Source organism: Bacteroides sp. 224, from assembly GCF_010500995.1.
Lineage (GTDB): Bacteria > Bacteroidota > Bacteroidia > Bacteroidales > Bacteroidaceae > Bacteroides.
Genome location: NZ_QVMK01000034.1, coordinates 1 through 57671, shown reverse-complemented (window position 1 = coordinate 57671; position 57671 = coordinate 1). Strand labels below are relative to the sequence as shown.

At 40.2% G+C, this 57671-nt stretch carries 51 protein-coding genes, 1 tRNA gene and 1 pseudogene (1 of these 53 running past the window's edge); 36 read left to right on the top strand and 17 right to left on the bottom strand.

Annotated elements, in window-relative coordinates:
* A protein-coding gene (locus D0T60_RS14395) for a LytTR family DNA-binding domain-containing protein (RefSeq protein WP_163218806.1) crosses the window boundary here: on the top strand, positions 1-17 show its final stretch. Its footprint begins 706 nt before the window's first position; 17 of the gene's 723 nt are visible here — the last part of the coding sequence; its start codon lies beyond the left edge, outside the window; it ends in the stop codon at positions 15-17.
* Positions 18-27: 10 nt separating this feature from the next.
* Here the strand turns inward: D0T60_RS14395 and D0T60_RS14390 are convergent, their stop codons facing one another.
* The 5 genes from D0T60_RS14390 to D0T60_RS14370 form a co-directional block, all read right to left on the bottom strand.
* The gene (locus D0T60_RS14390; RefSeq protein WP_163218805.1) at positions 28-468 is read right to left on the bottom strand and encodes a GNAT family N-acetyltransferase; all 441 of its coding nucleotides are present in this window, start codon (positions 466-468) and stop codon (positions 28-30) included.
* Between the two features lie 173 nt (positions 469-641).
* Positions 642-1616, bottom strand: a complete 975-nt coding sequence (locus D0T60_RS14385; protein ID WP_163218804.1) for an LptF/LptG family permease — start codon at positions 1614-1616, stop codon at positions 642-644.
* 391 nt (positions 1617-2007) lie between these two features.
* Complete coding sequence (locus D0T60_RS14380; RefSeq protein WP_370524630.1) at positions 2008-2388, bottom strand: formylglycine-generating enzyme family protein; 381 nt, start codon at positions 2386-2388, stop codon at positions 2008-2010.
* Between the two features lie 57 nt (positions 2389-2445).
* Complete coding sequence (locus tag D0T60_RS14375; RefSeq protein WP_163218803.1) at positions 2446-3351, bottom strand: Rpn family recombination-promoting nuclease/putative transposase; 906 nt, start codon at positions 3349-3351, stop codon at positions 2446-2448.
* A gap of 12 nt (positions 3352-3363) precedes the next feature.
* Positions 3364-4293 carry an Rpn family recombination-promoting nuclease/putative transposase gene (locus D0T60_RS14370; RefSeq protein ID WP_163218802.1) on the bottom strand — a complete coding sequence of 310 codons (930 nt, stop codon included), beginning with the start codon at positions 4291-4293 and terminating at the stop codon, positions 3364-3366.
* A gap of 167 nt (positions 4294-4460) precedes the next feature.
* On the opposite strand from D0T60_RS14370, the gene D0T60_RS14365 reads away from it, so the two are divergent.
* Both D0T60_RS14365 and D0T60_RS14360 read left to right on the top strand, forming a co-directional pair.
* On the top strand, positions 4461-5126 hold the full coding sequence (locus tag D0T60_RS14365; protein WP_163218801.1) for an HD domain-containing protein: 666 nt from the start codon (positions 4461-4463) through the stop codon (positions 5124-5126).
* 13 nt (positions 5127-5139) lie between these two features.
* Positions 5140-6924: an alpha-L-fucosidase gene (locus tag D0T60_RS14360; protein ID WP_163218800.1), complete on the top strand. Its 1785-nt coding sequence runs from the start codon at positions 5140-5142 to the stop codon at positions 6922-6924.
* A 341-nt stretch (positions 6925-7265) separates the two neighbouring features.
* Here the strand turns inward: D0T60_RS14360 and D0T60_RS14355 are convergent, their stop codons facing one another.
* On the bottom strand, positions 7266-7997 hold the full coding sequence (locus D0T60_RS14355) for an RDD family protein (RefSeq protein ID WP_163218799.1): 732 nt from the start codon (positions 7995-7997) through the stop codon (positions 7266-7268).
* A gap of 107 nt (positions 7998-8104) precedes the next feature.
* On the opposite strand from D0T60_RS14355, the gene D0T60_RS14350 reads away from it, so the two are divergent.
* From D0T60_RS14350 to D0T60_RS14300, 11 genes are all read left to right on the top strand, one after another.
* A complete protein-coding gene (locus D0T60_RS14350) occupies positions 8105-9067 on the top strand; it encodes a stage II sporulation protein M (protein WP_163218798.1) in 963 nt (320 codons plus the stop codon).
* Positions 9048-9983, top strand: a complete 936-nt coding sequence (locus D0T60_RS14345; protein WP_163218797.1) for a hypothetical protein — start codon at positions 9048-9050, stop codon at positions 9981-9983. The genes D0T60_RS14350 and D0T60_RS14345 overlap by 20 nt, the downstream gene beginning before the upstream one ends.
* An 8-nt stretch (positions 9984-9991) precedes the next feature.
* Entirely contained in the window at positions 9992-10615 is a 624-nt protein-coding gene (locus D0T60_RS14340; RefSeq protein WP_163218796.1) for a DUF4129 domain-containing protein, read from the top strand.
* Positions 10612-11823, top strand: coding sequence for a DUF4350 domain-containing protein (locus tag D0T60_RS14335; RefSeq protein ID WP_163218795.1), 1212 nt, complete (start codon positions 10612-10614; stop codon positions 11821-11823). Before D0T60_RS14340 ends, D0T60_RS14335 begins: the two co-directional genes overlap by 4 nt.
* Before the next feature lie 14 nt (positions 11824-11837).
* Positions 11838-12809, top strand: a complete 972-nt coding sequence (locus D0T60_RS14330) for a MoxR family ATPase (RefSeq protein ID WP_163218794.1) — start codon at positions 11838-11840, stop codon at positions 12807-12809.
* On the top strand, positions 12809-14116 hold the full coding sequence (locus D0T60_RS14325) for a DUF58 domain-containing protein (RefSeq protein ID WP_163218793.1): 1308 nt from the start codon (positions 12809-12811) through the stop codon (positions 14114-14116). Before D0T60_RS14330 ends, D0T60_RS14325 begins: the two co-directional genes overlap by 1 nt.
* 226 nt (positions 14117-14342) lie before the next feature.
* Positions 14343-15107 carry a ParA family protein gene (locus D0T60_RS14320; protein WP_163218792.1) on the top strand — a complete coding sequence of 255 codons (765 nt, stop codon included), beginning with the start codon at positions 14343-14345 and terminating at the stop codon, positions 15105-15107.
* A gap of 20 nt (positions 15108-15127) precedes the next feature.
* Positions 15128-16015 carry a ParB/RepB/Spo0J family partition protein gene (locus D0T60_RS14315; RefSeq protein ID WP_163218791.1) on the top strand — a complete coding sequence of 296 codons (888 nt, stop codon included), beginning with the start codon at positions 15128-15130 and terminating at the stop codon, positions 16013-16015.
* Positions 16016-16753, top strand: coding sequence for a DUF5683 domain-containing protein (locus tag D0T60_RS14310; RefSeq protein ID WP_163218790.1), 738 nt, complete (start codon positions 16016-16018; stop codon positions 16751-16753). It begins immediately after the preceding gene.
* 29 nt (positions 16754-16782) lie between these two features.
* Positions 16783-18060 carry a lytic transglycosylase domain-containing protein gene (locus D0T60_RS14305; RefSeq protein ID WP_163218789.1) on the top strand — a complete coding sequence of 426 codons (1278 nt, stop codon included), beginning with the start codon at positions 16783-16785 and terminating at the stop codon, positions 18058-18060.
* 29 nt (positions 18061-18089) lie between these two features.
* A complete protein-coding gene (locus D0T60_RS14300) occupies positions 18090-20354 on the top strand; it encodes a bifunctional (p)ppGpp synthetase/guanosine-3',5'-bis(diphosphate) 3'-pyrophosphohydrolase (protein ID WP_163218788.1) in 2265 nt (754 codons plus the stop codon).
* A 35-nt stretch (positions 20355-20389) separates the two neighbouring features.
* Here the strand turns inward: D0T60_RS14300 and D0T60_RS14295 are convergent, their stop codons facing one another.
* From D0T60_RS14295 to D0T60_RS14285, 3 genes are read right to left on the bottom strand one after another with little or no spacing between them, the layout of a single operon-like run.
* A complete protein-coding gene (locus tag D0T60_RS14295; RefSeq protein ID WP_163218787.1) occupies positions 20390-21229 on the bottom strand; it encodes a Bro-N domain-containing protein in 840 nt (279 codons plus the stop codon).
* A gap of 11 nt (positions 21230-21240) precedes the next feature.
* Positions 21241-21624: a MerR family transcriptional regulator gene (locus D0T60_RS14290; RefSeq protein ID WP_163218786.1), complete on the bottom strand. Its 384-nt coding sequence runs from the start codon at positions 21622-21624 to the stop codon at positions 21241-21243.
* 12 nt (positions 21625-21636) lie between these two features.
* Positions 21637-22605: a M23 family metallopeptidase gene (locus D0T60_RS14285; RefSeq protein WP_163218785.1), complete on the bottom strand. Its 969-nt coding sequence runs from the start codon at positions 22603-22605 to the stop codon at positions 21637-21639.
* Positions 22606-22867: 262 nt separating this feature from the next.
* On the opposite strand from D0T60_RS14285, the gene alaS reads away from it, so the two are divergent.
* Positions 22868-25483: an alanine--tRNA ligase gene (alaS, locus tag D0T60_RS14280; RefSeq protein WP_163218784.1), complete on the top strand. Its 2616-nt coding sequence runs from the start codon at positions 22868-22870 to the stop codon at positions 25481-25483.
* Between the two features lie 177 nt (positions 25484-25660).
* Here the strand turns inward: alaS and D0T60_RS14275 are convergent, their stop codons facing one another.
* Entirely contained in the window at positions 25661-27079 is a 1419-nt protein-coding gene (locus D0T60_RS14275) for an AAA family ATPase (protein ID WP_163218783.1), read from the bottom strand.
* Between the two features lie 97 nt (positions 27080-27176).
* On the opposite strand from D0T60_RS14275, the gene D0T60_RS14270 reads away from it, so the two are divergent.
* Genes D0T60_RS14270 through D0T60_RS14260 form a run of 3 tightly spaced genes read left to right on the top strand, consistent with a single transcriptional unit; the run spans position 27177 to position 29220 of the window.
* Positions 27177-27860 (top strand): hypothetical protein, encoded by a 684-nt coding sequence (locus tag D0T60_RS14270; RefSeq protein ID WP_163218782.1) that lies wholly within the window; start codon positions 27177-27179, stop codon positions 27858-27860.
* A gap of 17 nt (positions 27861-27877) precedes the next feature.
* Complete coding sequence (locus D0T60_RS14265; protein WP_163218781.1) at positions 27878-28681, top strand: DUF3822 family protein; 804 nt, start codon at positions 27878-27880, stop codon at positions 28679-28681.
* 5 nt (positions 28682-28686) lie between these two features.
* Positions 28687-29220 (top strand): RsmD family RNA methyltransferase, encoded by a 534-nt coding sequence (locus tag D0T60_RS14260; RefSeq protein WP_163218780.1) that lies wholly within the window; start codon positions 28687-28689, stop codon positions 29218-29220.
* A 31-nt stretch (positions 29221-29251) separates the two neighbouring features.
* Here D0T60_RS14260 and cls read toward each other — a convergent pair whose 3' ends face one another.
* From cls to D0T60_RS14245, 3 genes are all read right to left on the bottom strand, one after another.
* Complete coding sequence (gene cls / locus D0T60_RS14255) at positions 29252-30691, bottom strand: cardiolipin synthase (protein WP_163218779.1); 1440 nt, start codon at positions 30689-30691, stop codon at positions 29252-29254.
* A 69-nt stretch (positions 30692-30760) separates the two neighbouring features.
* Positions 30761-33598 carry a TonB-dependent receptor gene (locus D0T60_RS14250; protein WP_163218778.1) on the bottom strand — a complete coding sequence of 946 codons (2838 nt, stop codon included), beginning with the start codon at positions 33596-33598 and terminating at the stop codon, positions 30761-30763.
* Between the two features lie 76 nt (positions 33599-33674).
* On the bottom strand, positions 33675-34079 hold the full coding sequence (locus D0T60_RS14245) for a hypothetical protein (protein ID WP_163218777.1): 405 nt from the start codon (positions 34077-34079) through the stop codon (positions 33675-33677).
* A 78-nt stretch (positions 34080-34157) separates the two neighbouring features.
* Here D0T60_RS14245 and aroB point away from each other — a divergent pair, with 78 nt between their 5' ends.
* Together aroB and D0T60_RS14235 are read left to right on the top strand one after the other, a co-directional pair.
* A complete protein-coding gene (aroB, locus tag D0T60_RS14240) occupies positions 34158-35219 on the top strand; it encodes a 3-dehydroquinate synthase (protein WP_163218776.1) in 1062 nt (353 codons plus the stop codon).
* A 70-nt stretch (positions 35220-35289) separates the two neighbouring features.
* Positions 35290-35363: transfer RNA gene (locus D0T60_RS14235), tRNA-Pro, on the top strand.
* Between the two features lie 472 nt (positions 35364-35835).
* On the opposite strand, the gene D0T60_RS14230 is transcribed toward D0T60_RS14235, so the two are convergent.
* The 3 genes from D0T60_RS14230 to D0T60_RS14220 are packed head-to-tail and all read right to left on the bottom strand — an operon-like array spanning position 35836 to position 37231.
* Positions 35836-36507 (bottom strand): Lin1244/Lin1753 domain-containing protein, encoded by a 672-nt coding sequence (locus D0T60_RS14230; protein ID WP_163218775.1) that lies wholly within the window; start codon positions 36505-36507, stop codon positions 35836-35838.
* Positions 36504-36902, bottom strand: a complete 399-nt coding sequence (locus D0T60_RS14225; RefSeq protein ID WP_163218774.1) for an N-acetylmuramoyl-L-alanine amidase — start codon at positions 36900-36902, stop codon at positions 36504-36506. Before D0T60_RS14225 ends, D0T60_RS14230 begins: the two co-directional genes overlap by 4 nt.
* The gene (locus tag D0T60_RS14220) at positions 36899-37231 is read right to left on the bottom strand and encodes an SH3 beta-barrel fold-containing protein (RefSeq protein ID WP_163218773.1); all 333 of its coding nucleotides are present in this window, start codon (positions 37229-37231) and stop codon (positions 36899-36901) included. Before D0T60_RS14220 ends, D0T60_RS14225 begins: the two co-directional genes overlap by 4 nt.
* Positions 37232-37394: 163 nt before the next feature.
* Between D0T60_RS14220 and D0T60_RS14215 the strand changes: the two genes are divergently transcribed.
* Positions 37395-37709 carry a hypothetical protein gene (locus D0T60_RS14215; protein ID WP_163218772.1) on the top strand — a complete coding sequence of 105 codons (315 nt, stop codon included), beginning with the start codon at positions 37395-37397 and terminating at the stop codon, positions 37707-37709.
* A gap of 281 nt (positions 37710-37990) precedes the next feature.
* On the opposite strand, the gene D0T60_RS14210 is transcribed toward D0T60_RS14215, so the two are convergent.
* Positions 37991-39175, bottom strand: coding sequence for an ATP-binding protein (locus D0T60_RS14210; protein WP_163218771.1), 1185 nt, complete (start codon positions 39173-39175; stop codon positions 37991-37993).
* 710 nt (positions 39176-39885) lie between these two features.
* Here D0T60_RS14210 and D0T60_RS14205 point away from each other — a divergent pair.
* From D0T60_RS14205 to D0T60_RS14135, 15 genes and pseudogenes are all read left to right on the top strand, one after another.
* On the top strand, positions 39886-40794 hold the full coding sequence (locus D0T60_RS14205) for a site-specific integrase (RefSeq protein ID WP_163218770.1): 909 nt from the start codon (positions 39886-39888) through the stop codon (positions 40792-40794).
* 459 nt (positions 40795-41253) lie between these two features.
* On the top strand, positions 41254-41868 hold the full coding sequence (locus tag D0T60_RS14200) for a DUF3575 domain-containing protein (protein ID WP_163218769.1): 615 nt from the start codon (positions 41254-41256) through the stop codon (positions 41866-41868).
* A 96-nt stretch (positions 41869-41964) separates the two neighbouring features.
* Positions 41965-43518: a DUF3868 domain-containing protein gene (locus D0T60_RS14195; protein WP_163218768.1), complete on the top strand. Its 1554-nt coding sequence runs from the start codon at positions 41965-41967 to the stop codon at positions 43516-43518.
* A gap of 390 nt (positions 43519-43908) precedes the next feature.
* Entirely contained in the window at positions 43909-45531 is a 1623-nt protein-coding gene (locus D0T60_RS14190) for a hypothetical protein (protein ID WP_163218767.1), read from the top strand.
* 62 nt (positions 45532-45593) lie between these two features.
* On the top strand, positions 45594-47030 hold the full coding sequence (locus D0T60_RS14185; RefSeq protein ID WP_163218766.1) for an Mfa1 family fimbria major subunit: 1437 nt from the start codon (positions 45594-45596) through the stop codon (positions 47028-47030).
* Between the two features lie 115 nt (positions 47031-47145).
* Positions 47146-48081: a FimB/Mfa2 family fimbrial subunit gene (locus D0T60_RS14180; protein WP_163218765.1), complete on the top strand. Its 936-nt coding sequence runs from the start codon at positions 47146-47148 to the stop codon at positions 48079-48081.
* Between the two features lie 6 nt (positions 48082-48087).
* Positions 48088-49206 carry a FimB/Mfa2 family fimbrial subunit gene (locus D0T60_RS14175; RefSeq protein WP_163218764.1) on the top strand — a complete coding sequence of 373 codons (1119 nt, stop codon included), beginning with the start codon at positions 48088-48090 and terminating at the stop codon, positions 49204-49206.
* 30 nt (positions 49207-49236) lie between these two features.
* Positions 49237-51984, top strand: a complete 2748-nt coding sequence (locus D0T60_RS14170) for a DUF4906 domain-containing protein (RefSeq protein ID WP_163218763.1) — start codon at positions 49237-49239, stop codon at positions 51982-51984.
* A 176-nt stretch (positions 51985-52160) separates the two neighbouring features.
* Complete coding sequence (locus D0T60_RS14165) at positions 52161-52670, top strand: hypothetical protein (RefSeq protein ID WP_163218762.1); 510 nt, start codon at positions 52161-52163, stop codon at positions 52668-52670.
* Positions 52657-53001 carry a four helix bundle protein gene (locus tag D0T60_RS14160; protein ID WP_163218761.1) on the top strand — a complete coding sequence of 115 codons (345 nt, stop codon included), beginning with the start codon at positions 52657-52659 and terminating at the stop codon, positions 52999-53001. Before D0T60_RS14165 ends, D0T60_RS14160 begins: the two co-directional genes overlap by 14 nt.
* Before the next feature lie 487 nt (positions 53002-53488).
* The gene (locus D0T60_RS14155) at positions 53489-54667 is read left to right on the top strand and encodes a reverse transcriptase domain-containing protein (RefSeq protein ID WP_163218760.1); all 1179 of its coding nucleotides are present in this window, start codon (positions 53489-53491) and stop codon (positions 54665-54667) included.
* 221 nt (positions 54668-54888) lie between these two features.
* Positions 54889-55155 carry a hypothetical protein gene (locus tag D0T60_RS14150; RefSeq protein ID WP_163218759.1) on the top strand — a complete coding sequence of 89 codons (267 nt, stop codon included), beginning with the start codon at positions 54889-54891 and terminating at the stop codon, positions 55153-55155.
* A gap of 384 nt (positions 55156-55539) precedes the next feature.
* A pseudogene (locus D0T60_RS14145) lies at positions 55540-56432 on the top strand (Rpn family recombination-promoting nuclease/putative transposase).
* A 363-nt stretch (positions 56433-56795) separates the two neighbouring features.
* On the top strand, positions 56796-57332 hold the full coding sequence (locus tag D0T60_RS14140; protein WP_163218758.1) for an HU family DNA-binding protein: 537 nt from the start codon (positions 56796-56798) through the stop codon (positions 57330-57332).
* A 24-nt stretch (positions 57333-57356) separates the two neighbouring features.
* Complete coding sequence (locus D0T60_RS14135) at positions 57357-57458, top strand: smalltalk protein (RefSeq protein WP_163218757.1); 102 nt, start codon at positions 57357-57359, stop codon at positions 57456-57458.
* The last annotated feature ends 213 nt before the right edge of the window (positions 57459-57671 follow it).

Here is a 57671-nt window from a genome sequence, read left to right as displayed (position 1 = left end):
AAAAGAAGCGATTGTAAGAGCCTGTTATTAAATGTCTTTCAATCTTAAATGAAGAATAGGAAATGGTTTGCCCATTCCGTCTGTTTCATCTCGTGAAACTACTTCAAATCCCATTTTATAGTAAAAGCCAACAGCTTGTTCGTTTTGTTCATTTACATCTACGCTATCTATGCCCAGTTGTGTGGTGGCGTAATTTACCAAATATTTCCCCAACCCCTTACCTCGCTGATCGGGGTGAATGAAGAGCATCTCCAGGTTATTTTCGGCAATGCCCATAAAGGCGATAATGGCGCCTTCTTCATCTTTCAGACAGTAAAGATTGACGTTTTTAAGATACTCATTAAGAACCAATGGTCTGAAGAAAGCAATATCTTCTTCGGATAGAAAGGTGTGAGTAGCACGTACGGAAGCTTCCCACACAGTTGTGATTTCAGCGAAGTCGTTGGAAGAGGGACGATGTAGTTTCATGATTTATATTGATATAATAACGCTATAACTTTTCTATTTCTTCCCAAAGATAGTTTATTTTTATTCACTGAACTATACTATTCGTATAGATGGTGCACATGGATTTGATACCGGACAACTCTTTCGAGAGTATTTCTGATTATGTTGTATACAAAAAGGTTGTGAAGTGATTCCTATTTAAACTCCTGATGGATTATATCTCTTTTGTATGCCTTCATTCCTATGCGTGCTGTTTCTGCATAGTGTTCTCCAAGGTTTGTTACTGAGCGAACAAATAGCCCTGCCATTATGATAATGGCAAGTATACCCAGAATATTCTTTATCGTTTTCTTTCGGGATAGATAGCCCAAGATGGAAAAGATTAGAAATTCCAATAATAATACCATTGCATTCAACATTCGTTTGTAGTACTCGGATGTATGCAATAGATGTTCAATCTTACTTTTGTATAGCTGCTCGGAAGTGTCGAATAGTTCATATTGTTGAATGTGAATTACACTATCCTTGCTTATCGTTACAGGGGATGGCGCATGTTGGTAGTCTACACCCAACCATTTGAGTTGATAAGCCTCGTAGGCTTTGTTGGCAGCAGTGTCGGGCAGTTGAATAAGTAGTTTGCTGCATTCTTCTCTCAATTCGCCACATTGATTTTTGAGTGAATCCAAGCGAAAATACAGATCGTTTTTAGTGCATAGTTTTAGAATGTGGTTTTTGAAATCGGGGTATTCTAAGGGTTTGTCGTCTACCGCAAGAAAAGGACGGCCATTTTTAACTTCCCAAAGTATCTTCATTGCATCTGTTTGAAAGCGGGGCTGAATGTCGAGATCAAACCAATAAATAGCGGCAGCCAAAGGAAAGAAACACAACAATCCAATACCAAACTTCCTAAAAATACCTATTGCCTTTATGTTTGCCGGCAGATTTCTAAAGGATATGAATGTAGCCAATGCTGTGGAAATGCACAATGCTGCGGGAATTATTCCCAGAGCTATACATGCGCATAGTTTAGCAAGTGTTTTAAATGGTGTGGAGTTAGCTATAAACAAATCTATATAACGGTTGCCAACTCCCAAAGCACTGAGGATGAGTACTAGAAAGAAGGTAATAATAAAGTATTTCCAAAAACGGCGGGTGAAGATATCTTTCATAAATGTGTTGGTTGAATTTAAACAGGCTGCAAAGATATAGTAATAGTTTATATAGAACACATTTTCTCTGCTTTTATGATTGCAATTTACTTCTGGATTTACCACAAGATTGTCTAAGGCATACTACTAGCAAGTCTTAGGGAAACCTGCGGTAAGTCCAGGAGGATTTTCCTTGCTAAGTATCCAATTGTCGAAGTTTGATTAGGGTAAAAGTGGTGCGCATAATTAGCTTTTCTATCTCCTCCAAAGATAATCCTGTTAGTTCTTGAGTTGTTTGTAAAGGAATTGAATTTATTAATATTCGTTTTGTTCTTGTCTTCGCTCTTTCCTCGCTCGCCCTTTACACAACTCATGGTTTAACTTAGAACAGAGAGGGATGCCTAATAGTAACCTAAAGGGCCAAGCGAAAGCCCAGGTCGTAGTAGTGAGAGTTGGGAGTGTTGAGGTCGCGAAACGAAACACGACAATACTTCGCATCGTAGTACCAGCTACCGCCGCGATTCACCCGGAAATCACTTGTATCAGAACCTTTAGGATTAGTTTGTGCATTGCTACTGTAAGCACCATACCAGTCGGCACACCATTCCCATACATTTCCACTCATATCATAAATACCCAATTCGTTCGGGCTTTTGGTGCCTACGGCGTGAGTAGTGTTGTTGCTATTATCTGTATACCAACCAACATTAGAGACACTGTGACTACCGCTGTATTTATATCCTTGGCTTTTGTTTCCTCCGCGAGCTGCATATTCCCATTCTAAACCCGAAATCGGTATAGGGGTTAATGTGTTTTTCTATGAGTCTTCGCCTCCCATGACTTTAGTTTATTATAACTTTTCTATTTCCCCAAAAGATAATCCTGTTAGTTCTTGAATTGTTTGTAATGGAATTGAATTGGATTTCATTTTGCGGGCAACTTCAAGAACGCCTTCTGTTCGTCCCTTTTCAAGCCCTTCTGCCAAGCCTTTCTCAATTCCTTCCGCCAATCCTTCCGCTCGTCCTTTATTCAGCGATGTTTCCATTACACTGTACCAATCGCGGAAATTCTTCAAACTATCTTCGTACTCTACCAACTCCTGGCGGTTGAAGCGAGCTATTTCGGCCGCTTCGAACAGGCGAGTAAATATGCGTTCTTGCAAGGCAGCCGGTCGTTCCATCAATCTGGAGAGGTTGCGGAGTACAAACATCCATTTGTCGAACATATTTTCCAACTCATGTTCTGTTTTGTTGAACTTGGGCATTTCCAGGTAAATGAGTGTTAGTTTATCATAGAACACTTCCTGAGAGCCCATATCTACCAACTTTACTTCGTGGTGAAAATAATCGTTGTTTTTATTGTCGAATGCGAAGTTAAGTATGCCAACAGTGTATACAGCTTTCAACTCATAATTCCAACTTCTGCCTTTCATAGCTTGTTCGCGAATGGGGAATGTGGTGTAAAATATGCTACGATCTTTAAAGAACTGCTGTTCTCCTTTTTGCATCTCTACCAAGAACTTCTCTCCCTGTTCGTTTTCGCAATAAACGTCGAATACGGCGCGTCGGTCGGCTTCCAATGTACCAAGTTGCTCGGCATTGAGATAGGTTACATCCTTAATAACCTGTCCGTCGGGCAACAACGAATTCAGGAAACTGATTAACAAATCCTTGTTAAGTTCGGTTCCAAACAGCTTTTTAAACCCGAAATCGGTATAGGGATTAATGTATTTTTCTATGAGTCCTTCGCTTCCCATGACTTTAGTTTATTATAACTTTTCTATTTCCCCCAAAGATAATCCTGTTAGTTCTTGAATTGTTTGTAAAGGAATTGAATTGGATTTCATTTTGCGGGCAACTTCAAGAACGCCTTCTGTTCGTCCCTTTTCAAGCCCTTCTGCCAAGCCCTTTTCAAGCCCTTCCGCCAAGCCCTTCTCAATTCCTTCCGCCAATCCTTCCGCTCGTCCTTTATTCAGCGATGTTTCCATTACACTGTACCAATCGCGAAAATTCTTCAAACTGTCTTCGTACTCTACCAACTCCTGGCGGTTGAAGCGAGCTATTTCGGCCGCTTCGAACAGGCGGGTAAATATGCGTTCTTGCAAGGCAGCCGGACGTTCCATCAATCTGGAGAGGTTGCGGAGTACAAACATCCATTTGTCGAACATGTTTTCCAACTCATGTTCTGTTTTGTTGAACTTGGGCATTTCCAGGTAAATGAGTGTTAGTTTATCATAGAACACTTCCTGAGAGCCCATATCTACCAACTTTACTTCGTGGTGAAAGTAATCGTTGTTTTTATTATCGAATGCGAAGTTAAGTATACCAACAGTGTACACTGCTTTCAACTCATAATTCCAACTTCTGCCTTTCATAGCTTGTTCGCGAATGGGGAATGTGGTGTAAAATATGCTACGGTCTTTAAAGAATTGTTGTTCGCCTTTTTGCATCTCTACCAAGAACTTCTCCCCCTGTTCGTTTTCGCAATAAACGTCGAATACGGCGCGTCGGTCGGCTTCCAATGTACCAAGTTGCTCGGCATTGAGGTAGGTTACATCTTTAATAACCTGTCCGTCGGGCAACAACGAATTCAGAAAACTGATTAACAAATCCTTGTTAAGTTCGGTTCCAAACAGCTTTTTAAACCCGAAATCGGTATAGGGGTTAATGTATTTTTCTATGAGTCCTTCGCTTCCCATGACTTTAGTTGTTAGTTGCGACAACAAACTTACATGAAATTCGGCAGATTTTCAAGAGCTATAATAAAGATTTAACAGCTTATTCCGCTTGTAACCAATGAATCATACGTAAAAACAGAAGGAAATGCACTACCTTTGTATCATAAAGCATAATTGAATATATTTAGATGAGCAGAATTACATTCGAAGATATAAAACATTCAGAGGAAATAAGAACCTATATAAAACAAGCAGATGCCTCTCTTGAAGCATTGGGATATACAGAGCATAGTTTTGCACATACCACGAAGTGTGCCGAAGTAGCCGGAAATCTTTTGGAAGACTTGGGTTATGATCCTCATGAAGTAGAATTAGCAAGAATCGCTGCCTTTATGCACGATATAGGCAATGTGGTAAACCGGGTAGATCATGCACAGAGTGGAGCTATCATGGCTTTCCGCTTGTTAGATAAAATGGGTATGGACCCTAAAGATACCGCCGCTGTTATTACTGCCATTGGTAATCATGATGAGGCTACCGCTTATCCTGTGAACGCCGTGGCTGCAGCTCTTATCATTGCAGATAAAACGGATGTACGTCGTAGTCGCGTTCGTAGTCTGGAAACCATACAAACAGATATTCACGATCGGGTGAACTATGCCGTAGAGAAAGCAGATATAAGTTTAAACATAGAGGCAAAAACAATTACGCTTTGCCTTACCATTGATACCGAAATCTGTTCCGTGATGGATTATTTTGAGATATTCCTGGGGCGTATGTTATTGTCTCGCAAAGCAGCCGAGTTTCTGGGGCTAAAGTTTAAGCTGAATATAAATAATAGTATGATGCTGTAAAGAAGATTGAGATATGAAAACATTTAAACAAAATCTAACCGCATTAGCCACCCTGCTATTAATAGGAGCCTCTTGTTCGGAAGTAGCTCCACCCGAAAAACTTGAGCCAACCCCCACAAAGCATCAACAAGCATGGCAGGAGTTAGAGTACTATATGTTTGTTCATTACGGTCCTAATACATTTACCAATGTGGAGTGGGGAGATGGTAGCGAAGACCCCAAGGTCTTCAATCCCACACACCTTGATACCGATCAATGGGCATCTGTCGCTAAAGCCGCTGGTATGAAAGGCATTATCATTACTGCAAAACACCACGATGGTTTTTGTTTGTGGCCCAGTAAATATAGCACACATACAGTGCGCGAAAGCTCATGGAAAGATGGGAAAGGAGATTTGCTGAAAGAGTTGTCGGAATCATGCAAAAAACATGGATTGCTGTTTGGCGTATACCTTTCTCCCTGGGATAGAAACCATCCGGCTTACGGTACCTCCGAATATAATCAGATATTTGCTAATACTCTTGATGAGGTATTGTCGGGTTATGGACACGTATTCGAGCAATGGTTCGATGGTGCAACCGATGGAACCTCGAAGCAAGTTTACGATTGGGATTTGTATCATGAAACTGTATATAACCATCAGCCGCACGCCATTATATTCAGTGATATAGGTCCGGGGTGTCGTTGGATGGGTAACGAAAGGGGATACATGGGAGAAACCAACTGGTCGAAGATGGATGTTGAAGGTTTTACTCCGGGACATGGCGCCCCCAACGCAACAATTCTGAATGAAGGACAAGCAAATGGTGCCAAGTGGATACCTGCGGAAGTAGATGTTTCTATTCGTTCGGGATGGTTTTATAGCCCCGAAACAGACGATAAAGTAAAATCGGCAGAGCGCTTGATGGATATTTATTATTCGTCGGTGGGAAGAAATGCCAACCTCTTACTGAATGTACCACCCGACAGAAGAGGGCGGATACATCCCACAGATTCGGCAAGACTTATGGAGTTCAAAGAGTTGAGAGACATCTCTTTTGCCAATAATCTGGCTAAAGGTGCAACCATTATTGCAGATAATGTAAGAGGAAACAGTAAAGCTTATGCGCCTGCAAATCTTTTGGATGGAAACAAAAACAGTTATTGGACTACAGACGATGGCATTACCTCGGCAGCAATAGAGGTTACATTGAATGGTGAGAAAACGTTTAACCGCATTTTGTTGCAAGAGTACATTCCGTTGGGACAGCGAATTAGTAAATTCAATATAAAAGTTTGGAATCAGCAGACTCAAGAATGGGATGAAGTAAAGCAGGCAACAACAGTTGGTTATAAACGTATATTAAGAATCCCGTTGGTTACTACAAGCAAAATAAGAATTGAAATTGCCGAATCATTGTCTGTGCCTGTTCTTTGCAATCTGGAGATATTCAATAGTCCCGAAATACCTTCTTTTGATACCGGAAAATTTGAGAAGAAAGCATTAGGAAAAGAAGAAGCAATTGTGGTTAGCCTAAGCAAAGAAACTACATTGACCGGTTTCTCATTTATACCTTACCCATCGGAACGGGTATCGACTGTTCAGCGTTACGACTTCTATATAAGTACAGACGGAAAGCAATGGGAGAAGGTAATAAGCAATGGTATATTTAATAATATAAAGAATAACCCTATACAGCAGGATGTTCGCTTTGAGAAGAACATAAAGGCATCATATATTAAATTGCAACCAACGCAGCTAACTGGTGATGCAAAAGAGTATGTTTATTCATCATTGAAGGCGTTAATAGCTGATTAAAGTAAAACTTTCTTCTCTTTTTGTAGACCCGGATGTATGAGGCTTGTGCACCCGGGTCTACCTGTATTTTACACCCGGATGTACCCGAATGATACACCCGGGTGTAGAAAAACTTTATCTAATTAGTGGGTAAATGAACAAAGGGAGATGAGAAAAGAATAGGATGGTGGATAAGCAGACTTTGTGTATAGAAACAAGAAAAGATGGGACTTTGGTGGTACTTGATGGAACTTTTTATGGGAAGTTACACCTGTGTAATATCTTGAATATTAGGTGGTTGTCTTCGAGGTGGGACTTGCGGTACTTTTTTGAAGGAAAAACTTTCTGAGGGAAAAATAAAATTAGATAATTTCCAATGCATAATATTGGTAATCTCTTATTAAAGTTTGTAGAAATTGTTCATCGTTTAGTTCTGTGGAGTGAATACCAAGCACTTCTTTAATTTTCTTCGATAACAATTGCAACATTTGCCAACGTTTGCCGGGAGGTGCGTCCAAAGTTTTGGAAATAACATTGACTTGTTCCAAAGATAAGTCGGCAGCCTGTGGAAAGGTAGGGCGATAACTGTCCGTTAAATAATCGTATTCATCCAGATTGACTTGTATCTTCTTGTAGTTCTTTTCTTTAATAACTAAAGTGCCGGCCGCCAAGTCGCCTAATCGTTGATTGTTTTTGGATAATAATATAACGAGTAGCCCCAAACCTCCGGTTAAAGGAACGTCTACTATATAGAGCAACCATCGGAGCAGATAAGAACTAAAAGTAGGGGTGCTGCCATCTGCCTTTACCACGCGAATGTTGAGAAGCATTTTACCCGGACTTTGCCCTTGGTTAAACACTTCGAAAAGCAGAGAATAACAAATCCAAGGCACATAAATGATAATTGCCCAAACGATCATCGTTACATCGGAAAAAGAAGTAAGCCTGAATAAACTAACTATATAAATGGTAGATATCAGGTACAAAAAGAGTATCACATAATCAATGAATTTAGCAATCAGACGATCGCCAAGACTTGCAGATACCTGGTTGATGCGAACAAACTGTCCTGTAATGATGGTGGATGTAGCCATTTCTCTTTTGAAACTATTTGTGCGTTTTGATTGCAAATATATGATAATTCTCTTACTTTTGTCTCTCGCTAAACTGAAAGTTTCACGGCAACGGGATAAAGTAATCAATGAAAGAAGTCGTATTTATTCGTCGGAATATAGAAAAATGGAGGAAAACGGAAGAAGTGGTGGAGAAAGCCTCCCAACTTAGTCCCGACCAATTGGCCGACGCTTATATGGACTTGACCGCCGATCTGGCTTTTGCGCAAACTCACTACCCGAACTCGCGTATTACTATCTACTTAAATAATCTCGCCTCTTCTTTACATAATGTGATTTATCGTAATAAGCGGGAGAAATGGACACGCGTTGTTTCCTTTTGGACATCTGAGGTGCCGCAAACCATGTATAATGCCCGTAAGGAGTTACTAATATCCTTTACAGTTTTCGCCATCAGTGTATTGATAGGGGTGGTATCTACCTTGCATGATGAAACGTTTGCCCGTCTTATCATGGGAAATCAATATATAGATATGACGCTCCGCAATATAGCCAATGGAGAACCAATGGCGGTTTATAACGGAGGGAGCGAAGTGGCGATGACGCTGGGCATCACCCTGAATAATATAATGGTTTCGTTCAATACATTTGTTTTTGGTTTATTAACCAGCTTCGGCACCGGACTTCTTTTAGTAAAGAATGGTATAATGGTAGGTGCTTTTCAGGCATTCTTTTTTCAACACGATTTGTTGGGAGAATCGATGCTTGCTATCTGGCTGCATGGTACATTAGAAATTTGGGCCATTATTGTGGCAGGAGCGGCCGGACTGGCATTAGGCAACGGATGGCTATTTCCCGGAACTTATTCCCGCCTTACCTCCTTTATGCATGGAGCGAAGAAAGGATTGAAAATAGTTATAGGCACTGTGCCTGTTTTTATGCTGGCCGGATTTATAGAAGGTTTTATAACCCGACACACTCACTTGCCGGTGGCTATCCGGTTAGGGATTATACTATTATCGTTGGCTTTTATTCTATTTTACTATATTTATTTACCCAATAAGATACATCATGGAAACAGAAAAAACTAAAATCCCCTTTTATGTACAACGCTCTTTCTCGGACAAGATAAATGCAGCTTTCGATTTTATTAAAGAGAATTGGAAGATTCTGCTGAAAACTACCACCTATTTGCTTCTGCCTGTAAGCTTAATACAGGGAATCTTTACCGGTTCCGTAATGAGTATGGCAGGGTTGCTTTACAATCCGGCTTTTCAGAGTCAGATAAATCGTGGAGTTCTTCCTTTCGACCAGGAAGGTTTTTTGATTAATTATGTAGGGCTGATGTTGTCGTCTTTTGTAGGGCAGTTTCTGCTTCTTTCTCTTGTTTATACATTGCTGAAAACGTACAATGAAAGAGAAGAGGGTTTGAAGGGAATTACATTATCCAACATTACATCTCCGTTAATAGGTAATATCGGACGCTGTCTTATTATGTTTCTTGTATCCTTATTATTGTATATTGGGGTGGCGTTAGTGCTTGGGCTGCTGGCTGCTGTTACTCCATTTACCTTAATACTTACTATACCTGCACTGATTGTGTTTTCTTTTCCTTTATTGATTTGGCCGGCAACTTACCTGATGGAGCAAAATAGTGTATTCGGAGCTTTGAGTAAAAGCTATCGTTTAGGTTTTGCTACACTCGGTGGTGTACTTGCCATATATTTGGTAACGGCTATTCTGGCTTCAGTTGTTCAGGGAGTGTTCTCTACTCCTCTGACGGTCAGCACTATGGTGAAGAATATGTTTAGTCAAAGCGATACGGTAGGAGATGTTTCTGTTGGCTATAAATTTATGCTGTATGTGTTAGGAGTGCTTCAATCTTTCAGTGGCTATTTGTCTGCAATTCTTGTTTGCCTTGGATTGGCCTATCAATATAGCCATGCCAGCGAAAAAGTAAGCCGTGTATCTGTTGAAAGTGATATTGATAACTTCGAAAATCTATAAATAACAGCATGCTTCACCCCACCGATACTATAGCATACAATGCGGAGAAGGTTGCCCGGTGGCAATCTGATCCTGCGTATAACTATAATCGGGAGCTCATGATGCCGGATGTGAACATCTATGAGTTGTTGCTTCGGTGGTTGAATGAGTTGTTGGGAAAGTTCTTTGGCAGTAAGTTTGCAAACGATTACGGAGAACTCGTACTGGTACTTATTTTTGTGGCAATTGTATTGTTGCTGGTTTGGTTTTTGTACCGTAAACGCCCCGAACTGTTTATGCGCTCGCGTAAAGTGCCGTTGCAGTATACCGTACACGAAGATACCATTTACGGAATAGATTTCAATAAAGAAATAGAACGCGCCCTTTCGGGATCGGATTATAAAGAAGCCGTTCGTTTATTATACCTCCAAACCCTCAAGCAATTAAGCGATAAGGAGCTGATAGACTGGCAATTGTATAAAACACCTACCGAATATATCTATGAGGTAAAAGCCGAAGGAATGAAAGAGTCTTTCCGCAACCTGACCAATAGCTTTTTGCGGGTTCGTTATGGAAACTTCGAAGCTTCTGAGTTGCTTTTTCAGGAGATGAGGCAGCAACAGGAAAAGATGTTCAAAGGAGGAAACGGATGAAAGGAAACAGTATATATATTATTTGTATATTGGTATTCCTTGTCATTCTATTTGCCGTGGAGCACAATAGACCCAAGAAGTTTAGCTGGATACCCACCTATAGCCGGTATGATAAACAACCATTTGGGTCGGCAATTTTCGATGATGTAGTGTTATCTTCCTTAGATACGGAATATACAATATGCGATCATACCCTTTATCAATTAGCCGAAGATTCGACTCAAAACCGGAATGTGTTGGTTGTTGCCGATCAGCTTCAGTTAGGAAAACCTGATGTGGAAGCAGTTCTTTCTATGGCAGAGAAAGGGAATAAAATAATGTTGGTGGCCTCCCAATTTGGTTATTTACTGGGCGATACACTTGGCTTTAAAATGCATTACGGGTATTTTAATATACAGCAATTTAAGAAATATGCTACCTCTTTTGTATATAATCAGGATACTATCTGCTGGCAGAAAGATGCTGTGTACAACGAGGCTGAGTATTACCTGAAGTCTCAACTTTGTTATGCTACCTTTTATAAAAGAGATTCGTTAAAGACTGCACTTGCCAAGAAGAAAGATGGCTCGACGATTGCCATTAAACGAGAAGTAGGTAAAGGAGAAGTTATTTTAGTATCAACTCCTTTGTTGTTTACTAATTACGGAATGTTGGATAATAACAATGCTGCGCTGATCTTTCGTTTGCTTACACAACTAAAAGGAGCACCCATTGTTCGTACGGAAGCTTACGGGGCAGGGGCTACCGGATATGAAGATGAAACGCCTTTCCGTTATATTCTCTCGCAACCATCGCTCAGGTGGGCTTTATATATAACTATGGCGGTAATTGTGCTGTTTATGGTTTTCACAGCCCGTCGTAAACAGCGACCCATCCCCGTGGTTCGTAAACTGGAGAATAAAACCGTTGAATTTGTAAAGCTGATAGGCACACTCTATTTCCAGAAGAAAGATCATACAGACTTGCTTTGGAAGAAGTATGTTTATTTTGCGGAGACATTGCGCAGGAATATTCAGGTAGACATTGATAATGAGGAAGATGATCGCCGCCTGGCGCAAGTTATATCAGATAAAACAGGAATGGATAAGGGAGAGATTGAACAACTCTTCCGCAACCTGCGTCCGGTTTCTCGTGGAGAAAGAAGGGTAGAGGAGGAAGAAATGAAGAGAACAATAGATCAAATGAATAAGATAATCAACCAATTATAATCACATACAGCCTTATGGAAGAAATGAATACGCGAACAGATTTAACCCTTTTCTCCAGCAAGATGAAAGAGTTGAAACAACATATCGCCACAGTCATAGTAGGTCAGGAAAAAACAGTGGATCTGGTACTAACTGCCATCCTTGCCAACGGACATGTGCTGCTGGAAGGAGTGCCCGGTGTAGCTAAAACATTGCTTGCCCGACTTACCACCAAATTGATAGACGCGGATTTCAGTCGTATACAATTCACGCCGGACTTGATGCCCAGTGATGTATTGGGTACCACCGTATTTAATATGAAGACCAATGAGTTCGACTTTCATAGAGGTCCCATCTTTGCAGATGTCGTATTGGTTGACGAGATAAATCGTGCTCCTGCCAAAACCCAATCTGCTTTGTTCGAGGTGATGGAAGAAAGGCAAATCAGTGTCGACGGAAACACCTATAAGATGGGAGAGCTTTATACGATTCTCGCTACTCAAAACCCGGTAGAGCAGGAAGGAACTTATAAGCTTCCGGAGGCACAACTCGACCGCTTTCTGGTGAAGATCACCATGGATTATCCTTCTTTGGAAGAAGAAGTAGATATCTTGGAGCGTCATCATACCCGTTCCAACTTGGTGAAGCTGGAAGATATAAAACCGGTAATCACCAAAGAAGAGCTTCTGTCATTGCGTAAGTTAACCGAAGTGGTTTTTGTGGAACGTACTTTGTTGCAATACATCGCCCTGATTATACAGCAGACGCGTACCAGCAAAGCTGTTTTCCTGGGAGCTTCGCCTCGTGCTTCGGTAGCTATGTTGCAAGCATCCAAAGCCTACGCATTATTGCAGGGAAGAGATTTTGTGACTCCCGAAGATATTAAATTTGTGGCTCCTTATGTATTGCAGCACCGTTTGATACTCACCGCAGAGGCAGAGATGGAAGGCTATTCGCCCATAAAAGTAACCCAAAGATTGATTGACAAAGTAGAAGTACCTAAATAATGTTTCTGAACCAACGGTTTTATTTGGTTTGCACGCTGATTATTCTGCTGTTTGTGGTTGGCTATGCATTCAGTTCTCTGTTTATAATAGGGCAGCTCGCTTTTGTTGTATTACTTATTGCACTGGTGGTTGATTGTTGGTTGTTATATGCCGTCAGAGGAATTACAGCATCGAGAACTTGCGCGGATCGTTTCTCCAATGGAGACGACAATCCGGTACAGATAAGAGTAGAAAACCGTTATTCTTTTGCTATCCATTTAAAGGTAATAGACGAAATACCCGTTATCTTTCAGCAACGCAATATTGATTTCAGGTTATCACTTGAGAGCGGAGAAGGAAAGAATATCGAGTATAAACTTCGGCCCACGCAAAGAGGAGTCTATAACTTTGGTAAGATTCGTGTATTTGCAGCCACTCCTATCGGCTTGATATCCCGTCGTTTTACCTGTGGAGAACCGGAATCAATTAAAGTGTACCCTTCTTATTTAATGCTTCATCGCTACGAAATTATGGCAATGAGCAATAATCTAACCGAATTGGGTATTAAGAAGATACGTCGTATTGGGCATCAATCGGAATTTGAACATATCAAAGAATACGTAAAAGGGGATGATTACCGAACAATCAACTGGAAAGCCAGCGCCCGCAAACATACGTTGATGGTGAATGTGTATCAGGACGAACGATCGCAGCAAATATATAGTGTAATAGATAAAGGGCGTGTGATGCAACGTGCCTTCCGGGGAATAACACTATTGGATTATGCCATAAATTCTTCGCTGGTTCTTTCTTATGTATCTATCCACAAAGAAGATAAAGCCGGCCTGGTTACTTTCAACGACCATTTCGATAGCTTTATTCCTGCTTCCAGAAGATCCGGACAGATGCAAGCACTGTTGGAGGGATTGTATCAGCAGAAAACATCTTTTAAGGAAACCGATTACTCGGCACTTTGTGTACATTTAAGTAAATATTTAAATAAGCGTAGCTTTCTTATCCTCTACACCGATTTTGATACCATAGCAAGCTTAAACAGGCAAATGCCTTATTTGAAACAATTGGCCCGGCAGCACCGTTTGCTGGTAGTATTCTTTGAAGATGCCGAACTCAAAGAGCAAATAGAAAAGACTCCGGAAAGTACCGAGGCATATTATCAGCAAGTCATTGCAGAGAAGTTTGCTTTTGAGAAGAGGCTGATTGTGTCTACTCTGAAGCAACACGGCATCTATTCATTGCTGACTACTCCCGAGAGTCTCTCGGTAGATGTAATAAATAAGTATCTGGAGATGAAGGGTACTCATAGTTAAAATTCATCATTTATAATTCATCATTATTTAATCCCTCGCCGTTATTCGCCGAAAATCTGTATATTTGCGATCTTGAATGTAGTAAGTTCAAGAAAGTTAGCGTGATATGACCTTGTAGTTATTAACAAAACCGGGGACTTATCAACAAATATTGCAAAGACTTTCTTTTTTCGTAGGTGCTCTGAGTGATAATTACTTATTTCGCCTCGTAACAAAATGAAACTGTATGGGAAAAATTATTGCTTTAGCCAATCAAAAAGGTGGTGTAGGAAAAACGACGACTACGATTAATCTGGCAGCTTCGCTGGCTACGCTTGAGAAGAAAGTGTTGGTAGTAGATGCTGACCCGCAGGCAAACGCATCGTCCGGACTGGGTGTAGACATTAAACAGTCGGAATGTACTATCTATGAATGTCTTATAGATAGAGCAGATGTGAAGAAAGCCATTCACGACACAGACATAGATTCACTAAAGGTGATATCTTCGCACATCAATTTGGTGGGAGCAGAAATCGAGATGCTAAATCTGCCCAATCGCGAGAAAATAATGAAAGAGGTATTAGCACCTCTAAAGAATGAGTATGACTATATTCTGATTGACTGCTCGCCTTCATTGGGATTGATTACCATTAATGCACTTACTGCTGCCGACTCGGTTATTATTCCGGTACAGGCCGAATATTTTGCTTTGGAAGGAATTAGTAAACTTCTGAATACCATAAAGATCATTAAATCGAAATTGAATCCTAACCTGGAGATTGAAGGATTCTTGCTTACAATGTATGATTCTCGTCTTCGTCAGGCTAACCAGATTTACGATGAGGTGAAAAAACACTTCCAGGAGCTTGTATTTCAGACGGCTATACAGCGTAACGTGAAGTTGAGCGAGGCACCAAGTTATGGAGTACCTACCATATTATATGATGCCGAATCTAATGGATCAAAGAATTATATGACATTGGCTAAAGAGCTGATAGACAAGAATAGTTAATAGACGAGGAATAGTTATATATGGCACAGAAAAGAAATGCCCTGGGAAGAGGACTCGACGCCCTACTCTCTATGGATGATGTAAAAACCGAAGGTTCTTCTTCTATCAACGAGATAGAACTTTCTAAAATATCTGTTAACCCCAACCAACCACGTCGGGAGTTTGATGAGGTAGCTTTGCAGGAATTGTCGGACTCTATTGCCGAAATAGGTATTATTCAACCGATTACATTGCGTAAGCTGTCGGAAGATGAATATCAGATTATTGCAGGAGAGCGCCGTTATCGTGCTTCATTAAAGGCCGGGCTTACACGTATCCCTGCTTATATACGTACCGCCGACGATGAGAATGTGATGGAGATGGCACTCATTGAGAATATTCAGCGCGAAGATTTGAATTCCGTTGAAATAGCCTTAGCCTATCAACAACTGATTGAACGCTATAGTCTTACACAAGAACGTTTAAGCGAGCGAGTAGGGAAGAAGCGTACTACCATAGCCAACTATTTGAGATTGTTGAAACTTCCTGCGCAAATTCAAATGGCTTTGCAAAATAAGGAAATTGATATGGGGCATGCCCGTGCATTGATTGCCTTGAATGATCCGAAATTGCAAGTCAAAGTGTTTGATGAAATCCGCAAGCATGATTATTCTGTTCGTAAGGTTGAGGAAATTGTAAAATCTTTGGGCGAAGGAGAAACCGTTAAGAGTGGTTCTAAAAAGTTGACCCCCAAGAATGCGCGTTTACCGGAAGAGTTTAATGTGTTGAAACAACAACTTTCGGGCTTTTTCAATACAAAGGTTCAGCTTACTTGTTCCGATAAAGGGAAAGGGAAAATAAGTATTCCGTTTAGTAATGAGGAAGAGTTAGAACGAATCATGGAAATGTTTGATTCGTTGAAGAAATAAATGATAAAGAAGAGCATAAAATACCAATTACGGATAGCCCTGCTTCTCTGTTTCTTACAGGTGGCAGGGATTGATGTGTATGCACAGCAACCGGATTCGTTGGTTGTTGAATCGGAGAGGATTATTGCTGATAGTTTAGAACGGGTTAACCAAGAGAGTCTTGAAAAGTTGGAGGCTTCTGTCTCGCCTGAAATAAAACTGGATAGTATTCCTCTGGAACCGATAAAAGAGAAAAAAGTATGGGTGCCTAAACCACAAACAGCTACATGGTTGGCTGTTATATTCCCCGGAGGAGGTCAGATCTATAATCGTAAGTATTGGAAACTACCTATTATATATGGAGGGTTCGCAGGCTGTGCTTATGCACTGAACTGGAATAATAATATGTATAGGGATTACTCAAAAGCTTATATGGATATTATGGACGGAGATCCGCAGACAAAGAGCTATTACGATTTTATAAGAACTAACGAAACAATTGTTGAAGGAGATATGTCCGGGCGATACCCTTCTTTATTAAAAAAACGAAAAGATTATTATAGACGTTACCGTGATATCAGTGTTTTTGCTTTTATTGGGGTATATTTGTTATCAATAGTAGATGCATACGTGGATGCGGAGTTATCTAATTTTGATATATCCGATGATATTAGTATGCGTTTAGAGCCTACAGTAATCAATGATAATTTGCATCGAAAGAATAATGCAGTGGGGCTGCAATGCAGTTTTAGATTTTAAGAAGAAAGAAAAAGAGAGGATTAGAGTAAATGAAATCTATTAATTTATTTGGCTATTGCCTGCTTGTTTTTTGTTTCCTGTTTACAACACAGGTAAAAGGGCAAGATGTGAATGAAGATATACCCCTTCCCGAAGGAATGACTTTCCCGATGGATAGTTTGTTAAGCGACTGGCGTGTACGTACTTTCATTGTTTCGGACGAGGATTGTAATACTTCCAAAGTGAACCCGGAGTTTCCCGACTCGGTATATATTGATCGCCTTTCGCGTATACCTACCATTATGGAAATGACATATAATGAGGTGGTACGTAAATTTATAGATACCTACAATGTGCGGTTGCGCAATCAGGTTTCATTGATGCTTGCCAGTTCGAACTTCTATATGCCTATTTTTGAGGAGGCATTAGATGCTTATGGGCTTCCTATAGAATTAAAATACTTGCCTATTATTGAGTCTGCGTTGAATCCGTCTGCCGTATCTCGTGCAGGAGCTTCGGGTTTATGGCAGTTTATGATAAAGACAGGGCAGATTTACGGCTTATCTTCTAACAGCTTAGTAGATGAAAGAAGAGATCCTATTAAGTCAACCTGGGCAGCTGCGCGTTATCTGAAAGATTTGTATGATATTTATAAAGACTGGAATCTTGTGATTGCAGCTTATAACTGTGGGCCGGGTAATGTAAATAAAGCCATTCGACGTTCCGGAGGTAAAACCGATTACTGGGAAATCTATGAGTATCTGCCCAGAGAAACACGTGGATATGTACCGGCCTTTATTGCTGCCAACTATGTAATGACCTATTATTGCAATCATAATATCTGCCCCATGGAAACTAATATCCCGGCAGATACAGATACATTACAGATCACTCGTAAACTGCATTTTGAGCAAATATCCGATTTATGTAATATCTCTGTAGATCAGTTGGCGAGTTTGAATCCACAATACAAGAATCATATAATTCCGGGGGATTCTAAACCTTATACGCTTCGTTTGCCGCATAATCAGATATGTGCATTTATAAGTAACCAAGATAGCATTTATGCACATCGGGCAGATGAATTGTTTAAGAATCGAAGAACAGTTGACGTGAAAGCGTCTCAGGCTTCTTCTTCCAGAAGAACATCTTCCGGCTCTGCTTCTGCTTCCGGCAAATTGGTTTATCATAAAATCAGAAATGGAGAATCGTTGTCTACTATTGCCACTAAATATGGAGTACGTGTAAACGATATTATGAGTTGGAATAATATGAGGAACAATAAGATTATTGCCGGTAAACAACTGAAAATATATAAAAAGAAGTAGTTGCCCCCGGCGGTCTAACTAAATATACTATGGATAATAACGCATTATATAATATATCGGACGATGAATTGATTGAACAGACATTTCAGGAATTACTGAATGATTACCTTTCTACCAAACATCGTAAACGTGTTGAAATAATAACCAAAGCATTTAATTTCGCCAATCAGGCGCATAAAGGAATTAAACGACAATCCGGTGAACCTTATATTATGCATCCGTTGGCTGTGGCAAAGATTGTGTGTAATGAAATTGGTTTGGGATCTACCTCTATATGCTCGGCTTTATTGCATGATGTAGTTGAGGATACTGATTATACAGTGGAGGATATTGAAAATATCTTCGGGCCGAAAATAGCACAGATTGTCGACGGGCTAACTAAAATTTCCGGTGGTATATTTGGCGATAAAGCTTCGGCTCAGGCAGAGAACTTTAAGAAACTGCTGCTCACTATGTCGAGCGATATACGTGTTATCTTGATTAAGATAGCCGATCGTCTTCATAATATGCGTACATTAGGGTCGTTAGCCACCAATAAGCAATTGAAAATAGCAGGTGAGACGCTTTATATATACGCTCCTTTAGCTAATCGTTTAGGGCTTCATAAAATAAAGACTGAGCTTGAAAATCTTAGCTTTAAGTATGAACACCCGGAAGAATATGAAGAAATAGAGAACAAGCTACATGCCTCGGCTGCTGAGCGTGATGAGGTGTTTCAGCAATTTACGGCTCCTATTCGTAGTCAGTTAGATGCGATGGGTATTAAGTATTATATTCTTGCCCGTATCAAATCTATTTATTCCATTTGGAATAAAATGCAAACTAAGCATGTGCCGTTCGATGAAATTTTTGATCTGCTCGCCGTACGTATTATCTTTGAACCAAAGAATTCGGCTGAGGAATTGAACGAGTGTTTTAATATCTATGTAGCAATATCTAAAATATACAAACCTCATCCTGACAGATTACGAGATTGGGTGAGTCATCCTAAAGCAAATGGCTATGAGGCGTTGCATGTAACATTGATGGGCAATAACGGTCAGTGGATTGAAGTGCAGATCCGAAGTGATCGTATGAATGATGTAGCCGAGCAAGGATTTGCAGCCCATTGGAAGTATAAAGAAGGTGGCGGAGGCGAAGATGAAGGCGAACTTGATAAATGGTTGCGTACCATTAAAGAGATTCTGGACGACCCTCAGCCTGATGCAATTGATTTTCTGGATACCATTAAGCTGAACTTGTTTGCTTCGGAAATATTTGTGTTTACTCCTAAAGGAGAAATTAAAACGATGCCTCAAAATGCTACGGCATTGGACTTTGCTTTCTCTCTGCATACAGATATTGGACGGCATTGTATTGGAGCCAAAGTGAATCATAAATTGGTGCCTCTCAGTCATAAGTTGGAGAGTGGCGACCAGGTAGAAATATTAACATCCAAATCTCAGCGTGTACAACCACAGTGGTTGACGTTTGCCACTACTGCTAAGGCGCGTTCGAAGATATCTGCGATTTTAAAGAAAGAACAACGTAATTATCAAAAGAAAGGAGAAACTGTACTGAATGAGTTTTTGCTTGAAGAAGGCATACGCCCGGAAATAGTTAACTATGATAAATTGTTGAACCTACATAATATACACACCAAAGAAGAACTATTGGCAGCTATTGGTAGTCGGATGATTATCCTGGGTGACAATGATAGGAATGTATTGAAAGAAAAACAGAGTTCTAATTGGAAAAAGTATTTAACATTCTCTTTTGGTAGCAATAATAAAGACAGCAAGCAATCCAAAAAACAAGAAAATGAGATTGAAGAAAAAACTTCGAAAGAAGTTATCAATCCCAAAAAAATTCTCAAACTAACAGAAGATGCTATACAGAAAAACTATGTGATAGCTACCTGTTGTAATCCTATACCGGGCGATGATGTATTAGGATATTTGGATGAAAGGAATAAAGTAACTATTCATAAAAGGCAATGCCCTGTAGCTGTGAAATTGAAAAGCAGCTATGGAAATAGGATTATTGCCACCGAATGGGATTTACATAAATCTCTCTCTTTCTTAGTTTACATTGTTTTGAAAGGAATTGATCGTGTTGGCTTGCTGAATGAAGTAACTCAGGTGATATCTCGCCAATTGGGGGTAAATATCAAGAATGTAAATATCGTATGTGAAGAAGGCATTTTTGAAGGTAAATTCCAGCTTTTTGTTCATGATGTGGATGATGTGAAACAGATTATCGATAATCTGAAGAAAGTGTCTGATATAAAAATGGTTACTCGTGTTCAGGAGTAGAGGATGGTAACTTCGAGATGGAGGGGGATGGGCAATTATTCGTCTTTGCCCATTTCATTATCAGGTAATAAGTAATCTTTCGCTTTCTCAGAAGAAATAACAGAACGCCCGAGTTGTGATTCAAGTTGTTGTCTTGCTACTTTTGCTACGCTACCACCACTTTTTGCCGTTGCTGCATTTTGATTAAAACCCTTTGGATTTCTTTGTTTTGATATCTCCGTAGTAGAAGCTTCTGCAAGCGTATTCAAAGCAAGCTCAATGTTAGTCATATTGTCTCGAAGATTTTCTTTTTTCAGCCCTTTCAGTTTTTTGTATTCCTTTGTGGTGCGTCCGCTCCATTCTTTGGTGATAATGTCAGTAAGTGAAGCGTATTGTACACCATCAACTCCACTACGTTGCCATTCATCGGTAAGCTCTTTACGTACTTCGATGCTTTTGATACGTTGATTTATCCAGTTGTCGGAGTAACCAAGCCGCTTATAGTCCATAATTGCTTGATCAATGGATAATTCCGGGTCTTGTAATTGATCTACCCTGTCGCTGGCAACTTTTGCCATCCACTGTTTGAAAGGTTCTGCTTTGGGTGATGGTATGGATTGAATAAGTCGGAATAATTGTTCTGTATCCGCTACATCCGTCATTCTCATTTTACCATCAGCTGCTTGCATCTTCAAAGCGTGACAATTCGTCACGGTTTCATTTCCTTCTTCTTTTAGACGTTGTTTTAGTTTGCGCCAATAGGCTTGAGGATCCACACTATCAGTTAATACAGCTATTACATCTACAATAGAAAAATACCATTTTTCTTGTTCGTCATCCCAAATGGTACGGATTTTCTTATCTTCGAATAGTTTTAAAGATTCTTTCTTTGTCATGTCTTTCTGTTTTAACTGTGATTCTCTTGTCTATTATCCGATTGAGAGTTAGGAAACCCATCTAACTCTTTTTTTATGGATAACAGTTCCTCTTTTATATCTCTCAATCTACTGATGATCTCAAAGTTTCGGGTGGTATTCTCTTTGTTATCGGAGAGCTTCTGTCGGGCTCCGGGTAGTGTCATACCTTTCTCCTTCACTAAATGATAAACGAGTTTTATGGTCTCTATGTCTTCTTTACGATACTGTCTTGTGCCACGTACTGTTTTATGAGGAGCGATCTGTGGAAACTCTTTTTCCCAAAAACGAAGTAAAGACTCGTTGACGTTAAACATTTGTGCTACTTCGCCAATAGAGTAATATAGCTTAAAATCTTTCTTATCTTTCAGTGGCATCTTCACAAAGTTTTAGTCAAATACCTTACCGTGGTTGGCTGCAATCTGTATCATGCGGTCGTAATCTTCTGCACTTAAATCCATAAAGTAATAGTTGATGGGGTTTACATGTTGTCCTTTTACATGAACCTCATAATGGAGATGTGGACCAGTGCTTTTCCCCGTATTTCCTACGCCACCAATAACTTCGCCACGCATAACTTTCTTGCCCACTGTGGTGCGAAAATCCTGCAAATGGGCATATAATGTACGATAGCCAAAGCCATGATCAATCTCTATGGTGTTACCATATCCACTTTGCCATCCTACTTTCACTACTACGCCGTTTCCGGTGGCATATATATCTGTTCCGGAAGGAGCCGAGAAATCCATTCCTGCGTGAAATTTACGTGTGTTGTAAATCGGGTCTATACGCATACCGTATCCGGAAGCTGTTTTACGAAGATCCTTGTTGGATACCGGTTGGATGGCCGGCATACATTGTAGCATTTCCTCTCTGCTCTTGCACATATCCAATACATCATCGAAAGATCTGGATTGTATATAAAGCTGTTTAGACAGTAGGTCGAGCTTTTGAGTGTTGTCGATAACAACCTTTGCATTAGGCATATTCATCAGGTGCTTGTAGCGGTTGGTACCACCATAGCCGGCTTTTCGTATGTCTGATGGCACGGGGTCTGCTCCAAATAACACCCGGTAGAGGTTATCATCTCTTTGTTGTATGTCCTGCAATACGCCTATGGCTTCATCCAGACGTCGCGAAAGTACATTGTATTGTGCTTCCAAGCGGCTGTTTTCTATGCGAAGTTCTTTCTCCGAAGGCGAGCCGAATATAATCAGAAGAATAATAAAAGCTCCGGCCCCAAAACCCATACCAATGAAAAGGCGACGGAGTATGCTTAGCCATCGTTGACGAATGGTAGGATAAATACGGTCGTACGTTTGAGTTTGAGGGTTATAGATATAGTATACTTTACGCATAGTTGGGTTAATATTTCGCCGATAATGCGACAAAAATAATAAAAACGAGCTATCTTTGCACCATTTAAGTTTTTAAGTTTATAGTTTTTAAGTTTTTAGGTTGTTTGCGAACTGTTTTCGAATTACTAATAATGAAGATTAACATAAGTTCTTGCTTGAAGCAGCCCTTTAACTCTTTGATTACTTAACCCTAAAAACTATAAACTTAAAACTCAAAACTATAAACTTAAAACCCTAAAAACAATAAACTTAAAACTCAAATATGACTGCTAAAGAAATCAGAGACTCATTTAAGAGTTTCTTCGAGTCGAAAGGCCATAAGATAGTACCATCGGCTCCTATGGTTGTTAAAGATGACCCTACACTGATGTTTACCAATGCGGGAATGAATCAGTTTAAAGACATTATTCTGGGTAATCAACCGGCTAAGTATAAAAAGGTTGCGGACTCGCAGAAATGCTTAAGAGTAAGCGGAAAGCATAATGACTTAGAAGAGGTAGGTCACGATACATACCATCATACCATGTTTGAGATGCTTGGTAACTGGTCGTTTGGAGATTATTTTAAGAAAGAAGCCATTGAATGGGCGTGGGAATATCTGGTAACAGTATTAAAGCTTAATCCCGAGCGCTTATATGCCACCGTTTTTGAGGGTAGTCCTGAAGATGGTTTGGAACGCGACAATGAAGCTGCCTCCATTTGGGAACAGTTTCTGCCTGCCGGTCGCATTATTAACGGAAATAAACATGATAATTTCTGGGAGATGGGCGATACCGGTCCTTGTGGTCCTTGCTCCGAAATACATATTGACTTGCGTAGCGAGGCTGAACGTGCCGAGGTAGATGGGCTTACTTTAGTAAACCAAAGCCATCCGCAAGTAATTGAAATCTGGAACCTTGTATTTATGCAATATAACCGTAAGGCTGATGGATCACTCGAAGGGCTTCCGGCCAAGGTGATTGATACAGGTATGGGATTTGAGCGTCTTTGTATGGCAATGCAAGGGAAAATATCTAATTATGATACGGATGTATTCCAACCCATCATTAAAGAAATAGCTAAAATCACTCATAACGAATATGGCAAAGACGAACAAAAGGATATTGCCATGCGTGTGATAGCCGACCATATTCGTACCATTGCTTTCTCGATTACCGACGGACAATTGCCTTCGAATGCCAAAGCCGGTTATGTAATTCGTCGTATTCTTCGCCGTGCTGTTCGTTATGGATATACCTTCCTGGGACAAAAGAGTGCGTTTATGTATAAGTTGATTCCGGTTCTTATCGACAATATGGGAGAAGCTTATCCGGAATTGGTTGCTCAGAGAGTGTTGATAGAGAAAGTGATTAAAGAAGAAGAGGAAACTTTCTTGCATACGCTCGAAACTGGTATTCGCATGTTGGATAAAACCATGGAAGATGCGAAAGCCAAAGGCACAACAGTTGTAAATGGTAAAGATGCCTTTACGCTTTACGATACATTCGGGTTTCCTTTAGACCTGACAGAACTTATTCTCCGTGAGAATAAAATGACGGTGGATATAGAAGAGTTTAATGCCGAAATGCAGAAGCAAAAAGAACGTGCACGTAATGCGGCTGCCATAGAAACAGGAGATTGGGTTACTTTAAAGGAAGGTAATTCCGTATTTGTGGGTTATGATTATACCGAATACGATGCTTCTATTCTTCGTTATCGTCAAATTAAGCAGAAGAATCAGACATTATATCAAATTGTACTTGATTATACTCCGTTCTATGCAGAGAGTGGAGGACAGGTAGGAGATGTAGGTACGCTGTCTAACGAATTCGAAACCATTGAAGTGATAGACACCAAGAAAGAGAATAATCTTTCTGTACACATCACCAAAACACTACCTAAGCAGCCCGAAGCTCCTATGAAGGCTTGTGTGAATTTAAAGAAACGCGCTGCAAGTGCGGCTAACCATACTGCAACCCACTTGTTGGACGAGGCATTGCGCGAAGTTTTAGGTACGCATGTAGAACAGAAAGGGTCTTTAGTTACACCGGATGCTCTTCGTTTTGACTTTTCTCATTTCCAAAAAGTAACCGATGAAGAAATACGTAAGGTAGAGCACTTGGTAAACAAGCGTATCCGCGAGAATATAATGCAGACCGAGTTCCGGAGTATTCCAATCAGCGAAGCGAAGGATTTAGGTGCTATTGCTCTTTTTGGAGAGAAGTATGGCGATGAAGTACGTGTTGTTAAATTTGGCTCATCTATAGAGTTCTGTGGAGGTATCCACGTGCCATCTACAGGTAACATTGGTATCATGAAGATCATTTCCGAAAGCTCTATAGCTGCAGGTGTGCGTCGTATTGAAGCTGTTACAGGAGAGAGGGTTGAAGAATTGCTTGATACTATTCAGGATAGCATTGCAGAAATCCGGTCTTTATTTAATAACGCTCCCGACCTGTCGGTAGCTGTTCGTAGGTACTTGGATGAAAATGCCGGCTTGAAGAAACAAGTGGAAGACTACATGAAAGAAAAAGAAGCTTCCATCAAAGAAAGACTGATTAAAAGTATCCGAGAAGTAAATGGAGTGAAAGTCGTTAAATATGTAGGACCAATGCCTGCTGATTCTGTGAAGAATATAGCTTTCCAGTTGCGTGGAGAAATAACGGAAAATCTTTTCTTTGTAGCAGGAAGTACAGATGGACGTAAGCCATTGTTAACCATTATGCTTAGCGATAATTTGGTTGCCGGTGGAATGAATGCCGGACAATTGGTGCGCGAAGCTGCCAAGCTGATTCAAGGCGGCGGTGGAGGACAACCTCATTTTGCTACGGCAGGGGGTAAAAACATCGAAGGTTTAACATCTGCTGTATCGAAAGTACTTGAACTGGCAGGATTTTAAAAATGAATCTGTTTACTTGGAAAAGAGAGCAGATTATGCTATATTTCCTCTATGAATAGAATGAACACAGAGTCACAAAGACACAGAATTTATATTCTTTCTTTGTGACTTTGTGGCTGTTCACCTCTTTTTTTGTATACGTATCCCTCTTCTTCCGCGTATCTGTTTTAAATACTGTTACTCTGTTTGATCCTTCGGATAATTTACCAAATACAAATTATCTGTAGCTCGTGTAAAAGCTGTGTACAGCCATCGAAAATAATCCGGCGTTAAATACTCTTCCGATACATATCCTTGATCCAGAAATACATTTTTCCATTGTCCGCCTTGTGCTTTGTGGCAGGTGATAGCATAAGCATATTTCACTTGCAAGGCATTATAAAAAGGATCAGATTTAAGCTTTGCCATGCGCTCCCGTTTGTTACCAATATCGGCATAGTCTTCGAATACAGCATAGAATAATTTGTCATTATCGGCTTTGGGGAGGGCAGGGGTGTCGGTGTGGAGCGTGTCTAATAGAATTTTAACTTCTATTTCCAAGTCGTCGTAGTCGGGGAAAGAAAGTACCACATCTAAGAAACGGAAATCGTATAGCTCCTTTCCGCGACGTATTCTGCGTACGACGGCAATATCTCCGTTGGCTATAAAATCAATCTCCTTATTCTGTGCAGTCCAATAGTAGTTGTTTTTTACAATCATCAGAATGTCTCCGGTATTCAATTCATCTTCCCGATACAGAATCGTGTTTCTTATTCCCTTATTGTAAATGTTGGCACGTTTATTGGAACGACATATAACGGTTGTTTCTTCCATGCCGTCGCGCTCGTAGCATGCATTTAGCGTATCAATGAGTTCATCTCCATTGAGGCGTTTAATGTCTGCGAAGCCACTGACTTTGATGGGTGGAAGCGCAAAGCAATCTTCTTCTGCAATCAGTTTTCGGAGTAAGGTTGCATTCCAAAGAATCCCAGAGTTGTATCCCTGCCTTACTACTTCTGTAAGATTGATCTCCGTGACATCCAATCCATAGCCTTTGATGACTCCTGTAGATAGAGCCGGGCTTTCGGAATTGCCTATAGGCGGTAGCTGCGCTGTGTCTCCCATTAATAATAAACGACATCCCGGGCTTGAATAAACAAACTGTATCAAGTCGTCAAGTAATCGACCCGTACCGAATGCACTTCCTGAGAGGCCATCGTTAGAAATCATAGAGGCTTCATCAACAATGAAAAGAGTGTGCTTGTTCAAATTATCATTGATTGAGAAGTTGTTGGTATCATTCGAAAAAGATTGTTGCCTGTATATTTTTTTATGAATGGTGAAGGCCGGGTGTCCCGAATAGCCGGCAAATACTTTGGCGGCCCGTCCGGTGGGTGCCATGAGTATCACTTTCTGCTGGAGTTTATCCATTGCTTTAACCAAAGCACCTATCAGCGAGGTTTTTCCGGTTCCGGCATATCCTCGTAATATAAACAGCGCCTCATTAGACGTTGAAACCAGAAAAGAGGAAAGGTTATTTAACGCTTTTCCTTGTTCTGCGGTCAGTTCATAAGGGAAATATTCCTTAATTTGACGTTCTAAATAGTTATTAATCATTTCTGTTATGGAAAAAAGTCTTGTGAACGCTCGTTAATTAGATTTATTTATTTTATTTTTGCGGCTACGAATATAAACTAAAAAAAATATATTTATCATGAAAACAGTTGTTAATGTATTATTAGGTCTATGTATTTGTGCATTAGTATATGTTTGCTATGCAAGTATCATGGGCCCTATTAACTTTGAGAAAGACAAAAAAGTTAGAGACGCCAAGGTAATTGCGCGTTTGATTGATATTCGTAAAGCTCAGCAGGAATATCGCGTACAAAAGCTTACGTATACAAAAAGCTTCGATACATTAATTGACTTTGTTAAAACCGGCCAAATTCCGTATGTGGCTAAAGAAGGTGTTTTAACAGATAGACAGTTGGAAGATGGTTTGACTGAAAGAAAAGCGATGGCCATTATCAATAAGGCAAAACAAACCGGAAAATGGGATGAAGTGCAGAAAGCCGGTCTTGAAAATTTCAAGCGTGACACTATATGGGTATCTGTTCTTGATACACTTTACGGAAAAGGATTTAATGTTGATTCTATCAGATACGTGCCTTTCGGAAACGGAAAAGAATTTGAGATGGAATATAAACATGATACAGCTGAGTCTGGTGCTCCCCTTATTTTGTTAGAGGTGAAAACTCCTTATTCTGTTTATTTGGATGGACTTGACAAACAAGAAATTATTAATCTTATCGATCTTCAAACAAAATTGGAGAAATATCCTGGTTTGATGATTGGTTCTTTAACTCATCCAAATAACAACTCAGGAAACTGGGAATAATAAAATAAAACCAAAGAATGCCCGAAAGAGCAACTTTAGAAACACTATCCATCCGCCTGAGTGCGGATGGATTTTCTTTTTCTATCTATAATCCGATCTCTGATAATTCGATACACTATTTTGACTACAAAGTAGATCAGGCACTATCTCTGGCTGCCAATCTTAAGCAAGCATTTAAAGAACTGGATTTTTTATCTCGTGCCTACAAACGAGTTAATGTTATTGTAGTAAGCAAACGCTTTACGCTTATACCTCTTGAACTGTTTGATGATGAAATGGCCGAAACGCTTTTTTATTATAATCATCCGGTATGGGATAATGAAAAAGTATTATATAATATACTGAGGAAATACGGTACGGTTATTCTATTTGCTTTCGATAAGAGTGTGTATACTTCTATCGGCGAACACTATCCGGATACAAAGTTCTATTCGCAATCAAGTTCATTGATTGAATACTTCTCTATGAAAAGCCGTTCGGGCAATACAAAGAAAATGTATGTATATGTACATCAAAACTTTATAGATGTGTATTGCTTTGAGCGCGGACAGTTGTTGTTGGTAAACTCCTTTACTTGCAAACAAACGGAAGATCGTATTTATTATTTGTTGTATGTATGGAAGCAACTTAATATGGATCAATTGCGTGATGAATTAAATCTAACAGGTGAACTACCGGATAAGGAGCAACTGATAAAAGGACTCCAACGCTTCGTGCAACAAGTTTTTGTAATTAACCCAAGTGCAGATTTAGCCCAATCAGCAGCTTTTAATATAGAAAAGGTACCGTTTGATATGCAAATCTTACTATCTAACGATTAAACAACATGCGAATAATCAGTGGTATTTATAAAAGGAGACGTTTCGAAGTGCCCCGTACATTTAAGGCGCGTCCCACTACAGATTTTGCCAAAGAAAATCTATTTAACGTATTGAGTAGCAATTATCTTGATTTTGAAGATATAACAGCCCTCGACCTTTTTGCAGGTACAGGCAGCATTAGTGTAGAACTTGTGTCTCGTGGCTGTGAAAAGGTGATTAGTATAGAAAAAGAGCCGGCACACTTTGCTTTTATAACTAAGATTCTCAAAGAACTCAAAACAGATAAGTGCTTTCCGATTCGTGGTGACGTTTTTAAATTCGTGAGCAATACTCGCGAGCAGTTTGATTTAATATTTGCTGATCCTCCTTATGAACTTAAGGGATTAGAAACAATTCCGGACTTGATCTTTAATCACAATTTGCTTAAAGAAGATGGGATATTAGTGCTTGAACATGGAAAGAAGGATAACTTCGATGATCATCCTCACTTTATAGAAAAAAGAGTGTATGGTAGTGTAAACTTCTCTTTCTTTCGTTGATAGGTTATTTTATAAAATTCAAAACGGTTTCTTAGAGTAGGGGAGCCAATAGCCTCATAACAGACTCGATCATTCTTTGGTGAATGGGTCTTTTAACCCAATTCTTTAAATATATTTGTTTGCAATCTTTCTGATCCCGAATAAATATATCCTTCATGTAGAGGGCAGTTTCTTGGTCGTATATAAAAGCATTGACTTCAAAATTGTGTTCAAAGCTTCGGAAGTCAATGTTAGTAGAGCCAACACTTGATAGTGAATCATCAGAAACCATCATCTTAGAATGGAGAAATCCTTTTTGGTAGATATATACTTTGACTCCGGCTTTCAATAGATCCTTTAGATAAGAACGACTGGCCCAATGGGTAAATTGGTTATCGGCACGTTCCGGTATCATTAGCCGAACATCTACGCTTGCCAATGCAGCTGTCTGGAGTGCTGCTAATATGGTTTCGGTGGGCAAGAAATAAGGTGTTTGTATATAGAAATATTTTTGGGAACTGTTAAGTGCCATTGTTATCCCTTGCATAATTTCTTTCCATTCTCCAATCGGGTCGCTGGTTACAATTTGGGTCAATGCATTTCCGCTACAGGAATCAATACGTGGAAAGTATCGCGAAGCGGTGATTAAGGTACGGTCTACAAAATACCAGTCCAATAAAAAACTGGTTTGTAGGCCATGTACAGCCTTTCCTTTAATCATAATATGAGTATCTCTCCATATCCCCCAGGAGTATCCTTTTACGTAGCGCCAGGCAAGATTCATACCCCCAACAAATCCTACACAGCCATCGATCACTACAAGTTTGCGATGATTACGATAGTTGACCTTACTGGTAAAAAGAGGGAAGCGGACTTTGAGGAAGCTACGTACTTCTATTCCTCCATCGCGCATTTCTTCATAGAAGTTATTAGGTACATGCCAACATCCTACATCATCAATGATAACGCGTACTTCCACACCTTGTTTAGCCTTATCTATTAATACATCACGTATAAGCCTACCAACAGGATCATCTTCAAAAATATAATATTGCAGATGAATATGATTTTGAGCTTTCGAGAGTTCGCGAATAAGAGAATGTAGTTTGCTATAACCGTCGGTGTATGTTTCTATCTGATTACAGTCGAAAGGGAAAGATTGATTGATACCCCAGAATAAGTGCATGAGGCGGTTGTGCTCTTCCGGAATATTGAGAGGCTCTTGTGCTTGATATTCTGCCATTGGTTTCTGTAGCAGGCGGTCATAACTTTTTCTTTCAATGATGCGTTCGCGCCTGCTGGTTTGTCCAAAAAAGAAATAGAAAACCAAGCCAACTAAAGGTAGGAATATTAGTATAAGGATCCATGCAATTGTTTTTACCGGATTTCGGTTATCCAGTAAAATCACGATGATAGTTCCTATAATAATACCGGTATAAATGATATTGAAAACTATTCCGGTAATTTGGTTAGCGAGAATATTCCATTCCATATTCCATTGGCTTATAACATTCAAATGTAAACAAAATATAGCATATAAGCCAATGGAATGGTAGGAAAACTAGAAGCGTCCGCCACCGCCACCGAAGTTGCCACCGCCGTATCCGCCACTTGGGCGTTCACCTCTTGGGGGCATTCCTTCCGGACGTCCACCACCTCCAAAGTTGGCTCTACGGTTAACGCTTTTGCCGCCCAATGTGTTCAACTTATATACGAAGTGAACCATGAAGTAGCTGCCTAAAGTGTTGGTTTCGGTATCGCTGATCATATTGGCAGAAATGCTTCGGCTCAGGTTAGTTTGCTCCTGAAGAATGTCGTAAATCTTAATACGGATGGTACCTCTGTTATTTTTGAGGAAGTTCTTTGAAAGTTGTGCATTCCAAATAGCTTCGTTTTTCTTAAAATCTCCATTGTATCCATCTTTAATTCGGTAGTTTAAATCGGTAAAGAGATACAACTGCCAGGGAAGGTTGATGTTTGTACTTCCTCCTACAATGTAGTCGAATGTTTCCCTGTTGCTATTGGCTTGTTTATTGTTGGTTGTATGGTTGTAACTTACAGATCCTTTGAGTGATACATCAAAGTTATCGGTACGGTAGCTACCTGTAAGTCGTTCTCCAAGTATGAGGTTGTGGGTGGTGCTTAGCTCCGCCGGTACTTCTTCTCCTGGTTTTTGTCTTGTGCGCGTATAACTCACCGCATCAGACAGTGTAGCATTAGTGGTAGTAGAAATTGTAAATCTCCTGTTTCTCAGTGGGGTATTAAAGGTAAAAGAACCACGAGCATTCCAGTTACCATTTACATTTACTTTCTTAGAGATGGTTCCCCCTTCAATATACGTAATTTGGTTGGTTACTGCATTCTGGGTATTGCTATAAGAAAGGTTGGCTGTGTAGCTACTCATAGATGTCGGTATATACCGGTTGTAACGTAGCATCATGTTATGTGTAAATGTGGGTTTCAGGTTAGGGTTACCATATCTGATGTTTGATTTATCCGATAAGTCTATAACCTCTTGCAAATCTTCAATATTGGGTTCGCTGCTTCTACCCCTGTAGCGAAGCATCAGTATATGTTGTTTGTCAAACCGATAACGTAACATTACCTGAGGAGCAAAGTTGGTTACATTCTGCTTGGGTAATTGTTTGCTTGAGTTAGGGCCTATAGTTGTTTCACTTAAAGAAGATTGAGGGGTCAGTGTAATACCGGCGCTATACATCAGTTTAGGATAAATACCCCGAATGGAGGCTTCTATCGAATGTGTATCGTAGAAATTCTCAACACGCGAACTTAATGAATCAACATAGAGTATATTACCGGTAAGGTTGTCGTACACCAGTGATTCTGAAAGTTGCTTCCGGTGTGCAAATTCATAACGCATCTGCAAGAAGTGGTTCTTGAATATTGGTTCTGTATAAGAAGCTCCTATACTCCAGTTTCTGCTGTCTCTGGCAATGTCGGTATATAAGTCTAAGGTATCGTTGGGTATTGTGTCGTTAGAGTATACATTGGTGGTGTAAGAGTCTCTATCTGTGCCTCCATCGCTATAACCAAAACTTCCCCTTAACGAGAAATTACGCCCTTTGTTGTTTAATTTTCGGTAGAACTCTAATCTACCATTCAATGTGTAATTATTGCTTTTGCTGGAAGACCATCGATTAGATACTCTCTGTAAGGTATCTCCTTCCCACACATCCGACCAAGTAGCACTGCTTGAATTGGTGTGAGAATAAGAAGCACCTGGGCGAAAAATAACCGTAGTCATGCTATCCGGTCGCCATTCTATCCGAAAGTCGGCACGTGCATCGTGTCTTTTTCGGTTGGCGGTATTGATGTTGTTGGTGAATCTTGATCCTCTGTCAGTAAACTCTTCAGAAGAACGTTTGGTATAGGCATCATTATCAGAGAAACCATATTTCACGTTTCCTCCTATTTGCCATTTTTCGGTGTTCTTAGCATAGTTTACTCCTAACATTTTCGAAGCAGTCACTCCTGTGCCGGCATTTCGATCGCTCATCCCTTGCCCTGCATCTCCAAACTCAGAAAAACCTTGATTATTTGTGTTATTGAGAGATCCTATAATGCTTAAACTTGCATCGTCTTGGAAACGACTCACCATACCACCGGCTTCATAGCGTTCTTTGTTACCCATTCCTGCAATCAGGTTTCCTATCCAACCTTGCTTCATGCCTTTTTTAACAGTAAGGTCGAGAATGGATTCTTCGTCACCGTCGTCTATACCGGTGATTCGGGCCATGTCGCTTTTTCTTTCATAAGACTTCACATTCTCTACCATATTAACAGGTAGGTTTTTCATGGCTACTTTCGGATCATCGGAGAAGAACTCTTTCCCATCCACCATAATCTTTTTTATTTCTTTTCCGTTGATGGTTATTTTTCCTTCATCGGAAACCTCTGCACCGGGGAGTTTTTTTATTAGTTCTTCCAACATAGCCCCTTCGGGGGTTCTGTAAGCAGTGGCTGCATATATAAGCGTATCTTCTTTTACTTGTACGGGAGGTGCTTCTGCTACAATCTGAGTTTCTTTCAGCATTACTGCATCTGGCTTGATAACTATTGTACCTATATTAACGTTAGGGTTCGTAGCATTGAGTTTCAGAGATGTAATAGAGGGTTGAAAACCAATATAGCTTATTTTTAATGCATAATTACCAGGTTTTACATTGGAAAGGTTAAAATTACCTCCTGCTACTGTAGCTATACCGGCAGTATATGTGCTGTCGGGCAGCGAAAGTAGTTGTACGGTAGCTTGTACGGCCGGCTCTGATGTCTCAGCTTCAACTACTGTTCCTGTAACTGTGATTGTTTTATTATCATTTTGTGCAAAAGTCATACAGGTACTAAGTAATAGTACCGTTAAAAGAGAGATTTTTTTCATATTTATGAGCTATGAATGAGTAATAACGATTGATCCTTTGACTTGAAGATATCCGAAAGGTTTAATCCGTATTACATTATTTTTTGAACATTTTGTCCATGGTTGCTTTTTTAAAACCATACTCTAATGTTAAAATGTTCATTATTAGGAAGATAAGAAATGAAGTTGAATCTACATAAGTAATGTCTTTCTGCGCAATATGGTAAAGCATTCCTCCAAAAATAAATATGAGAGTTAGGAATACAGCATTGCGCATGGCTTTAATCCTGATTTTTTCCGTTTCAAGATTTTCGTTTTTGGTAAGTGCTAAAAGAATCATCAAGGCACCGGCCATCATTAGTAGTTTAGAACATTCTTTATAAAATAAAAGATTGTGATCGGTTACCTTGCCAAACATGGCAAGGATGAATGGTAGAAAAACTGCAAGAAGAAGGATGATATATCCCATTGGACGGCAGAATATGGGTAGTAAAGCTTTCATATAAGTCTATATTTTATGTTGCAAATATACTCTTTTGTTTTCTAAGTTCTATCTTTGCATCATAGAAACCCAATAATTATGAATAAGCAAGAAGTAATACTAAGTGAGAATTTAGAGAGTAGTGTAAAACGAGCAATTGGTCGTTGTGCTCACGATAAGATATTTATTCTAACTGATAAGCATACTCATCTACTTTGTATGCCGCAATTGATTGGTATTCCGGAATTGCATACAGCCATTGAAATCTGTATTGAAGCCGATGACATATCTAAAACGCTTGATACTTTAGCTCATGTCTGGCAGGTTTTGAGCGATAAAGGAGCTACCCGTCATTCTCTCTTAATTAATTTAGGGGGTGGAATGGTAACGGATTTAGGAGGATTTGCTGCTGCTACTTTCAAAAGAGGGCTGAATTATATTAATATTCCTACCACTCTTCTTGCTATGGTGGATGCCTCTGTAGGTGGGAAAACCGGTATCAACTTTAATGGTTTGAAAAATGAAGTCGGTGTTTTTGCACCTGCCGATTCAGTATTGATCGATACTAATTTTCTTCGTACGCTTGATTCTTACAACTTCTTTTCTGGTTATGCAGAAATGCTTAAACACGGATTGATTAGTACAGATGAACATTGGAATGAACTGCTCGCTTTCAATACAGAACAAATTGATTATAGCTATTTGAAATCATTAGTTGGACATTCGGTACATATCAAGGAAGATATAGTTCTGCAAGATCCTTTAGAACATGGAATTCGAAAAGCCTTAAATTTAGGGCATACAGTAGGACATGCTTTTGAAAGTTTGGCATTAGCCGAAAAACGTCCGGTTCTTCATGGTTATGCAGTAGCTTGGGGCATTGTTTGTGAATTGTATCTATCTACTATGAATGTAGGTTTTCCAAAAGAGAAGTTACGGAAGACTGTTTCATTTGTTAAAGAGAACTATGGTACGTTTTACATTGACTGTGATAAATATGATACTTTATATGATTTCATGCAGCATGATAAAAAGAATGTAGGAGATACTATTAACTTCACTTTATTAGAAGATATTGGTAAGATCGTTATAAACCAAACTGCCAATAAAGATAATATCTTTGAAATGCTCGATTTTTACCGTGAGTGCATGGGATTATAAGTTTCTTGTAGAAAAATTGCTAAAATACTTTGTCTTTTTCAAACTAACCCCTATCTTTGCATCCGCATTTCGGGATGTAGCTCAGCCCGGTAGAGTGCTCGTCTGGGGGGCGAGTGGTCGCAGGTTCAAATCCTGTCATCCCGACAATGATATACTGATTATCAATAACTTAGATGGAAAATGTTCGGTTATTGTTCGGTTTTATCAAGAATTTATAAAAGCGGTTAGATTTAGGCAACTGAACTAACCGTTTTTTCTTTATATGCAAAAATAAAGCATTATCTTTGTGTTGCTACTGAATAAACTCTGTTTTATTGGTGGTTGAATGATATACGGGTGAGGGTGGTTTCTTACCCGTTTTTTCTTTCACACGTGTAGTGATAGGGAGGTAAGCTTCGTTGTTTCGTTGAAAGGAGTACAGAAAAGCCCCGATCTTTCAACCGGGGCAAGCTGTTGAACAAACGTTCAGTGTCAAGTTAAACATCATAATTCCACAGCCAATAACTCTTTGCCTAATTTATGAAAGGCTTCCTCTATTTTTTTTCTTTGGGCTTCTCTGGGTTTCTTTAATCCAGATGCATAATGAAACAACTGAAGTGTGTCAAAATGATATTATTTATGATTTTAACCCGGCTATCAGAAACTTTCCCGGCGTTTTTATTTTTCCCCATTGTGTATGGTAGAGCAGTTGCCAGATAGTATTTCCTAACTTTCCATAGTCGGATAGTTTTAATATAGCATTTACTTCTTGCGAGTCGTTAATTTTTAGGCGGGCTAACTGCTGCAATAGCCCTTCCAGGTTATGCGTTTTTTTATTGAATGCGTATTCCGGAGGAGCTTTAATAGAAGAATGCCCTCCTTCATCATCTATCTTTCTCTCCTCTTCTTTCCTTTCCTCTTCTTGCACTGCGCACGCAGGCGGTTGCTGCCTGATTTTCATCCACTTAGTTTCGGCTGCCCGCCGACATTGATCGCTCTTGGCAGCTCGCTTATCGTCGAGGGGGCGCATTCTTTCGTTCAGGCCGGGCGAGAAAAAACAATCGTCTTCTACGGCAAAGAGCGCGTAATGCGTAATAATACGTTCTACCACCACGCGTGTTGTCTTTATTCGCCGGGCCAGCATATCCAGCATCTTGAGCTGACCTCTGTAGCCGTTTTGCTGACGGAGAAACTCAATAAGAAACCAGTATACCCCATAGCCTTTGGCACCTTCTTCTTGTATAAGCGCCATCAGCTTCAGGTTATTGGCAGCGGTAGCGTCGTGTGGAAAATACTGATCGTTTATCATGCAAACTCCTTTCCGACATCAAAACAGGGGCAAGCTTTGTTGCTTACCTCGTTATGCCCTAATACGCGTTTAATGGGGATGAGCTCTTTGAATCGTTCCACCAGTTGCCTGATGGCTTTTTTCTGTGCTTCTGTTCGGGTGTCTTTCGGGGTGCCATCGGCATCTGTGCCGCCAATGTAGGCTATGCCAATGGCGCTGCTGTTCCACCCATAGCAATGGGCGCCTGCCCGCGTGATGGGTCTTCCTTCTTCGATGCAACCATTTAAATGAATAACATAATGATAACCTATACCATTGAATCCCTTTTCGCGGTGCCACCTGTCTATCTCTTTCACAGTATAATCTTTGCCTTCGGGGGTAGCTGTGCAATGAATCATAATATATTTCCAACTCATACTACAGGCCTCCATTCCATAAAATTCTCTACCTGAAAAGTGCGCCATCCCTGTTCGGCTACATCCCAATAAACCACGGTTGTTTGTATGCGTTTAAAGTGATAATTGCATTTAAAAGCATTCGGATAGTAAATGAGTGTGCCGGTGGTCAACCTGAATTCTCCATTTTGTTTGCGATAGGCAATTACGGCATGTCCATATTGCAGGTGATCTACCAATTGTTTCAGTCGCTCAATCATCCATAAGGCAGTGGTTTCGGAATAGCCTTTCTCTCTCATAATGTGATACCGGAGGCGTTTGTTATGATCTCCTATTGTTCTCTTTCTCATCTTTTAATCTTTTGTTTGTAATGTTTAAATCCTTTTGAATACAAAAGAATAAAATCAATTTGTAATGGAATGGGAATATTTTTTCTCATTTTATTAGGAAACGGTTTTATTCCTTTGTAGAGACGCACGGCGTGCGTCTGAAACGATTTAAAATAATCAATCAATGAATACCCCTTTTATAGATGATATAGATTTTTTTGCAAAAACATTTGAAGAAAGAAAAAGTATGGTTGGATCGCGCATTGGTATTGTATTGTGGAAAATTCGTAAAGCAAATGGATTAACACAACACACAGTTGTTGCAAACACTTTTATAACACGTAGGTTTCTTACCTACGTTGAGAATGGGCGTGGCGGTTCTTTGGAGCTAATGCTAAGGCTGTTCTATTACTATGATAAGTTTTGTTTCATTCCTTGTTTTTTGAGGGAAGAATTTGAGGCTTTGCTAACAGCTGTTTGGAATAGAGGCTACTATTGATTCTGATGAAGCGGTCTAAATTTTTTAACTCAAAAGAAGATAGATACGCTGAAAACACTTCCGCGTTCATCCGCTCATTCCGTTTTTTCCGCGTACCCATTTCCATTTCCTTTAAAATGGTTCGGAAAGGAGGACTTTTCACCACAGATTACGCAGATTTTCACAGATTAAATTATTCCACTACAAAACCAAAGAGGACAGAACTTTTAGTTAATAATCTGTGAAAATCCGTGTTAATCTGTGGTGAATTAGCTCAAAACTGAATTAAAACAGCAAGCATTTCAAAATAACTCTCTCGGATTAATCTTCAGAAACTCATTGTAAGGAATTCCACCTGTTCCAACGAGCAGAACCTTTTCCGGATGAAATCGCTCTGTAAAAATTCCCATTCCCGCATTTTCTGCTTTCATTCCACTTTTTACTTCAAGTCCGATTACCTTATCACCTTTTTCTAAGACAAAATCAACTTCGTAATTTCCATCTCGCCAATAATAGAGGTTGTATCTTTCGGAAATAGCATGATTTATCAAATGAGCTCCAATTGAAGATTCAACTAATCGCCCCCATAGCTTTGGATCAACAATTGCTTTTTCGTAGGTATCATCGCTTTGTGCTGTAATTAATGCATTGTTATATACTTGGAATTTGGGACTTGATCCACGTTTGCGGATTATATCTCCGGCGTACTTATCTAATCCGCCTAATAATCCACAATCGGATAACAGTTTTAGATAGTTGGCCAATGTTGTTGTATTACCAGCATCTTGAAGTTGACCCAATATCTTCGTGTATGAAAGTATCTGACCTGAATAAAGGCAACCCAACTCGAATAATCGTTTTAACAAAGCAGGCTTATCTACCCGCGTCAGCATCAAAATATCTTTGGAGATACTGGTCTCAATAAGCGAATCTTTTATATAGTTCTTCCAACGTTCCTCATCACTAATCAGTGTTGCCGATCCGGGATAGCCTCCAAAGTAGACGTATTGTTCTATACTCCATCCAAATGCCTCCTGCATTTCGGGATAAGACCAGTGTCCTAAATATAAAGTTTCAAAACGACCGGCTAATGATTCGGTTAGCCCTTTCTGTATTAGCAATCGAGAAGAACCAAGCAGAATCACCTTTATGTTGATTTTCTCACGAGTATCTTTATCCCATTGTTGTTTCACGACTTCACTCCAATTGTCTATTTTCTGAACTTCATCAATTATAAGCAAGAACTCTGAAGCGTTCGACGCTTTCATCCGCAGGCGAGCTGATTCCCAAATTTGTGTGATCCAAGCTGAGTTTGTAGCTGAAATGGCATCTGCTGATTCGAATAAGTTTGGGATTAACAACTGTTCAACAAGTTGTGTTACCATAGTGGTTTTGCCCACTTGGCGAGGTCCCAGAATAACCTGAATAAACTTTCTGGGCTCTTCAATTCTTGATTTAACCGACTTCAGATAAGGACGTTCAAACATATATTTTCAATTTTACTCAATATAGATAGCAAATTTACTCAATATTTTGAGGTTTGCAAATAATTCATGATAAATCATACATTCCCAACTACTTTCGTTAGGTATAAGTTTAATCATGTAAGTAGATGTTCATAATTAGTTTATATCATCGCCCTTTTTAACTCAAAAGAAGATAGATACGCTGAAAACACCCATTTCCATTTCCTTTAAAACGGTTTGGAAATGATTAAATTTGAACCGCAAAGTTACGCAGATTAACACAGAGTTTTTAATACAATGCTGCATAGAACTAAAACTTAATCCTCTGCGTTAATCTGCNTCAATATAACTCAAAACAAGATAGATACGCTGAAAACGCGGAATGAGCAGAAACACGCGGAATTATTTTTTCTTGCCACATAAGTACAGAAATATATCTTCCGCGTTCATCCGCTCATTCCGTTTTTTCAGCGTACCCATTTCAACTTAACTCAAAACCGAACCCAAATGAATAACCAAAATGCTTAGATAATTACGAGCACCTACTTACCAAAAATAAACATTCCAATTTTCTACTTTACATTGTTTGTGATTTTGACTCTATTTGCAATGTATTTATTTGTAAATAAAATCAAATATACATTTCATATCTCATACAATTTCATTTTTAAACATATATCTTTGAAGCCTGTTTATCAGAAACCTATTTTCATTAATAAAAGTATATTATTATGTTATTATTCACTTTAGTAGATTTACGTTCTAAGGAACGTTTGAGAAACGGGCGTTATCGTACTTCAAGAGCATATAGAAGTACATTTAATAGCGTAAAGTCTTATTGCTTATGCGATATTACTCTGGAGAAATGTTTTACCAAGAAATTTCTGGTAAGTTACCAACAGTTTTTGGAAAATAGAGGATTGAGTCTAAGCACTATTTCTTTTTACATGCGTATGCTCAGGGCGCTGTATAACTATGCTGTAGACTGTGAGTATGTTTCTTTTACACCCAAATTGTTTGCCTGTGTATATACAGGCACAGGTAAAACAGTGAAGAGAGCTGTTTCGGCTGATAGTATCCGGAAGTTGAATGAACAGATGTTTTCAGAAGGTTCTGCTTTGGATAAGAGCCGCGACCTTTTCTTGTTCAGCTTATATGCACAAGGTATTTCTTTTGTAGATATGGCCTTCTTAATGAAGAATAACCTGTCTGGTGATACCTTGACTTACCATCGCCGTAAAACAGGAACTAGTATCACTGTTAGCTTGATTCCTGAAGCACAGGCTATTTTGAAGAAGTATGCTTCTCGTGTATCGGATAGTCCTTATCTTCTTCCGATTATAACAAGTACTTCTTCTCAACGAGCTTATACGCAGTATGAAAGTGCTTTACATTTGCATAATCACCATTTGAAACAAATTGGTCGCTTATCCGGTATGGAAAATAAGTTAACTTCATACGTGGCACGCCATTCTTGGGCTACTATTGCTTATCATAGTGGTGTAGATGTAGCTGTAATTAGTCAGGCAATGGGACATCGTACAGAAGAAGTGACTAGAATTTATTTGGCCTCCTTTAGTGTAGAGACGCTAATGAAGGCTAATAGTCTGGTAATGAGTAAATTAAGTGGTTCTTGTTGAGAGGGGAAATTGAGGATGTCCGTCACTTAGTAGGTGACAGATAAAACGTGTTGCAAATGTAGTGCATTCGTCTGAATTGCGCAAATTTTGTTCTCAATCACTGTTTTTATCTCGCTTCTTGAAACATTGTAACAAATAATATATCTCTGTGATATATTATTATATACACGGTGTGTTTTGCGTAAAAATACACTACAAATAGGTATGTATTTCCCTTATGTTAATTAACTATAATTAACACGTACGCACAATAACTCTTCGTTCCTTCCTCAAAAAAGAGTCGTTTTTTTACTTTTTCTAATAAAGTATGAGCTGCTTAGATTCTTCTTATTACCTCGTCATACTTCCTTCTGTTTTGCAACAGCTTTTAGAGGGCTTATTTGCTTGGTTTTATCTGTCACCTACTAAGTGACGGATATTTGCAACAAAGCTAAAACCATAAAAAAATCCATTATATCTATGAACAGGAAATTCTTCTTCCTTTTTTCCCTTTTGTTTTTCAGCCTGTCTTCTTTCAGTCAGGTTTCCTTTCCAGGTACTGCTCATGATGTTCCTTTTCGGTATAAAGGTTCCTCCATACCTCGTTTTGCATTGAAAAACAACTTGCTGTTGGATGCTACTCTTAGTTTTAATCTTGCTGCTGAATTTCGTTTGTCTCGTAGGCATACGCTCGAAGTAGGGGGGAGTTATAATCCCTGGACTTTTTCCGGCAATAAGAAGTTTAAGCATTGGATGGTTCAGCCCGAATTTCGTACTTGGCTCTGCGAGCCCTTTACCGGTCATTTTTTTGGTATTCACCCCATGTATGGTGAGTTTAATATCGGTCACCTGTCTATAGGTTCTTTAAAAGATCATCGTTATGACGGGCGTTTTGGTGGAGGCGGTTTTAGCTATGGTTATCATTGGTATCTTTCTCCTCGATGGAGTATAGAAGCCAGTGTAGGTTTTGGCTATTTATATATTGATTATGACCGATATGAATGTGCCCATTGTGGCGATTTGGAGAAGAGCAAGCATAAACATTATGTAGGGCCAACAAGGGCGGCTATTAACTTGATTTATGTGCTGAAATAACAGCCTCTCCCCGGCCCTCTCCCAAGGAGAGGGGGAAGGGGGATAGATTTGACTAATAATTAAGATTTCTTTTTTCAATATTAATATGTACTAATTATGGCAACAATAACTAATATACATTCAATCATTCACACTTTACGACGCATTCTTTCTCCCTCTCCTTGGGAGAGGGCCGGGGAGAGGCTGCTCGGGGTGAGGCTCCTCTTTCTCTTTGTATTGAGTTGCGGCTCAGCTTTTGCACAGAACTACCAGGGTTTTGTTTATGTGAATGGACGCGAATTTCTGGAACGAAATGATACGTTGTTTGTGAGTTTCGATATTCATGTTGATTCCAAAGCTGTACCTACTTGCGGTACTGTGATATTCGAACCGGAACTTGCCGATGATACTCGTAAAGTGATATTGCCTTATATACGCCTCACCGGAAAAAAACGTGCCCATCTGGATCGTCGGTGGTTTGCTTTGTGTAGTGATGAATGGTTGTCTTATTATCAACCTCCTCATATTTCGGTTACTACAGGTAAATATACAGATGAGATACTCTCTTACAACATTCACCTTCCTTATGAGGATTGGATGGAACAGGCTAACCTCTCTCTGAAACAAGAGATTACAGGGTGTCGTCATCAAAGTCAATTGTATGTGTATACATTAAATAATTGCCTAAATCTGTCTCCTCGTGCTCCTTACCAGGTACAACCTTTGGTTAGTATGAGTACTCCGGATGATGCTTCTAAAACCCGTGTCCGTCAGGGTAGTGCTTTCCTCGATTTTCAGGTGGGTCGCTCTGTGATCCTTCCCGATTTTCGCCGAAACCCGGTGGAGCTGGCTAAGATCAACGATGCCATTTCAGGCATTGCCGATGATGCCGATGTACAGTTAAAGGGAATCACGGTAGAGGGCTTTGCATCTCCCGAGGGCACTTATGCATCGAACGAGAAGTTATCGCGCGAACGGGCAGCGGCTTTAAAGGAATACATACGAAACCGTTATTTCTTTGCCGAGCAGCTATTTACAGTGCGCTGGACGGGCGAAGACTGGAAAGGACTCAAAACACTGGTAGAGCAAAGCGACCTGGATTATAAGAATGAATTGCTGGCAGTTATTTCCGGCTATGAGGAACCGGATGCCAAAGAACGCAAACTGAAAGCAGTTGGTCGCGGTATACCGTACTCCAAAATGCTACGCGAGCTCTTTCCGGAACTGCGCAGGGTGGAATACCGGGTAGATTATATGGTTAGAAACTATAACCTGAGCGAAGCCAAAGAGGTGCTTCGCCGAAACCCCGATAACTTATCGCAACTGGAAATGTACAGGGTAGCCGAAAGCTACGGAAAAGACAGCCGGGAGTACCGGGAGATTATGACGGAAATCATCCCCAAACATTTTGCTACCGATGCGGTGGCGATAAATAATGCTGCTGCCTTATTAATCGGCAATGAAGAGTACCAAACGGCACGACGCTTACTGGAAAAGGTATCTCCACAAAGCCCTTCGGTTTGGAATAACCTGGGAGTAATTGCCTTGCAACTGGGAGAACTGGATAAAGCAGAAGAGTTACTTAACCAGGCAGCACTGGTAGGGCTGAAAGAGGCGGTGCATAACTTGGAGGAGATGAAGAGGAAAAGGGAAGATGATAAAAAGAGGTGATTTAGTTACGAGTTACGAGTTACGAGTTACAAGTTACGAGTTACAGGTTAGGATGCTGCATAGAACTCCTCGCCCCTTCGGGGAGAGGTGCCCGTAGGGCGGAGAGGGGAATTAAGACACGGAAGCAGGACTATTCAGTTCTAATCTCTCTCTTTATCAATTGCCGTCTGCTCTCTTTATCAATTGCCGTCTGCTTTAGCTGACGGACTATGAAATCTTTATGCAACCAGGGCTTTAGCCAAATGATTTGTTTGGCTAAAGCCAGAAAAAAGAAAGAAATGCTCTGAACCGTCAGCTAAAGCAGACGGCAATTGATAGAACTTAACAGTTCTCCCTTCGGGAGGGAAAAGACTAAAAATTGAACATTAAAAATTGAACATTAAAAATTAAATGAATCGTTTTATATATATATTGATTTTATTAACTCTCCTATTCATTTCTTGTGCCACCTCGCACAAGCATTTGACAGAGCGACTTTTCCTGGAACGGGAGCGTATCTCTATCACTCATCCGGATGGAGGCAGTAACTCAAGTAGCCGGACATTGGGCGAGCAGGTAAATTACACGTTGGTGGCCGATGAACCTGAAAATCCGGAGGGTAGCGACCAGCCTACTCGTTTGGATACAACGCAGGTGTATGCACTGCCCGAGGTAAAGGTAACTTCGCGTACCCGTTTTACTTCTGTGCGCGAGGGATATGTAGATGTGGATTTCGTAATCCAAATTCCGGGGCGATTCATCTCCGATGATTATCAGCTTTGCTTAACGCCCGAACTGTTTCATAATGATTCGTCGGTGGTGCTGGCAGATGTAGTGCTGCGTGGTAAGAACTTTGTGGAGATGCAAGAGCAAGATTATGCAGCTTATGAGGATTATCTTTCTTCGTTGATTGATCCTTCCGGTTATGATACGGCTTTTGTAGATCGTAAAGGGTTGACACGCGACATTAGACACCGCCGTGAAAGCGGTTTGAACGATTACTATAGCCGTTGGGCTTCGGTTACTGAATATTGGCAATGGAGATATGCTAAAGAAGAAGCATACAGTAAAGATAACCTGATGCAAGAATTCCGTTTAGCCAATGAATTAAGTAGCGCACGTCGTAAATACGAGGGTGAGTTAACGCGTCGCCGGATGGCAGGCGCCGATACCGGTTCGTTAGGACGTGCCTATCGGAAAGAATGTAATCGGCTGAACCGTAAGTATAGTACCCGCAAAGAAATTACATTGGCCTCCGTACCTAAAAAGTACAGAGAGATTCACTTGCAGGGGCTTCGTCCGGAGGATGTGCAACCAGCCTTGCCGGCTGAACGTGATTCGCTGAAATTGGCCAATGAATATCTGCTGCATGAGCGCATTCTGATGAATGAATTTCAAACCGGTCGTAAAGACGCTGTTTTTTCTCAGTTGGTTCCTTATCCTTACTTGCCGGATGCTCATTATAATATGGTACTTCCCGAGGGGCAGGCTTTTAGTTATCGCTATACGAAGCGTTATCCTGTAAAAGCAACACTCCGCAACCTGAAGCTTACGCTGAAGGGGATGATCAGTGCCACGGATCGCAGCACCTATAGTATTAAAACCGATACGTTGACGTATGTAATTTCTTCGTTAGACGAGTTGGCCGATCCTAACTTGTTGGCTAATCCGGCATTCACCGATGAGTCTCGTAAAGAATATGCTTTTGCTTTGCAATTATTGAGAAAGCGCGAGTATGGACGGGCATTAAACATCCTCAAAGATTACAAAGATTACAATACGGTCCTTGCATTAACATGTACCGGATATTCCGGAGAGGCATATACCTTGCTTCGCAAAATACCCGCCACAGCGCAGACACACTATTTAGGAGCTATTCTCTGTTGCCGTCTAAAAGATGAACAGGCAGCAGTGAAGCACCTGAAGAAATCTTTGGAAATGGATGAAGATAAAATTTTCCGGATGGAGAAGGACCCGGAGATCTCTGAGCTGGCAAAGAAATATCAGTTGAGAGCTTCTTCAGTTGAAAATTGAAAATTGCGCTACCGTAAGGTAGCCACCAAATAGTTTTTTAATTAACTAATTTTTTAAACAACATGAAATTAAATTTTAAGTATGTAAGTATGTTAGCTTGTGCCGCTTTAATGGCCGGATTTACAAGCTGTAGTAACGATGATGAAGCTGCTGTTGAAGGCTTGCTTCCTAACGGAAAGGTTACTACTGCCCGTTTTATTTTAAATCAAACCGGTACTACTACACGTGCAGCTTCGGCTACACCAACAGATGATGAGAAAGCAATTAAGAACGCTACATTGTACGTGTTCAATAATTCTCAGGTATTGGAAAAGGTAGTTAATTTTACAAATACCAATACTTCTCCGGTGGTTGAAATTACTTCAGGTGGTCATTACTTCCTGGCAGCTGTTAACGCGCCTGCTGTAACCGGTATTGAAGAAGGAAAAAGCACATTAGGCTCTGTAGAGAAAATAATTGCAGAGGTTGCCCTTGCTTCTATCACCAATGCTGCCAAAGGTTTCTTTATGACAAATGTAGACGGTGCTGTAAGCAAGAACCTGGCTGTTAATGTTGAAAACGCTGTTGATATCAATGTAGGGCGTGCCATGGCTAAAGTAGCTTTGACTTGTGCGGATGGTGACGACGCAACCAGCCTGAGCGGTCCTAATGGTAAACTGCTTAATGTGAAGTATGTAACTGCCAACAATCCTGCTAAGATGTATTACTTCCCGGTAATAGAGGCAGGTATTTACAAGGCTCCTTACTATGCAGATCAAACAGTGACAGATGCCAACTATCTGCCTGCGTTGAAATATACCGACTCTTACGCTGCCATCGGTGCTATGTCTGTGGCTCCGGGTACTAATTCTTACCTGATGGAAAATGCAAACGAAAAAGTGAAAAAAGGTAATATGTCTTACCTGTTGATTAGTGGAAAATTTGAACCGAGTGCCTCTCTTTTGAAAAACAAAGACAATACTGCTTCAGCAGTTTTACCGGCCAGTGGTACTTTCTATCGTCTTTATAACGTAAACAACGACGAGTATTATGATATGTATATTGTAGCTGATGCGAAAACGGATATCGACCCTACAAAGTTTACTTATGATGCACTGCCTACTACCGACCCAAGCGGTAAAGGTAAGGGACATACCGTAAACGTAATCGAATATAAAGACGGTATCAGCTATTACGCTTTTGCTTTGGAAAACAATGAAAATGCAGATCCTATCAGCAAATTCACCGCTAAGCGTAACGTTTGCTATGATGTTACTTTGAACAAGGTAATGAACGCAGGTGCTTCTGTGCCCAACATCAATGGTAACAATGATGGCAACAACACAGATGATACAGATTACATTCCGGGTACCGGTGGTGGCGACGGTGGTGGCAACAATAATGATGACACTAACAAAGGTGGTAAAGAAGAACCGGTAGAAGGTGTTTGCAAAATTAAAGGAACCATCACAGTGCTTCCTTGGACTGTAGTAAGTCAAAACGGGGGTATTGGTTATTAATACACCTATAAATAAATGAATGGTTAGGGCCGGTGTCGGATTGCACAAACCACCTGTTTTCAGGGTCTTTTCGGCCCGGCTCTTTCCTTACTTAAATCAATAAAACAAAACTGCGATGAAATACTGTTTTTCTTTCCCTTGGGGCAGGTTATCCTCTTTGTTGGTCATACTTCTGTTTCCTGCTTTTATTTTTTCCGGTTGTATCCATGATGATAATGATGATTGTCCTACGGGCGTATTCTTGCGGTTTTCTTACGTACTGAATTCCCGTTTCACTTGTCTGTTTTCTCAGCAGGTGAATAATCTGGCTGTGTATGTATATCAGGATTCAACCTTCGAACTTTTGAAAAAGTTAGATGTAGGTTTTGATGAACTCTCTTCCGGTAATCGTTTGCACCTTGACTTGCCTGCCGGTAATTACCGGGTGGTGGTTTGGGGAAACCCGGATACTCGTTATTATAGTTGGGCGGATGAAAACAGCTATGATTCTTTCCGTTTGTCGGCCCTTTGCGATGGTGGTGGTAGAGTACCTTCTTCTTTGGGTTCTCTTTTTTACGGTGCCTGCAACCTCAGGTTGAAACAATATAATAATGCAGAGCAACCCGTGGAGATGATTAAAAACACAAATCGTATTCGTGTGTTGATAGAGAAACATACAGGTGTTCCTTCCGTTAGTATCTTCGAACGTTATGCGGTGAATATGTCGGGTAGTAATGGTTGTTATGATATTTGTAACGCCAATGTGTCTACCTCCGGTTGGCATTATCCTGCCGAGTGTATGACGGCTCCTGAGGTAGAGGTAGACTTTACTGTGCTTCGTTTGGCCGAGAATGATGATCTGACCCTAACAGTGAGCCATGCTATAACGGGCGAGGTGTTCGATGCAATCCCTGTAGTACAAGAGTTGATGTTGCATCCGCATATCAATAGCAGCGAAGACCTGGATCGTTACGATGAGTATCTTCTTCGTTATGAGCTTAATGAAACGAACGGATTGGTCTTGCTTGGTGTCAATGACTGGACGGTGGCCGAACAGGGAGGAGGGATTTAATTAATTATGAATGATGAATTAAGAATTATGATAGGAAAATATTCAATATGCCTCTTCTTCTCTTTCCTGCTGTTCTTTTCTTGTATGGGAGATGAATCTTCGGTTAGTTCTGATACTCCGTTGGATACGCCTCTTCATCTGAAATTAGTTACTCGTGCAGATGCGAATGCTATTAACAAGGAACAAGTACTGGAAAAACTGCGCTTGCTTATTTACGATAAGGATGGCAGATTGGAGGGTAATGTTTTGTTTACCGGCAGTGATTTGAAGACGCTGGCTCCGGACCAGACCTCTGAGGCAGGTGTTTATTATGTAGATGCTACTTTAACGCTGACTCACGGACGGAAAACTTTTTGTTTAATTGGCAATGAGACTTCTGTGCTTGCCTCCAAGCTTTCCAATGCTTCTGTGGTTGGCCGGTTAACCGATCTCGACAATTTGCATTGGGTGAGCCCTGCCATCGTAGATGGTTTACTGCCTTTTACCTGGTGTGAGTCTCGCATGATTATTGTGGGCGACAATGAACTTACTTTCAGTTTGCTGCGTGCTGTGGCCAGAGTGGATGTGCGTTTGTGGAAAGCTGCGGATATAACCGGTACTATTGCATTGGATGCATTGGAAATTTTGAATGAAGCTTCCGAAAGCCGTTTGCTGGAAGGTAATCCGCTGGATAAAACATTGGCTCAGGTTGTTTCGTCGGAGCAAAAGAAATCTTGGGGAGATGCTCCTTTGGCGGTTTCTACTGTTCCTGCTTCGTTGACCGATCAGAATGCTGCTCTTGCCATTGCTACCTTTTATCTGTTTGAATATAGCCCGGCAGGTACCGATGAGCCTACTTCGTTGAAGTTGCATTATACGCAAGGAACCGAAAAGAAATCGTATACCGTGAAATTGGCCGGCGGCAAAGATTCCGGAGATAATTACATCTACCAAATAAAACGTAATACCCTAACAGATTTAAGATTGACTTTTGAGACCGACGGCAAACTGAAAGCCGACTGGCAGGTAATGGATTGGACCGACGATAATTATGACCGCGAATTGGGTAGCGACGATTCCAACTGGTGGTATGCCGATTGGATTGATGTGGATGATTACTCTCATCAATTAGACGGAGTTAAATAATGAGTAACAATAAATAAAAAAGAATTGACAATGAAATTATTACATGTAAGAGGATTGCTGATACTCTGGTTATGGGTCGGTTTGTTTTCTCTATCCGGCTGTTCCGAGGAGGATTATGAACTTCCGGTTTCCGGGCAGCTAAACGAATTGAAACTCTTTTATCAGCATGAGGCCGACACAGAAGTGCTTACCCGTACTCAAACGGCTGATGAAGTAAAGATCAATAAAATATACGCTATTTTTTATAATTATAGTGCTGATACAGAAGCTGCTCGTACCTATGCAGGTGTTGCCGAGGCTACCGATATGGTGCCGTCTGGTGGAAGCGGTTTGGCTACCTTTCAGTTGCCCTCTGATTTAGATGCTTCAAAAAGCTATCATATCTATGTATTGACCAATATTGATAATTATGTATCGAAAGGTTCGAGCGCTACTGTGGAGGCATGGCTTAAAAGCGCGCTTTCCTCTTCTTCTGCTACATTCTCTCAGGCTGAGGGCATATTGGAGGCTGTAATCAGTAGTGCTGGTATCGCTGGTGACGATCTTCCTATGTTTGGTAAAACCGTTAAAACGAGTGCAGGTTCTCTGATTAGTGTTATGCTTACCCGCTTGGTTGCTCGTATTGATGTAACCTCAACAGTAGATGCTGCTACTTTTGATTTGGAATCGGTGCAGGTTTATAATGCCCGCAAGCATTCTAAATTGCTTACCGGTTCTTCTTTGGATTTAAGCAGTGATGCTTTTGTTGAGAGCTTTGATGCTGCGGTAGTTTATGATGTTACTGCCAAGGAATTAAAGAATAAAATCTATGTTCTTCCTAATTATCAGGCTGCTACTTCTAAGGGGGATAAGGTGACTACTTGTTTAATCGTGAAAGGTAAATACAATGGAGGAACTTCTTCTTATTATCGGTTGAATGTAAAGCCTAAAACCGGTAGTCAAGCTTTGAAGCCTAATCATCGTTATAAAATAAAAATAACGGGTGTTTCCGGAGCAGGTTCCGAAAAGCCTGGGGATGCTTATGGTGAGTCTGATGCTAAAATCTCTTATGATATTAACGACTGGAAAGAGGGTGATATGGGCGATGGCGCTTCCGATGAAAACGGTAACCGGTTGGATGTAAGTCCTCGTCAGGTAGTTTTCTCTTATCTGAAAGGTCAAAAAGCAACAATAAATTTACTAAAAACGGAAAATACAAATTTGGGTGCCATAACACTTACTTCTTCCGACTCGGATAATTTTGGAGCCAAATTGATTAATAGTAATACTCAGGTTGAGATTGAGGTTTTGACCGATAACTATGGGAATACAGATCGTGAGGCTTACATTATGGTGAAGTGGGGTTCTATGGAAGTTCCTGTTTATATTACCCAGTTGGGAGCAACCTCTACTGCGGGTGGTTTACGTGTGGCTCCTAATTCGCTACGTTTTGGTGCTACGGCTAATTTTCAAATTGCGACATTGGCCGTATCAGGTGATCTTTCTGGTGTCAATGTTTCTCAGATTAGTTTTCAGGTTATGAAAACAGAGAATGATCTGGAGGCTGGCAATGATTGGTGTACCATTAATGGTGCCACTTCCGGAAATAATGGTGCTGGGTTTACTGCAAAGTCTGGTACGAATGGATTGTTTGATTTTCAGGTAGATGTTACTGCTATGGATCCTAATGCCAAATATGCTCGTTCAGCTATCATTTATTTTACTTTGACTAAGCCTAATGGCGAGATCTTGAATGCTACTATGTCTGTGCGTCAGGCTCCAGGTAGTGGTGGTGGTAATACAGATAAGTTAGCTATTACTCTTTTTGAATGGACTAAAAATGATACTAATTATCCGGCTGCAGATAGTGATGTTGGCTATGCTAATCAAGCCATTAACGGTTTTGATACTAATATCTTTCGTGGTTTTCCGACTGATAAAGTAGGTTTGAATCATTTGCATTTTAGTGTGGTGGAGCATAAAACACTTAAATACCGTATTGCTATTCCTATGGATAAGAGTTGGCGTATTATAGTGAAAGGTAATGCTGTAGGTAAAATAGCCTTTACGGCTACTACTTCTACAGATCCTGTTGCTATTGCTGCCAATGGTAATGTTTGGGTTACTGCTACCAGTGATCCTATAGCTACATGGACTGATGGTAGTTTTGTGATTGAGTATGGTGATGGTACCGAAAGTGAGTTCTTTGTCTATCAGATGGGAATTGTTTCGCGTTTGAAGAATGCAATACAGCATAATGCGACAGAGCTTAATGGTAAAATATTTTATTATGGCGTAATGACTATCAATGGTGTGACTTGGTTAGATCGCAATTTGGGTGCAAGTGATAATGGCTATTTTTCTACGTATGATACTGGAGTTACTGGTACTAAGGAAGAGAAAAATAGGGGTGCTTTCTTTGAATCTGTGGTCAAAGCCGAAGCTGCTTGTCCTGCTGGTTTTCGTTTGCCTACATTTGATTTGAAGGCAGGTGAAACTGAAGATACCAACTCTGACAATGAGTGGGGATATGTTTACAGGCATGCTCAGTGGACGAAAGCCGCAGGTATGCAGGTAAATGGTAAAACGTACAAATATTCTTGGTATATAAGTATGAATTCCAGCGGTGAGTCTTGGCTTATCCCCCTTAGTGGCTACGGTTACGGCCCGGCGGGCGGGAACGGTCACTACTGGTTCAGTAAGGGCTACGTGTACTTCTACGCCACCAGTGAGTCTAAGAGCCGGGGCACGGGTCAGAGTAACACGAACGGGTTCTCCGCGCGCTGTGTTCGGAAATAACTTGATTCATTTGCTTTATTCTCTTCGGGCTTGTAGGCCCGAAGAGTGAATTACCGCCTTTGGCGGTCGAAAATATAAAATGTGATTTGAGACTTTGATTCTTTGATTATTTCTCCGGGCTTTTTGCCCGGAGATCATAACCACCGAAGGTGGTTCGAAATTTAGAAAAATATAGTATGACATTACAAGAAAAGCTATCGGCTCAAAATGGAAACGAACATCGTATTCATTTGTTTAAAGAGGGGAAGTTTTGGAAGGCGTATGAGAGTTCTGCTTTTCTTTTCGTTACATATATAAAAAAATATAAGGTGCAAAAAAAGATGGTAAAGTATCTGTCTATGCCGGTAGTCTCCTTAGGGTTTCCGGAAGAAGTTTACCAGAGTGTGGTTGGGAATATAGAAATGTTGGAAGTAAATGAGCGGTATAGAATATTATCATCAGAGCAATTCTTGTTTTCTATGAATGAGTTTACTGAGTGGAAAGAAGAACAACCTTTGATAATGGAAGCCGGGACTGTACAACTTCAATCAAAACCACTGTCACAAGTTCAAGAAAGTAAATCTGTGACTATTATTGAAGCAGAAGTACTGGAACAAATAAAAAGTTTTGGTATAGAAAGTAGTACACCTATTGAGTGTATGATGTTTTTGATGCAAATCCGAAAGAAATTGTATGGCACCCTATAGTAATTTGCCAGTATATAAAGCTATTTATGATTTGTTACTGCTTGTATTTAAAGACAGTTTCAATCTGCAACGGGAATATCGATATACCATTGGTGAAAAATTAAAATCAGAATTAACGGAATTGGTTATGTTAGTTTATCGGGCTAATGCAACCAAAGAAAAAAATATATTTATACAGGAAGCCCGCGAGCGGGTGGAACTGGTAAAACTTAACTTTCGTATTCTGCACGACCTGAAACAGATCTCTCTAAAACAATATGTGAGATATGCTGAAATGGCCGAAGGCATTTCCAAGCAATTGGCGGCCTGGCAGAAATACGTAAACAGTTGAAAACTGAAAGTTACGAGTTACAAGTTACAAGTTACGAGTTACAAGCTGCGAGTTACAAGTTACAAGCTGCAATACTGCATAGTAACTTTCAACTTTCAATTCTCAACTTTCAACTAAATAAAAACAGGGGATAGGGGTGAGCATTTCATAGGCCAAGGTCTCATGAGAGAGTGCCGGATAAATTAGGTAATCCACCGGTTTTAGCAATAAAGTCGGTAATAATCATCTCATTTCAATATTGCTTTTAAGCTCTGTTGGATTGTGTAGTACAGTGATTACTAAATATCCCCCTTAGTGGCAACGGTAACAACCCGGCGAACGGGAACGGTAACTACTGGTTCAGTAAGGGCTACGTGAACTTCAACGCCACCAGTGAGTCTAAGAACCGGAACACGAATCAGAGTAACACGAACGGGTTCTCCGCGCGCTGTGTTCGGTAATTTATCAATCCCCTGTTTTTTTAGCAGGAGTAAAAAAGAAAAAATAAATGAGCAATGAAGGTAGTACATTATTAAATGATTTGTTTGTGGCTTATTACGATGCCCGCAAAAATAAACGGAACACCATCAATCAGTTGCGCTTTGAAATGAATTTGGAGCATAACTTGTTGGAATTGTATCGTCATATTAAAGCGCGTACTTATAAGCCTAAACAAAGTATTGCTTTTATTGTAACTAAACCTGTAACGCGTGAAGTATTTGCCGCTGATTTTTCGGACCGGGTGGTGCATCACTTGATTCATAACTATGTGAACCCTATTTTTGAACGCATATTTATAGAAGATTCCTATTCCTGCCGCAAAGGAAAGGGTACAAGCTACGGGGTGAAGCGCTTGGAACACCATGTAAAAAGTTGCTCACAAAACTATACGCGTGATTGCTATATATTAAAACTTGATATACAAAGCTATTTTATGAGTATCGATCGGAAGATACTACATGAAATCATTAAGTCTATATTGAGTAAATATGCCGAGCGGAAAGATGCAAATGGGGTGATGTGGAAAGATAAGTTTGATTATGACACCGTATTATATTTAATAGATATTGTAGTAAACCAAGACCCTACCAGTAATTATATAATGAAAGGAGATCCTACCGGTTGGGAAGGGCTACCCTTGGGGAAGAGTCTTTTCCATGCTCCTCCCCACCGGGGGTTGCCTATTGGTAATCTTACCAGTCAGCTTTTTAGTAATGTTTACCTCAATGGTTTCGATCATTATATAAAGCGCACTCTGGGTTTTAAGCATTATGGGCGATATGTAGATGATTTTTATATTATCCATGAGGATAAGGAAGTACTAAGGAAAGCCATAAAGCAGATTTCGGATTACTTGCAGGAACACTTGAAGCTCAACGTGCATCCCAAGAAGATTTATCTGCAACATTATACCAAAGGTGCATTGTTTGTAGGAGCTTATGTTCGTCCATACCGGATGTATGTGAATCATCGGATTAAAAAGAATTTTAAGAGTCGTATGTATCAATTAAAAGACCACGGAAATAATCCGGTTAAGGTAAGAGATTCAGTGAACTCTTATTTAGGGGTTATGGCTCATTATCGTTCTTTTAAAATAAGAAGGGAAATTATGAAACAGCACGCTTGGGTGTTTAAATATGGCTATGTGCAAGACTGTTGTTCGGTTTTTCGACTGAATAGTTATTAGTTACAAGTTACGAGTTACTATGCAGCATTGTAACTCTCAACTCTCAACTAATAAACCCTAATTCCCGTTCCCGGCGGGAAATAGAAATTCCGGGAATTGATGTCAGTGTAACTCCGCTGTGAAGCGCGGGAATGATGTAAAATAGGTTTTTTGCTAAAGTGACCCTGCCAGGCGTGGCAGGGTTTTTTAAAATTAAAATGGTTTCTGAAAAATAGAGAATTATGGTACATTATGAAGCACATTTGTGCAGTGTGAAAATAGAGATCGGGAAGTTGGTTCGTGAAATTCGATTGCGGAATAACTTTACCCAAATTATTCTGAGCGAAAATATAGATATGAGTAGCAAGCAACTGCGTATTATTGAGTACGGAAGGGGTGCTTCTTTATGGGATATCATGAAGCTCTTTTATTATTTATCGGCAAAAGGATATCTGATGGAAGAGGAGGAGGGGAGGTTTAAGGGACTGCTGATTGAACTGCTTCATTAGAAAATGGTTGTTTTGTATATAGGGTTTTGAAGGAAATGGGAATGGGTACGCGGAAAAAACGGAATGAACGGATGAACGCGGAAGATATATTTTCGTCCTTATGTGGCAAGAAAAAATAATTCCGCGTGTTTCTGCTCATTCCGCGTTTTCAGCGTATCTATCTTGTTTTGAGTTATATTGAACCGCAGAGTTACGCAGATTAACGCAGAGGATTAAGTTTTAGTTCTATGCAGCATTGTATTAAAAACTCTGCGTTAATCTGCGTAACTCTGTGGTTCAAATTCAATCATTTCTGAACCGTTTTGAGTTAATCCCCTCCGAACTCATTGCCTCTCCAAATAAAAGCGTTATTTTTGTAATAGATAAAACAAAATAAACCCATATATGCGATACCTCGACCCTAAAGCCGATCTTACCTTCAAGCGTGTATTTGGCGAACACCCCGATTTGGTGATGAGCCTTCTGAACGCCCTTCTGCCTCTAAGCGAAGAAGAAGAGATAACCGATATTGAGTACCTTGCTTGCGAGATGGTGCCCGAAAATCCATTGCGCAAGAATAGCATTGTAGACGTTCGCTGTAAAGACAAACAAGGCAGGCAGTTTATTGTAGAGATGCAAATGATATGGTCGCCCGAGTTTAAGCAGCGTGTATTGNTTATGTTCGGCAGATAGATACCGGCGAACATTATGAGCTTTTGCAACCGGTATATTCACTCAATCTGGTGAATGAAGTCTTCGAATCGGATTTAGAGGGTTATTACCATTACTACAAACTGGTGCACGTAGAGCATACCGAAAAGGTAATCAACGGCCTTCACCTGATATTTGTTGAGCTTCCTAAGTTTACACCCAACACCTACGCTGCTAAGAAGATGCAGGTATTGTGGCTTCGTTATCTTACGGAAATCAGTCAGCATACCCGAGAAGTTCCGCAAGAGTTAATGGATAACCCTCAAATAAAGAAGGCAGTTACTGCCTTAGAGGAATCTGCCTTTACTGATGCTCAACTGCTGGGCTATGAGAAGTTCTGGGATATTATTAGTGTGGAGAAAACACTATATAGTAGCGCAGAGCGGAAAGGAAGAAAAGCAGGGATGGAGCAAGGTCTGCAACAAGGCTTAGAGCAAGGCTTAGAGCAAGGCTTGGAAATTGGTCGCGAAGAAGGTGCAAGAAAACAAAACTTTTCTAATGCGCGAAAATTCAAGCAGTTGGGAGTAGCTGCTGATATTATAGCTCAAGCAACCGGGCTTTCGATAGAGGAGATAGAGGGGCTGTGATAGGTTATTTGAGATAGGTTTTGAGTTAATTCACCACAGATTAACACGGATTTTCACAGATTATTAACTAAAAGTTCTGTCCTCTTTGGTTTTGTAGTGGAATAATTTAATCTGTGAAAATCTGCGTAATCTGTGGTGAAAAGTCCTCCTTTCCGAACCGTTTTGAGTTAAGTAGAATATATTTTGTGTTTATCTATTATTATATCTTTCTGGTAATCAATTATTTATAACTCTTCTACAGAAAACCGCTTTCGGGAGTGCAAATTGCTTGGTGGCTTCCTGTATAATTATCACCTTTGCATTGTTGATCAGCACAAATATTTTTTTAACCTAAACATTAACAATTAAAGAAAGGAGACAATTATGTCTGTAATTTACCGCGTGGTTGAAAGACCATCCAACCCGCTTGTAGCCAATTCGCCTAAAAAACATTATCCTCTTATTGTAACCGTAGGTCGGAAAGTGGATACCAAATTTATCTCAGAAAAAATCAGAGATAGCTCTTCACTCTCTATGGGAGATATTCTGAGTGTGCTCCAAAACTTTGTGGAGAAACTGAAAGAGCAACTTCTGGAAGGGAAGACGGTGAATATCGACGGCTTGGGTGTGTTTATGCTCTCTGCCCAATCTAATGGTGCCGATAAGGCCGAAGATGTAACGGCAGATACCGTGAAGGCTGTTCGTATTTGTTTTCAGGCCAGTAAAGCCCTTCGTATATCCAAAGCGAGTACCCGCGCCGGCGAGAAATTGACCCTGATTAAATTGGAGGACTATCTGAAAAACTTAGGTCTGAGTGTGGGAGGAAACCTAACCGGAGGAGGTAACGACGATGGAGCCGGGGGCAATGATGATGGAGGTTCCGGCGGCGGAGGTGATGAATTTATTGATCCGTCGGCTTAATGAATTGATTTAAATAAAATCAGCATGAAGAAGAATAAAAGAACATGGGATACATTATTGCGGGTGCTTATTGCTGTAGCAAGTGCTATTGTAGGAGCTATAAGCGGACAGGCTATGAATAACTAATGAAAGAGGCTGTCTCTTGAGGTTTATACACTTACTTTTAAGACGTTTATACATAATTTGTAGGCACGTCATAAAGAAATTAACCCGGAGACAGCTTTTTTTAGTATTTTTATAGTAAGTTTCTCCTATAAATGTCTCCGTTAGCCTTGTGTGGGGTTTCCACCCACAAGGCTAACGGTCTGTCTGAGCACACTTTCCTTAGTCTTCCTTTTG

Bases quoted from the DNA above. Each gene is read 5' to 3' on its own strand.
- D0T60_RS14390 (WP_163218805.1), bottom strand. From the start codon at position 468: ATGAAACTACATCGTCCCTCTTCCAACGACTTCGCTGAAATCACAACT.
- D0T60_RS14385 (WP_163218804.1), bottom strand. From the start codon at position 1,616: ATGAAAGATATCTTCACCCGCCGTTTTTGGAAATACTTTATTATTACC.
- D0T60_RS14375 (WP_163218803.1), bottom strand. From the start codon at position 3,351: ATGGGAAGCGAAGGACTCATAGAAAAATACATTAATCCCTATACCGAT.
- D0T60_RS14370 (WP_163218802.1), bottom strand. From the start codon at position 4,293: ATGGGAAGCGAAGGACTCATAGAAAAATACATTAACCCCTATACCGAT.
- D0T60_RS14365 (WP_163218801.1), top strand. From the start codon at position 4,461: ATGAGCAGAATTACATTCGAAGATATAAAACATTCAGAGGAAATAAGA.
- D0T60_RS14360 (WP_163218800.1), top strand. From the start codon at position 5,140: ATGAAAACATTTAAACAAAATCTAACCGCATTAGCCACCCTGCTATTA.
- D0T60_RS14355 (WP_163218799.1), bottom strand. From the start codon at position 7,997: ATGGCTACATCCACCATCATTACAGGACAGTTTGTTCGCATCAACCAG.
- D0T60_RS14350 (WP_163218798.1), top strand. From the start codon at position 8,105: ATGAAAGAAGTCGTATTTATTCGTCGGAATATAGAAAAATGGAGGAAA.
- D0T60_RS14345 (WP_163218797.1), top strand. From the start codon at position 9,048: ATGGAAACAGAAAAAACTAAAATCCCCTTTTATGTACAACGCTCTTTC.
- D0T60_RS14340 (WP_163218796.1), top strand. From the start codon at position 9,992: ATGCTTCACCCCACCGATACTATAGCATACAATGCGGAGAAGGTTGCC.
- D0T60_RS14335 (WP_163218795.1), top strand. From the start codon at position 10,612: ATGAAAGGAAACAGTATATATATTATTTGTATATTGGTATTCCTTGTC.
- D0T60_RS14330 (WP_163218794.1), top strand. From the start codon at position 11,838: ATGGAAGAAATGAATACGCGAACAGATTTAACCCTTTTCTCCAGCAAG.
- D0T60_RS14325 (WP_163218793.1), top strand. From the start codon at position 12,809: ATGTTTCTGAACCAACGGTTTTATTTGGTTTGCACGCTGATTATTCTG.
- D0T60_RS14320 (WP_163218792.1), top strand. From the start codon at position 14,343: ATGGGAAAAATTATTGCTTTAGCCAATCAAAAAGGTGGTGTAGGAAAA.
- D0T60_RS14315 (WP_163218791.1), top strand. From the start codon at position 15,128: ATGGCACAGAAAAGAAATGCCCTGGGAAGAGGACTCGACGCCCTACTC.
- D0T60_RS14310 (WP_163218790.1), top strand. From the start codon at position 16,016: ATGATAAAGAAGAGCATAAAATACCAATTACGGATAGCCCTGCTTCTC.
- D0T60_RS14305 (WP_163218789.1), top strand. From the start codon at position 16,783: ATGAAATCTATTAATTTATTTGGCTATTGCCTGCTTGTTTTTTGTTTC.
- D0T60_RS14300 (WP_163218788.1), top strand. From the start codon at position 18,090: ATGGATAATAACGCATTATATAATATATCGGACGATGAATTGATTGAA.
- D0T60_RS14295 (WP_163218787.1), bottom strand. From the start codon at position 21,229: ATGACAAAGAAAGAATCTTTAAAACTATTCGAAGATAAGAAAATCCGT.
- D0T60_RS14290 (WP_163218786.1), bottom strand. From the start codon at position 21,624: ATGCCACTGAAAGATAAGAAAGATTTTAAGCTATATTACTCTATTGGC.
- D0T60_RS14285 (WP_163218785.1), bottom strand. From the start codon at position 22,605: ATGCGTAAAGTATACTATATCTATAACCCTCAAACTCAAACGTACGAC.
- alaS (WP_163218784.1), top strand. From the start codon at position 22,868: ATGACTGCTAAAGAAATCAGAGACTCATTTAAGAGTTTCTTCGAGTCG.
- D0T60_RS14275 (WP_163218783.1), bottom strand. From the start codon at position 27,079: ATGATTAATAACTATTTAGAACGTCAAATTAAGGAATATTTCCCTTAT.
- D0T60_RS14270 (WP_163218782.1), top strand. From the start codon at position 27,177: ATGAAAACAGTTGTTAATGTATTATTAGGTCTATGTATTTGTGCATTA.
- D0T60_RS14265 (WP_163218781.1), top strand. From the start codon at position 27,878: ATGCCCGAAAGAGCAACTTTAGAAACACTATCCATCCGCCTGAGTGCG.
- D0T60_RS14260 (WP_163218780.1), top strand. From the start codon at position 28,687: ATGCGAATAATCAGTGGTATTTATAAAAGGAGACGTTTCGAAGTGCCC.
- cls (WP_163218779.1), bottom strand. From the start codon at position 30,691: ATGGAATGGAATATTCTCGCTAACCAAATTACCGGAATAGTTTTCAAT.
- D0T60_RS14250 (WP_163218778.1), bottom strand. From the start codon at position 33,598: ATGAAAAAAATCTCTCTTTTAACGGTACTATTACTTAGTACCTGTATG.
- D0T60_RS14245 (WP_163218777.1), bottom strand. From the start codon at position 34,079: ATGAAAGCTTTACTACCCATATTCTGCCGTCCAATGGGATATATCATC.
- aroB (WP_163218776.1), top strand. From the start codon at position 34,158: ATGAATAAGCAAGAAGTAATACTAAGTGAGAATTTAGAGAGTAGTGTA.
- D0T60_RS14230 (WP_163218775.1), bottom strand. From the start codon at position 36,507: ATGATAAACGATCAGTATTTTCCACACGACGCTACCGCTGCCAATAAC.
- D0T60_RS14225 (WP_163218774.1), bottom strand. From the start codon at position 36,902: ATGAGTTGGAAATATATTATGATTCATTGCACAGCTACCCCCGAAGGC.
- D0T60_RS14220 (WP_163218773.1), bottom strand. From the start codon at position 37,231: ATGAGAAAGAGAACAATAGGAGATCATAACAAACGCCTCCGGTATCAC.
- D0T60_RS14215 (WP_163218772.1), top strand. From the start codon at position 37,395: ATGAATACCCCTTTTATAGATGATATAGATTTTTTTGCAAAAACATTT.
- D0T60_RS14210 (WP_163218771.1), bottom strand. From the start codon at position 39,175: ATGTTTGAACGTCCTTATCTGAAGTCGGTTAAATCAAGAATTGAAGAG.
- D0T60_RS14205 (WP_163218770.1), top strand. From the start codon at position 39,886: ATGTTATTATTCACTTTAGTAGATTTACGTTCTAAGGAACGTTTGAGA.
- D0T60_RS14200 (WP_163218769.1), top strand. From the start codon at position 41,254: ATGAACAGGAAATTCTTCTTCCTTTTTTCCCTTTTGTTTTTCAGCCTG.
- D0T60_RS14195 (WP_163218768.1), top strand. From the start codon at position 41,965: ATGGCAACAATAACTAATATACATTCAATCATTCACACTTTACGACGC.
- D0T60_RS14190 (WP_163218767.1), top strand. From the start codon at position 43,909: ATGAATCGTTTTATATATATATTGATTTTATTAACTCTCCTATTCATT.
- D0T60_RS14185 (WP_163218766.1), top strand. From the start codon at position 45,594: ATGAAATTAAATTTTAAGTATGTAAGTATGTTAGCTTGTGCCGCTTTA.
- D0T60_RS14180 (WP_163218765.1), top strand. From the start codon at position 47,146: ATGAAATACTGTTTTTCTTTCCCTTGGGGCAGGTTATCCTCTTTGTTG.
- D0T60_RS14175 (WP_163218764.1), top strand. From the start codon at position 48,088: ATGAATGATGAATTAAGAATTATGATAGGAAAATATTCAATATGCCTC.
- D0T60_RS14170 (WP_163218763.1), top strand. From the start codon at position 49,237: ATGAAATTATTACATGTAAGAGGATTGCTGATACTCTGGTTATGGGTC.
- D0T60_RS14165 (WP_163218762.1), top strand. From the start codon at position 52,161: ATGACATTACAAGAAAAGCTATCGGCTCAAAATGGAAACGAACATCGT.
- D0T60_RS14160 (WP_163218761.1), top strand. From the start codon at position 52,657: ATGGCACCCTATAGTAATTTGCCAGTATATAAAGCTATTTATGATTTG.
- D0T60_RS14155 (WP_163218760.1), top strand. From the start codon at position 53,489: ATGAGCAATGAAGGTAGTACATTATTAAATGATTTGTTTGTGGCTTAT.
- D0T60_RS14150 (WP_163218759.1), top strand. From the start codon at position 54,889: ATGGTACATTATGAAGCACATTTGTGCAGTGTGAAAATAGAGATCGGG.
- D0T60_RS14140 (WP_163218758.1), top strand. From the start codon at position 56,796: ATGTCTGTAATTTACCGCGTGGTTGAAAGACCATCCAACCCGCTTGTA.
- D0T60_RS14135 (WP_163218757.1), top strand. From the start codon at position 57,357: ATGAAGAAGAATAAAAGAACATGGGATACATTATTGCGGGTGCTTATT.